The 57,671-nt window shown below is 46.6% G+C and carries 47 protein-coding genes and 1 tRNA gene (2 of these 48 only partly in view); 41 read left to right on the top strand and 7 right to left on the bottom strand.

Translation table 11 applies throughout. From position 1 onward, the window contains the following. The 5 genes from LOS79_RS31945 to LOS79_RS31965 form a co-directional block, all read left to right on the top strand. Positions 1 to 731, top strand: partial view of a phosphate ABC transporter substrate-binding protein gene (locus LOS79_RS31945; RefSeq protein ID WP_315415056.1) — the 3' portion only. Its footprint begins 133 nt before the window's first position; only the last 731 of its 864 coding nucleotides appear in the window; the start codon falls outside the window, past its left edge; the stop codon is at positions 729 to 731. Between the two features lie 90 nt (positions 732 to 821). Continuing rightward, positions 822 to 1,766, top strand: coding sequence for a phosphate ABC transporter permease subunit PstC (gene pstC, locus LOS79_RS31950; RefSeq protein ID WP_315415057.1), 945 nt, complete (start codon positions 822 to 824; stop codon positions 1,764 to 1,766). Then, positions 1,767 to 2,648 (top strand): phosphate ABC transporter permease PstA, encoded by an 882-nt coding sequence (pstA, locus tag LOS79_RS31955; RefSeq protein ID WP_315415058.1) that lies wholly within the window; start codon positions 1,767 to 1,769, stop codon positions 2,646 to 2,648. Between the two features lie 145 nt (positions 2,649 to 2,793). Then, positions 2,794 to 4,665: a flagellar assembly protein A gene (locus LOS79_RS31960; protein ID WP_315415059.1), complete on the top strand. Its 1,872-nt coding sequence runs from the start codon at positions 2,794 to 2,796 to the stop codon at positions 4,663 to 4,665. A gap of 191 nt (positions 4,666 to 4,856) precedes the next feature. Next, the gene (locus LOS79_RS31965) at positions 4,857 to 6,065 is read left to right on the top strand and encodes a HEAT repeat domain-containing protein (RefSeq protein ID WP_315415061.1); all 1,209 of its coding nucleotides are present in this window, start codon (positions 4,857 to 4,859) and stop codon (positions 6,063 to 6,065) included. A gap of 1,087 nt (positions 6,066 to 7,152) precedes the next feature. Here the strand turns inward: LOS79_RS31965 and LOS79_RS31970 are convergent. Beyond that, positions 7,153 to 7,226 (bottom strand) — tRNA-Arg (locus LOS79_RS31970). Between the two features lie 138 nt (positions 7,227 to 7,364). On the opposite strand from LOS79_RS31970, the gene LOS79_RS31975 reads away from it, so the two are divergent. The 5 genes from LOS79_RS31975 (at position 7,365) to ispG (ending at position 13,158) form a co-directional block, all read left to right on the top strand. Further along, positions 7,365 to 8,294, top strand: a complete 930-nt coding sequence (locus LOS79_RS31975; protein WP_315415062.1) for a hypothetical protein — start codon at positions 7,365 to 7,367, stop codon at positions 8,292 to 8,294. Between the two features lie 96 nt (positions 8,295 to 8,390). Further along, a complete protein-coding gene (gene tig, locus LOS79_RS31980) occupies positions 8,391 to 9,731 on the top strand; it encodes a trigger factor (protein WP_315415063.1) in 1,341 nt (446 codons plus the stop codon). A 285-nt stretch (positions 9,732 to 10,016) separates the two neighbouring features. After that, positions 10,017 to 10,607 carry an ATP-dependent Clp endopeptidase proteolytic subunit ClpP gene (gene clpP, locus LOS79_RS31985; protein WP_036726029.1) on the top strand — a complete coding sequence of 197 codons (591 nt, stop codon included), beginning with the start codon at positions 10,017 to 10,019 and terminating at the stop codon, positions 10,605 to 10,607. A gap of 12 nt (positions 10,608 to 10,619) precedes the next feature. After that, positions 10,620 to 11,876, top strand: coding sequence for an ATP-dependent protease ATP-binding subunit ClpX (gene clpX, locus LOS79_RS31990; protein ID WP_042217131.1), 1,257 nt, complete (start codon positions 10,620 to 10,622; stop codon positions 11,874 to 11,876). 127 nt (positions 11,877 to 12,003) lie between these two features. Further along, positions 12,004 to 13,158: a flavodoxin-dependent (E)-4-hydroxy-3-methylbut-2-enyl-diphosphate synthase gene (ispG, locus tag LOS79_RS31995; RefSeq protein ID WP_315415069.1), complete on the top strand. Its 1,155-nt coding sequence runs from the start codon at positions 12,004 to 12,006 to the stop codon at positions 13,156 to 13,158. 63 nt (positions 13,159 to 13,221) lie between these two features. Here ispG and LOS79_RS32000 read toward each other — a convergent pair whose 3' ends face one another. Genes LOS79_RS32000 through LOS79_RS32015 form a run of 4 tightly spaced genes read right to left on the bottom strand, consistent with a single transcriptional unit; the run spans position 13,222 to position 17,274 of the window. Then, positions 13,222 to 14,319: a GerAB/ArcD/ProY family transporter gene (locus tag LOS79_RS32000; RefSeq protein ID WP_315415070.1), complete on the bottom strand. Its 1,098-nt coding sequence runs from the start codon at positions 14,317 to 14,319 to the stop codon at positions 13,222 to 13,224. A gap of 34 nt (positions 14,320 to 14,353) precedes the next feature. Beyond that, on the bottom strand, positions 14,354 to 14,563 hold the full coding sequence (locus tag LOS79_RS32005; protein ID WP_315415072.1) for a hypothetical protein: 210 nt from the start codon (positions 14,561 to 14,563) through the stop codon (positions 14,354 to 14,356). Further along, positions 14,560 to 15,771: a Ger(x)C family spore germination protein gene (locus LOS79_RS32010; protein ID WP_315415073.1), complete on the bottom strand. Its 1,212-nt coding sequence runs from the start codon at positions 15,769 to 15,771 to the stop codon at positions 14,560 to 14,562. The genes LOS79_RS32005 and LOS79_RS32010 overlap by 4 nt, the downstream gene beginning before the upstream one ends. 39 nt (positions 15,772 to 15,810) lie before the next feature. Then, positions 15,811 to 17,274: a spore germination protein gene (locus tag LOS79_RS32015; protein WP_315415074.1), complete on the bottom strand. Its 1,464-nt coding sequence runs from the start codon at positions 17,272 to 17,274 to the stop codon at positions 15,811 to 15,813. 188 nt (positions 17,275 to 17,462) lie between these two features. Here LOS79_RS32015 and lonB point away from each other — a divergent pair, with 188 nt between their 5' ends. Further along, positions 17,463 to 19,172 (top strand): ATP-dependent protease LonB, encoded by a 1,710-nt coding sequence (gene lonB, locus LOS79_RS32020; RefSeq protein WP_315415076.1) that lies wholly within the window; start codon positions 17,463 to 17,465, stop codon positions 19,170 to 19,172. Between the two features lie 515 nt (positions 19,173 to 19,687). Here lonB and LOS79_RS32025 read toward each other — a convergent pair. Further along, on the bottom strand, positions 19,688 to 20,842 hold the full coding sequence (locus LOS79_RS32025) for an acyltransferase family protein (protein WP_315415078.1): 1,155 nt from the start codon (positions 20,840 to 20,842) through the stop codon (positions 19,688 to 19,690). A gap of 323 nt (positions 20,843 to 21,165) precedes the next feature. Between LOS79_RS32025 and lon the strand changes: the two genes are divergently transcribed. The 26 genes from lon to LOS79_RS32155 all read left to right on the top strand — a co-directional run bounded on the left by lon (position 21,166) and on the right by LOS79_RS32155 (position 47,622). Continuing rightward, positions 21,166 to 23,553: an endopeptidase La gene (gene lon / locus LOS79_RS32030; protein ID WP_315415080.1), complete on the top strand. Its 2,388-nt coding sequence runs from the start codon at positions 21,166 to 21,168 to the stop codon at positions 23,551 to 23,553. 12 nt (positions 23,554 to 23,565) lie between these two features. Continuing rightward, positions 23,566 to 24,231, top strand: a complete 666-nt coding sequence (gene yihA, locus LOS79_RS32035; protein ID WP_315415082.1) for a ribosome biogenesis GTP-binding protein YihA/YsxC — start codon at positions 23,566 to 23,568, stop codon at positions 24,229 to 24,231. 22 nt (positions 24,232 to 24,253) lie between these two features. After that, the gene (locus LOS79_RS32040; protein ID WP_315415084.1) at positions 24,254 to 24,847 is read left to right on the top strand and encodes a non-ribosomal peptide synthetase module; all 594 of its coding nucleotides are present in this window, start codon (positions 24,254 to 24,256) and stop codon (positions 24,845 to 24,847) included. A 101-nt stretch (positions 24,848 to 24,948) separates the two neighbouring features. Next, positions 24,949 to 25,731 carry a tyrosine-protein phosphatase gene (locus LOS79_RS32045; protein WP_315415086.1) on the top strand — a complete coding sequence of 261 codons (783 nt, stop codon included), beginning with the start codon at positions 24,949 to 24,951 and terminating at the stop codon, positions 25,729 to 25,731. A gap of 85 nt (positions 25,732 to 25,816) precedes the next feature. Beyond that, on the top strand, positions 25,817 to 27,793 hold the full coding sequence (locus tag LOS79_RS32050; RefSeq protein ID WP_315415088.1) for an S-layer homology domain-containing protein: 1,977 nt from the start codon (positions 25,817 to 25,819) through the stop codon (positions 27,791 to 27,793). Between the two features lie 90 nt (positions 27,794 to 27,883). Then, positions 27,884 to 28,660, top strand: coding sequence for a YveK family protein (locus LOS79_RS32055; protein ID WP_315415090.1), 777 nt, complete (start codon positions 27,884 to 27,886; stop codon positions 28,658 to 28,660). Next, complete coding sequence (locus LOS79_RS32060) at positions 28,641 to 29,327, top strand: CpsD/CapB family tyrosine-protein kinase (protein WP_315415091.1); 687 nt, start codon at positions 28,641 to 28,643, stop codon at positions 29,325 to 29,327. The genes LOS79_RS32055 and LOS79_RS32060 overlap by 20 nt, the downstream gene beginning before the upstream one ends. Positions 29,328 to 29,377: 50 nt before the next feature. Then, a complete protein-coding gene (locus tag LOS79_RS32065) occupies positions 29,378 to 31,210 on the top strand; it encodes a polysaccharide biosynthesis protein (RefSeq protein WP_315415092.1) in 1,833 nt (610 codons plus the stop codon). Positions 31,211 to 31,234: 24 nt separating this feature from the next. Beyond that, the gene (locus tag LOS79_RS32070) at positions 31,235 to 31,894 is read left to right on the top strand and encodes a hypothetical protein (protein ID WP_315415094.1); all 660 of its coding nucleotides are present in this window, start codon (positions 31,235 to 31,237) and stop codon (positions 31,892 to 31,894) included. Further along, positions 31,891 to 32,922 (top strand): copper amine oxidase N-terminal domain-containing protein, encoded by a 1,032-nt coding sequence (locus LOS79_RS32075; protein WP_315415096.1) that lies wholly within the window; start codon positions 31,891 to 31,893, stop codon positions 32,920 to 32,922. The genes LOS79_RS32070 and LOS79_RS32075 overlap by 4 nt, the downstream gene beginning before the upstream one ends. Positions 32,923 to 33,116: 194 nt before the next feature. Then, entirely contained in the window at positions 33,117 to 34,229 is a 1,113-nt protein-coding gene (locus tag LOS79_RS32080) for a DegT/DnrJ/EryC1/StrS family aminotransferase (protein WP_315415098.1), read from the top strand. Between the two features lies 1 nt (position 34,230). Next, complete coding sequence (locus tag LOS79_RS32085; RefSeq protein ID WP_315415100.1) at positions 34,231 to 34,863, top strand: sugar transferase; 633 nt, start codon at positions 34,231 to 34,233, stop codon at positions 34,861 to 34,863. Beyond that, positions 34,863 to 35,846, top strand: a complete 984-nt coding sequence (locus LOS79_RS32090; RefSeq protein ID WP_315415101.1) for an ATP-grasp domain-containing protein — start codon at positions 34,863 to 34,865, stop codon at positions 35,844 to 35,846. The genes LOS79_RS32085 and LOS79_RS32090 overlap by 1 nt, the downstream gene beginning before the upstream one ends. Beyond that, on the top strand, positions 35,840 to 36,511 hold the full coding sequence (locus LOS79_RS32095) for an HAD family hydrolase (protein ID WP_315415103.1): 672 nt from the start codon (positions 35,840 to 35,842) through the stop codon (positions 36,509 to 36,511). Before LOS79_RS32090 ends, LOS79_RS32095 begins: the two co-directional genes overlap by 7 nt. Before the next feature lie 14 nt (positions 36,512 to 36,525). Next, positions 36,526 to 37,692 (top strand): glycosyltransferase, encoded by a 1,167-nt coding sequence (locus LOS79_RS32100; RefSeq protein WP_315415104.1) that lies wholly within the window; start codon positions 36,526 to 36,528, stop codon positions 37,690 to 37,692. 12 nt (positions 37,693 to 37,704) lie between these two features. Further along, entirely contained in the window at positions 37,705 to 38,613 is a 909-nt protein-coding gene (locus LOS79_RS32105; RefSeq protein WP_315415105.1) for an alpha-1,2-fucosyltransferase, read from the top strand. 15 nt (positions 38,614 to 38,628) lie between these two features. Next, positions 38,629 to 39,456: a glycosyltransferase family 2 protein gene (locus LOS79_RS32110; RefSeq protein WP_315415107.1), complete on the top strand. Its 828-nt coding sequence runs from the start codon at positions 38,629 to 38,631 to the stop codon at positions 39,454 to 39,456. 1 nt (position 39,457) lies between these two features. Then, the gene (locus LOS79_RS32115) at positions 39,458 to 40,624 is read left to right on the top strand and encodes a nucleotide sugar dehydrogenase (RefSeq protein WP_315415108.1); all 1,167 of its coding nucleotides are present in this window, start codon (positions 39,458 to 39,460) and stop codon (positions 40,622 to 40,624) included. A gap of 15 nt (positions 40,625 to 40,639) precedes the next feature. Continuing rightward, positions 40,640 to 41,905 carry an O-antigen polymerase gene (locus LOS79_RS32120; RefSeq protein ID WP_315415109.1) on the top strand — a complete coding sequence of 422 codons (1,266 nt, stop codon included), beginning with the start codon at positions 40,640 to 40,642 and terminating at the stop codon, positions 41,903 to 41,905. A gap of 49 nt (positions 41,906 to 41,954) precedes the next feature. Beyond that, positions 41,955 to 43,484, top strand: a complete 1,530-nt coding sequence (murJ, locus tag LOS79_RS32125) for a murein biosynthesis integral membrane protein MurJ (RefSeq protein WP_315415110.1) — start codon at positions 41,955 to 41,957, stop codon at positions 43,482 to 43,484. A 13-nt stretch (positions 43,485 to 43,497) separates the two neighbouring features. Further along, positions 43,498 to 44,376: a glucose-1-phosphate thymidylyltransferase RfbA gene (gene rfbA / locus LOS79_RS32130; protein WP_315415111.1), complete on the top strand. Its 879-nt coding sequence runs from the start codon at positions 43,498 to 43,500 to the stop codon at positions 44,374 to 44,376. Positions 44,377 to 44,396: 20 nt separating this feature from the next. Beyond that, on the top strand, positions 44,397 to 44,957 hold the full coding sequence (gene rfbC / locus LOS79_RS32135; protein WP_315415113.1) for a dTDP-4-dehydrorhamnose 3,5-epimerase: 561 nt from the start codon (positions 44,397 to 44,399) through the stop codon (positions 44,955 to 44,957). 32 nt (positions 44,958 to 44,989) lie between these two features. Then, positions 44,990 to 45,985 (top strand): dTDP-glucose 4,6-dehydratase, encoded by a 996-nt coding sequence (rfbB, locus tag LOS79_RS32140; RefSeq protein ID WP_315415115.1) that lies wholly within the window; start codon positions 44,990 to 44,992, stop codon positions 45,983 to 45,985. A 2-nt stretch (positions 45,986 to 45,987) separates the two neighbouring features. Beyond that, the gene (locus tag LOS79_RS32145; RefSeq protein WP_315415116.1) at positions 45,988 to 46,629 is read left to right on the top strand and encodes a YdcF family protein; all 642 of its coding nucleotides are present in this window, start codon (positions 45,988 to 45,990) and stop codon (positions 46,627 to 46,629) included. Between the two features lie 245 nt (positions 46,630 to 46,874). Further along, positions 46,875 to 47,345, top strand: a complete 471-nt coding sequence (locus tag LOS79_RS32150; RefSeq protein WP_315415117.1) for a YdcF family protein — start codon at positions 46,875 to 46,877, stop codon at positions 47,343 to 47,345. A gap of 124 nt (positions 47,346 to 47,469) precedes the next feature. Continuing rightward, complete coding sequence (locus tag LOS79_RS32155) at positions 47,470 to 47,622, top strand: hypothetical protein (RefSeq protein WP_315415119.1); 153 nt, start codon at positions 47,470 to 47,472, stop codon at positions 47,620 to 47,622. A gap of 182 nt (positions 47,623 to 47,804) precedes the next feature. Here LOS79_RS32155 and LOS79_RS32160 read toward each other — a convergent pair whose 3' ends face one another. Then, on the bottom strand, positions 47,805 to 48,218 hold the full coding sequence (locus LOS79_RS32160) for a copper amine oxidase N-terminal domain-containing protein (protein ID WP_315415120.1): 414 nt from the start codon (positions 48,216 to 48,218) through the stop codon (positions 47,805 to 47,807). A 212-nt stretch (positions 48,219 to 48,430) separates the two neighbouring features. On the opposite strand from LOS79_RS32160, the gene LOS79_RS32165 reads away from it, so the two are divergent. The 4 genes from LOS79_RS32165 to LOS79_RS32180 all read left to right on the top strand — a co-directional run. Next, positions 48,431 to 49,828, top strand: coding sequence for a helix-turn-helix domain-containing protein (locus LOS79_RS32165; RefSeq protein WP_315415121.1), 1,398 nt, complete (start codon positions 48,431 to 48,433; stop codon positions 49,826 to 49,828). Between the two features lie 362 nt (positions 49,829 to 50,190). After that, on the top strand, positions 50,191 to 51,546 hold the full coding sequence (locus LOS79_RS32170) for a helix-turn-helix domain-containing protein (RefSeq protein WP_315415122.1): 1,356 nt from the start codon (positions 50,191 to 50,193) through the stop codon (positions 51,544 to 51,546). 142 nt (positions 51,547 to 51,688) lie between these two features. Beyond that, complete coding sequence (locus LOS79_RS32175) at positions 51,689 to 53,470, top strand: aminopeptidase P family protein (protein WP_315415124.1); 1,782 nt, start codon at positions 51,689 to 51,691, stop codon at positions 53,468 to 53,470. 314 nt (positions 53,471 to 53,784) lie between these two features. Then, positions 53,785 to 57,671 carry the 5' portion of an S-layer homology domain-containing protein gene (locus tag LOS79_RS32180; protein ID WP_315415125.1) on the top strand. The gene runs 1,348 nt beyond the window's last position, so only the first 3,887 of its 5,235 coding nucleotides appear in the window; it begins with the start codon at positions 53,785 to 53,787; its stop codon lies off the right edge, out of view.

Below are 57,671 nucleotides of genomic sequence, written 5' to 3' on the forward strand. Positions count from 1 at the left end.
TTCCATTGACTTTGCAGGCTGCTAAAGAGTTCCAGAAGCTGCACCCTAAAGTGAAGATTGCGGCTTCAGGTAAAGGTTCCGTTACCGGACCACAGGCCGTGAAGAAGGGTATCGCTGATATCGGAGCTTGTGACTGGGATGCAAGTGTTGATGTTCCAGGCTTCAAGGCCTTCGACGGACAGGTAGCAAACAAGGTAGCTGTCATTCCTTTCGCAACCATCGTGAACAAGAATGTCGGTGTAGACAACCTGACCACTGAACAGCTTAAAGGCATCTACTCCGGTAAAATCACGAACTGGAAGGAAGTAGGCGGTTCGGATGCGGATATCGTAGTTATCACCCGTGCTTTCGGTTCCGGTACCCGTGTTAACTACCAGGCTAAAGCCCTTGCCGGCGGAGATATCGTTAAGAAAGAAAAGAACTATAAAGAAACAGGTTCCAGCGGTGACATGAAAACAGCCGTAGGTACTACACCTAACGCTATTGGCTACATTGACCTTGTCTATGTAACAGGCAGCGACATCAAAGCCGTGAAATTCAACGGGATTGCTGCTACTACTGACAATGTTATCAACGGATCTTACAAGATCTGGGCTTACGGTTACTACATGACTAAAGGCCAGCCAACCGGCGCAACTAAAGAATTCATCGAATATGTACAGAGCAAGAAGTTCCAACAGGGTTCTTTGAAGAAGCTTAAATTCATCCCGATCTCTGCAATGCAGTCCTAAGTTTATTCATAACGCAAGCTATATATTGAGAGGTAACAGCGGCCAGCTCCGGAGAACAATGCGGAGTTGGCCTCTTACAGGAGGGAAAGTATGGGGGCACCGGTTCACGGCCTGACATCGCGAGAGCAGAATAGCCTTGAGAAAGTTCAAGTGGATAGCAAACGGCACCAGCGGCATTTACTCGGCAATACAATATCCCGTTATTATTTCTTATTCAGTATCCTGGCACTATGTCTGGTGCTCGGTCTAGTTATCGTATTCATCGGCAAGACGGCGCTGTTATTGTTCGCCAATATTTCACCGCTCGATTTCTTCTTCTCTTTCAACTGGACACCGGAAGAGGACTTCTTCGGCGCCGCTGCCTTTATCCTAAATACATTGTCTCTCACAGCGCTGACACTGGTGATTGCGGTGCCGATCTCGGTAGGGATGGCAGTGCTCTGTGCGGAGATTGCTCCGAAATGGATGAAGAGCTTTATCCGCCCGGTGCTCGATCTGCTGGTCGGTATTCCTTCTATTGTATACGGCTATCTGGGCCTGACCGTTCTGCTTCCCTTCCTGCGCAGAGTCAGCGGTGAAGGTCTTGGAGACGGGCTGCTAGCTGCAGCGCTGGTCCTGGCACTGATGGTGCTGCCGACGATCTGCCGGATCAGCGATGATGCCATTGTCTCGGTTCCGCGGAAGTACCGTGATGCCGCCTATGCGCTTGGCTCAACCCGTATTCAAGTCATCATGCGTATTGTGCTGCCTGCGGCCAGCCGGGGTATTATCTCGGCAGTGATTCTTGGCATGACGCGGGCCATCGGTGAGACTATGGCGGTGGTTATGGTCATCGGAAATACACCGCAACTGGCGAAAAGCCTCTTCTCGCCAACCTCCGTGCTGACCAGTAATATCGTTATGCAGATCTCGAACGTAGAGTTTGATTCCACCTGGAACTACGCACTGCATATGATGGCATTCCTGCTGCTGCTGATCTCTTTCGTACTTATTCTAATTATCCGCCTCCTGGGCCGTAAACGGAGGGACGCCTAAATGAACGGATTCGCTCGTACACCACATTCCGCCCGGGCACAACGCCGCAATAAATTAGCAACCATCGGTTTCTATACACTGGGCGTTCTGGTGCTGCTGCTGATATTCTGGCTGCTGTTCACCATACTGGGCAAGGGGCTGCCCGCCTTGCGCCCCGACTTCCTGATCAAACAGCCGGAAGAGATTGATGCCGGCGGCGGGATCGGTCCTGTCCTGTTCAACTCCTTCTATATTCTGATTATCTCGCTGCTGATCTCCGTTCCGATCGGGATCGGTGCAGGGATCTATATGGCAGAGTATGCACCGGATAATGCCTTCACAGCCGGACTGCGTATCTGCGTGGAATCCCTGGCTTCGGTCCCGTCTATCGTGTTCGGTCTCCTCGGGCTGGCCATCTTCGCCGAGTATTTCGGCATCGGCCTGACGATCATCGGCGGGGGCGTCAGCCTGGCACTGCTGAATCTGCCGACACTGGCCCGCGTCACGGAAGAATCCATCCGTGCGGTTCCGGGGGATATCCGTGAAGCCGGCTATGCACTCGGGATGACGAAGTTCCATGTCATCCGCAAGGTTGTGCTGCCGGTTGCCCTTCCGGCAATCGTTACCGGCGTCTGCCTTGTGGCCGGACGCGCCTTTGGCGAATCGGCGGTCATTATCCTGACCGCCGGCCTCAGCACCTCCGGTGAGATGTGGGATTTCAATCTGTTCTCACCGGGTGAGACGCTGGCAGTCCATCTCTGGTATGTGCAGTCTGAAGCGATTGTTGAGGATGCACGCCAGATTGCCGACAAATCTGCTGCGGTGCTTGTATTTATCGTGCTGCTGATCAACTTCTCGTTCCGCTTCCCGCTGTGGCTGGGCAACCGCCGTAAGGGACGCTGAGGCTTGAACTGTAATTGACTGGTTTGAATAGAAACAGGCTGCTCTGCTGTGGATGAATCACAGCAGAGCAGCCTGTTTCTGCATTGCTTAAAGCAGTTAATAATACTAAACTGAAGACAGAGCTTGGAACAGGAGGTGTGCCATTATGCCTGACCGTATGTCTGAACAGGAATTGAATAAGCTGATTAATATGCTGGAGCTGTCCCAGGATCATAGTGATCTTGAACTGGACTTTTCGTTTATGGTTCCCGAAGAAGAGGGCAATGACAATGGCGGACGGCTGCTTGTCCGGGCCGACAAGATTTTCATACAGGACCCGCTTCCGGGCGGGCCGCCGGCAATGGTTAAGGCCGTTCCTCCGGTTGTCCTGCATATCAATGGTGAGCCTGTCACCGGGCTGGTAGAGGTCACCACCGCAGACAGTATAGAATGGGAGATTGCCGAGCCCCCGCTCTATTCGGTGACGATGTCGGAGGACCGCCTGCGGGCTTTTTTTACCTTGCATTCTACAAAGAAGTTCGCCTGGAAGCTGAATGATCAGCTGTCTGCCGGGATGGTGGAAGTAGATGCTGTAATGGATTCCGAGAGCATCACCTCGGTGCTGGGCCTCAATCAGATCCTCACCGATTTCGAGCGCCGCGGAATTATCCAGAATCTGAATATTTCCGGCATCCACAGCGAACTGCAGAATCCCACCTACCAGCCGATTACTGCGGCCAAAGGCAGGGCGGCTGTGCCAGGTGAGAATGCCCATCTGGAGCTGCTGTTCTCCGAAGTAATTGAGAATCAATTCAATGAAACTGAGGGCCAGGTGGATTACCGCAATCATCTACGCATTCCTTCGGTCATCCGGGGTGAAGTGCTGGCCCGTAAAATTCCGGTGGTTGAGGGGATTCCCGGCTATGATGTATTCGGAGAGATTATCTACCCTCCGCCGCCGGCGGATATAACCATCCTCGGCAGGAACAACACCGTGCTGCTGGCAGGCAATGAGATCCGCGCCCTGCGCGAGGGCCGGCCCCGGGTTACGGGTGACCGGATCAAATATTTTGACATCTGTACCTCCTACATGGTCCCGGGTAATGTGAATATAAGATCCGGCAATATTGTATTCTCCGGCGATGTTATTATCCGCGGCGATGTGGAAGATAACATGATCATTGAGTCGCTGGGCAATGTGTACGTTGCCGGCAGTGTGTATAACTCAACAATCACAGCCACCGGCAGCATTCTGGTCAAAGGCAATGTGGTGAACAGCAAGCTGTATTCCGGCTACTTCGGCGTCATGTACAACCGGATCTATAACTGCTCCAAGCTGCTGATTGAAGAGACACGGCTCCTCCAGAAAGCGGTGCGGATGCTGGTACAGGCCGTTCATGGCCGGAAGCAGAGCGTCAAATATGGACAGGCTGTCCTGCTGCTGCTGGAGAGCAAATTCCAGAAGATTCCCCAGCTGATTAAGGAGCTGCTGTCCGTGCTGGCCACGGTTCAGGCCTCCTACCATCAGGATCTGGAGCAGACGCTGCATTTCCTCGGGATGTTCCTGAAGCCGGCACAGCTGGTGGATTATATGAATGAGGCTGCACTTGGCGGAGTGATCGGCATGCTGGAGGAGCTGCACATGGGAGTGGCCCGGATGCAGGAGACGAAGGTCGAGGTTAACATCGGCCAATGCCAGAACAGCACACTGAAATCAAACGGCGACATTACCATACACAGGGATGGTATTGTGCAGAGTGAGCTGTTCTCCTCCGGTAACATTTCCTTTCTGAAGACGCTTTCGGTCTGCCGCGGCTCCAAGCTGGAGGCGGGAGGCAGCATAACAGCTTCCTATGTCGGCGGGGAGAGCGGAGCCCAGTCCTACCTGAAAGCCAGACACAGCATCTCCGTCCGCAAAATGTATCAGGGCAGAGTCACCGTTGACCGCTATGCCGCTGATATCACTGAACCGATGGAGAACCGTGTATTCGATGCTGAGGCTGTACGGATGATTAAGCTGGCGGCAGAGACAAAGTAAAGATGGAGTGCCTGGCTGGAGTATACGACAAGGGAGCCGAGGCCCCGGCTGTATGAATAGGGTGGAGATACGATCCACTCCTAAACTGGCTGAAGAATCGGGCTTGGGAAACGCATCTTATCTGGAACGGTTGCTGCAAGGAAACAAAGAATATTATAAAAAGGAGCATAAGAATGTTTAATGCTGAACAAGTGAAAAAATTTATCCTCCATCCCGAGTCTGTTGTGAGCAACTTCGCACTGCGTTTTTTTGCCGAGAGCTTTTTATATGAGAATGATACTACCTTGATGCCGCTTGTGATAGACAAACTGAAGCAAACTAAGAATACGGGAACTATTCATCTGCCCTATGCCTACAACTTCCCGCAGACTGAAGAGACCATCCGCGAGCTGCTGGATTTACGCAAGTCGCCGTCTAACAGTAAGAATACGAATATGCTTATACAGAACATCTTATATCATTGTGAGCCTCAGTTGCTGATCCCCTTCAAGGAGACAATCGAACAAGACCCGGTCTGGAAAAAACGGGTTGAGCAAAAGAATAATCTAGCAAAAATGAACGATCAGGAACTGCTGGATGTCTTCAGAGTATTTATTGAGCAAAGCACCGGGAAATATTGGGGAGAATTTGATGCGGAGTACGGAGATGATATCGTAAATGAACTGGCCCGCCGGAGCTGTATGGATTCCGAAACGGTGCTGCAGAAGCTGCGCAATAGTGATCCGGGCGACTCAAGCTATGAAGTACCTTATCTTATCCAGCTTGCAGGCCTAATGAAGCTGGAGGCGGCTATTCCAGTACTGTGCGGTTTCCTGGCGGAAGAAGATGACCTGCTTCAGTCTAATGCCGAAGAGGCGCTTGTGCGAATCGGGACACCGGAGGTTATAGTGACGCTGAAGGAACAATATCCTGCTAGTGAAGATGAATTCCACCGGCAGTTTGCGGCAAGTGTATTGGGTAAAATTAAACTGCCCGCCTCCGAGGAGGCGGTGCTTGCACTGCTGCCGGAAGACCGCTATCTTACTAGTGCGACTACGCTGGCTGATTCTCTCTGCGAGTTGGGGGCAAGTAAGGCTCTTTCAGTTGTTGAGACTATGATGGAAGAAGGATACGCCAGAGAATTGCTGAATCTTACGGATTCCATATATGCATATTGCGTCATTTCAGGCAGGTCGCATCCGCTGTTATCAGACTGGAAGAAAGAGCTTGCTGTGCAAGAACGGCGGATGGTCAAGCATGAAGCTGAACTCAACAGGATGTTCAGTACTAAAACTCCCATAGGAACTCATAACCGGTTAAACGGAACGGAGAAAACTTATGTAAGCCCGGAAAAAGTAGGCCGCAACGATCCTTGTCCTTGCGGAAGCGGGAAGAAGCATAAGAAATGCTGTGGCGCTTAGCTGCTCATCTCTGGCCTGAAACGGGGGCAGGTAAATGAGCTGGATACGAACTTATTGAGGATCGCGCTGGCGGCGGACCTGCCCATGCAGACTCAGCCGGCTGGTGAGGACCCATGCGGACTTAGGAGACCTTATTTGGCGGAAAAGCCGGCTTTCGTGCCGGTTGCGGACACAGGGGCCCTTATTTTGCTCAATAGCGCTCAAAATGAGGGGAAACGGGTTACTTAACGGCTCCTGTGTCCGCAAGGACTGCGGAATGCCGGAATCCGCCCGAATAACGGCTCTCCAGTCCGCAACGCTCACCCCGCAGACGCCCAGGCTTCTCATCCTCCGGACGCAAAAACAGCCTTCCCGAAGGAAGGCTGTTTGCTTACGTCCCGGAAGGGATACAGCCCATTCGGGCTGATTGCGAAGCGGGTGCTAACGAAGCTTATGCTCCAACGAACCCGGCTGCCGCCCAGGCTTCTCATCCCCCGGACGCAAAAACAGCCTTCCCGAAGGAAGGCTGTTTGCTTACGTCCCGGAAGGGATACAGCCCATTCGGGCTGATTGCGAAGCAAGTGCTAACGAAGCTTATGCTCCAACGAACCCGGCTGCCGCCCAGGCTTCTCATCCTCCGGACGCAAAAACAGCCTTCCCGAAGGAAGGCTGTTTGCTTACGTCCCGGAAGGGATACAGCCCATTCGGGCTGATTGCGAAGCGGGTGCTAACGAAGCTTATGCTCCAACGAACCCGGCTGCCGCCCAGGCTTCTCATCCCCCGGACGCAAAAACAGCCTTCCCGAAGGAAGGCTGTTTGCTTACGTCCCGGAAGGGATACAGCCCATTCGGGCTGATTGCGAAGCGGGTGCTAACGAAGCTTATGCTCCAACGAACCCGGCTGCCGCCCAGGCTTCTCATCCCCCGGACGCAAAAACAGCCTTCCCGAAGGAGGCTGTTTGCTTACGTCCCGGAAGGGATACAGCCCATTCGGGCTGATTGCGAAGCGGGTGCTAACGAAGCTTATGCTCCAACGAACCCGGCTGCCGCCCAGGCTTCTCATCCCCCGGACGCAAAAACAGCCTTCCCGAAGGAAGGCTGTTTGCTTACGTCCCGGAAGGGATTCGAACCCCCGACCGTGCGCTTAGAAGGCGCATGCTCTATCCAGCTGAGCTACCGGGACATGACCACTAACTGAAAAGCAAGCAAAAATTATGTTATCATACATACTTAAGTTTTTCAACCTGTTTTTTTGAAACGATACAGGGATATGCTATAATCTACAATGGACTCAAGGAACGGAGAAAAAGGAGGTGCCCTCATGAATCAATTCGATTCCCCCGCCAAAGAGAATATTGTACTGTTTCCGAAGACACTGGATTATTACCAGATTCAGCTAACGGTCATGCTGGAAAGTGAACGCTACGGGGAGGCGATGGAGCTGCTGCGGTTTCTGCTGCAGTGCCAGGGTCAGGAAGAGCGGCACTATGAGGAATGGCAGTCGCTGCTGGAATGGCTGGAGGCAGCCTTCCCTTACGCCGCACAGGGCGGAGATGCAGGCCCTGCACCGGCTGCGGCGGAACAGGATCTGAAGGAAGAGGATATGGCGAGGATTCTGGCCAGGTCCAAGCTGGAGGAGGATGCCGGCTACCCCGAGAAGCTGCTGAAGCGGGTGATGGAGGAGCCGTTGTCTGAGGCGACAGTGCTCGCGCTGGAGCAGCTCTCCTACCTGGAAGGAACACAGGTGGATGAAGCCCTGACCGGCTGGCTGCAGCAGGCCGAGGTGCATCCGCTGCTGCAGTTCCGCACGCTGCAGACCCTCCGCCGCAGAGGCGTGCAGGGCGCGGTCAGGATAAGCCGCGGCCACGAGGCCGCTGAGGTGGAGATCGAGACTGTGCCGCTGCAGAACGAGGAGTTTCCGCCGCAGGTGAGCCAGGTGCTGGAGCGGGTGGCGGAGCAGGCGGAGGTGCATGAGCCGACGCTGTATTATTTTGCCCAGGAGCTGTGGGGGCAGTTTATAATGTCGATTTACGGGACCCGGGAATACCGCGAGCTGCTGGACGGCGAGTATTACCTGCTGGATATTTGGGCCGGAGCGCTGCATCAGATGGTATCGGAGAGCCTGAACGGGAACCGCAAGGAAGAGGAGACGCGGAGCATGTACGGAATCACCGACAGCATGCGCTTCCAATTCGAAGGGGCTTACCGTTCGCTAAAAGGATTTGTAAAGAGTTCTCTACTTGATAAATAGAGTAATGTTGTATATAATATAATGGTTATTCTGTGCGTGAATTGTATGTCTTTTTTCAAGTAAACATGTAACCAATTTTGGAGGGAAAAGTATATTATGAAAGCAACTTGGGAAAAAATAGAGAAGAACCTCGGAGTTCTTGAAGTCGAAGTAGGCGCAGACCGCGTAGCTGCAGCACTCGACAAAGCTTTTAATAAAGTGGTAAAGAAAGCAAACGTTCCTGGCTTCCGTAAAGGTAAAGTGCCGCGGCCGATTTTTGAATCCCGTTTCGGCGTAGAAAGCCTGTACCAGGATGCCATTGACATCCTTCTTCCTGAAGCTTACAGCGAAGCTGTTGATCAGACTGACATCTTCCCTGTAGACCGTCCTGAAGTAGACATCGAGCAATTCGCTAAAGGCCAGCCGTTCATCTTCAAAGCGAAGATCACTGTTAAGCCTGAAGTGAAGCTGGGCGAGTACAAAGGTCTGGAAGTTCCTGCACAGAAGGCAGAAGTATCTGACGAAGAGCTGGATGCTGAACTGAAACGTCTGCAAGAGCGTCATGCTGAGCTGGTTGTAGTTGAAGAAGGCGCAGCAGTTAACGGCGACATCACTGTAATCGACTTCGACGGATCCGTTGACGGCGTTCCATTTGAAGGCGGACAGGCTGAGCGTCACTCCCTGGAGCTTGGAAGCAACTCCTTCATCCCTGGCTTTGAAGAGCAGGTTGTAGGTATGGCTACCGGAGACTTCAAGGATGTTGAAGTTACTTTCCCTGAGGCTTACCACGCTGCTGAGCTTGCCGGCAAAGCTGCTGTATTCAAAGTGAAGCTGCACGAAATCAAACGCAAACAGCTTCCTGAGCTGGATGATGAGTTCGCTAAGGATGTAAGTGAATTCGACACGCTGGAAGAATACAAAGCAGACCTGAAGGCACAGCTTGAGTCCCGTAAACAGGACGAGCTGAAAGGCATCCGTGAATCTGCAGTAGTTGACGCAGCAGCAGCAAACGCTGAAGTTGAAATCCCTGCAGCTATGATCGCCAGCGAAGTGGACAACATGGTCCGCGATTTCGACACCCGTCTCCGCCAGCAGGGCATGAACATGGATATGTTCCTTAGCTTCTCCGGCCAGACCCGTGAAGACCTGCAAGAGCAAATGAAGGGCGATGCTGAGAAGCGTGTCCGCAATAACCTTGTTCTGGAATTCATCGCCAAGGAAGAGAAGATTGAAGTGTCCGACGAAGAAGTTACGCAAGAGCTGGCTACTATGGCTGAAGCTTACAAGCGTACTCCTGAAGAAATCCGCAGCATCCTGACAGCCAACGGTTCCCTGAGCAGCCTGAAGGAAGAAATCTCGCTGCGCAAGACCATCGACCTCCTCGTTAGCAATAGCGTAGAAGTTGAAGCGCCAGCAGCACCGGCAGAAGCTGCTGCTGAGGAAGCAAGCGCTGAGTAACCATGACATTAATTAACTTAGAACGGCCAGCTTTACCGGCCTCCATACAGAATAGATAAGGCACGTAAGTTTTCTTTACGTGCCTTATTTTTATCGGATCAGAGGCCGGGAATACATACCGCGAAGCAGTGGATTGGCATTGTCTCCGGATTTGCGATATAATGGCTTGCACATGAGCAGTGCGGCCAGAAGTGCACCAGTGAATAAATGACATCCCGCTTTGAACGTGTTAAAATATTTCTGAAACGGTAAGACTAATCTGTATAGAGAAAAGAGGTTGGTGGCATGAGTCTGGTACCAATGGTTGTGGAAACGACAAGCCGGGGAGAACGCTCATACGATATCTATTCCAGACTGCTGAAGGATCGCATCATTTTCCTGAGCAGTGCGATTGACGATGATGTCGCCAATCTGGTAATCGCCCAGTTGTTATTCCTGGCAGCAGATGACCCCGAAAAAGACATTCACTTGTACCTCAACTCGCCCGGTGGTTCTGTTACAGCCGGCATGGGTATATATGATACGATGCAATATATCAAACCGGATGTTTCAACGATTTGTGTAGGGATGGCGGCCAGTATGGGATCATTGCTCCTGACTGCCGGAGCCCCCGGCAAACGGTATGCGCTGACTAACAGCGAGGTTATGATTCACCAGCCGCTCGGCGGCGTTCAGGGGCAGGCATCCGACATCTGGATCCATACCGACTGGATTCTCAAGACCAAGGCGAAGCTGAATCAGATTTATGTGGAGCGCACAGGTCAGCCCCTTGACAAAATCGAACGGGATACAGACCGCGATAACTTCATGAGCGCGGAAGAAGCCAAGGAATACGGGCTCATTGACCAGGTTCTCTCTTCACCGATCATATCTTAAAGGGGTGGTAAGATGTTTAAATTTAATGATGAAAAAGGGCAGCTGAAATGTTCTTTTTGCGGTAAATCACAAGAGCAGGTCCGCAAGCTCGTAGCCGGACCTGGCGTTTATATATGTGACGAATGCATCGAGCTGTGCACAGAGATTGTAGAAGAGGAGCTCGGCCACGAGGAAGAGCTGGATATGAAGGATATTCCGAAGCCGAAGGAAATCCGCGATATTCTGGATCAATATGTAATCGGCCAGGAGCAGGCGAAGAAATCGCTCTCCGTTGCCGTATACAACCACTACAAGCGTGTGAACAGCCAGAGCAAGATTGAAGATGTGGAGCTGACGAAGAGCAACATCCTGCTGCTTGGACCTACGGGTTCCGGTAAGACGCTGCTCGCGCAGACGATGGCGAAGATCATCAACGTGCCTTTTGCCATTGCCGATGCTACTTCCCTTACGGAAGCAGGTTATGTGGGCGAAGATGTTGAGAACATTCTCCTGAAGCTGATTCAGGCGGCTGACTATGATGTGGAGAAGGCCGAACGCGGCATTATCTATATAGATGAGATTGATAAAGTAGCGCGTAAATCGGAGAATCCGTCCATTACCCGCGACGTTTCCGGTGAAGGTGTACAGCAGGCGCTGCTGAAGATTCTGGAAGGTACGGTAGCTTCAGTTCCACCGCAAGGCGGGCGCAAGCACCCGCACCAGGAATTCATTCAGATCGATACAACGAACATTCTGTTTATCGTAGGCGGTGCTTTCGACGGTCTGGAGCAGATGATCAAACGCCGTATCGGCAAAAAAGTCATCGGCTTCAACGCAGCTGTTGAAGGCCAGAAGGACCTCAAAGCAGGCGAATACCTCTCAATGGTATTGCCGGAGGATCTGCTCAAATTCGGTCTCATTCCCGAGTTTGTCGGCCGTCTCCCGGTTATCTCGACGCTGGAGCCGCTTGACGAGAACACCCTGGTACGCATCCTCTCCGAGCCGAAGAATGCGCTTGTGAAGCAGTATGTGAAGCTGCTGGAGATGGATAATGTTGCGCTGAAGTTTGAGCCGCTGGCCCTTGAAGCGATTGCCAAGGAAGCGATCAAACGCAACACCGGTGCCCGCGGACTGCGTGCCATCATTGAGAGCATTATGCTCGACGTGATGTACGAGGTGCCTTCGCGTGATGACATCAAGGATTGTGTCATCACTGAGAAGGTAGTCCAGGAGAAGTCCCTGCCGGAGCTGAGCCTCAAGAAAGACAAGAAAAAAGAAGAAAGCGCCTAAGCAGACCGAAGAATAGCTTACGCTGCTAAACAATACAATTCAGGGTCTCCACTTTCTCCCGCATACTCCGCATGACCTGCGGAGGCGGAGGGAGTGGAGCTTTGATCGTTATGGGGGAGAGAAAACCATGTTCTTGAGACACCAGACCCGTCCCGTCAATGTCGGCGGGGTTATTATTGGGGGAAACAACGAGGTTGCGATCCAAAGCATGTGTACGACCAAAACCGCTGATGTGGAAGCCACCGTTGCCGAGATTCTGCGGCTGGAGGAAGCCGGATGCCAGCTCGTGCGTGTAACGGTCAACAATGAAGAAGCGGCGGCGGCAATTAAGGAAATCAAGAAACAGATTCATATCCCGCTGGTAGCGGATATTCATTTCAACTATAAGCTGGCTCTGCTGGCCATCGAGAACGGCATCGATAAGGTGCGGATCAATCCCGGCAATATCGGGCGCCGCGACAAGGTGGAAGCTGTAGTTAAGGCCTGCAAGGAGAAGGGCATTCCTATTCGTATCGGGGTTAATGCCGGTTCCCTGGAGACGCATCTGCTGGAGAAATACGGTTATCCTACACCGGAAGCCATGGTCGAGAGTGCCCTGTATCATATCGGGATTCTCGAAGAGCTGGATTTCCATGATATTATCGTATCGCTGAAGGCTTCCGATGTGCCGATGGCGATCGAAGCTTACCGCAAGGCAGCGGAAGTCATTCCTTACCCGCTGCACTTAGGCATCACCGAATCCGGTACGCTGTTCGCCGGAACCGTGAAGAGCTCGGCCGGGATCGGCGCGCTGCTCTCGATGGGTATCGGCAGCACTGTACGTATCTCTCTGAGCGCTGATCCGGTGGAAGAAGTGAAGGTAGCCCGGGAGCTGCTCAAGACCTTCGGTCTGATCTCGAACGCCGCTACGCTAATCTCCTGCCCGACCTGCGGACGCCTGGATATTGATCTTTTCTCGATCGCGAACGAAGTGGAAGAGTATATCTCCAAGCTCAAGGTGCCTATCAAGGTATCGGTATTAGGCTGCGCGGTGAATGGTCCGGGGGAAGCCAGAGAGGCAGATATCGGTATCGCCGGAGCACGCGGAGAAGGCCTGCTGTTCCGTTACGGCAAGATGATCCGCAAGGTTCCTGAAGCGGAGCTGGTCTCCGAGCTGAAGAAGGAGATTGACATCATCGTGGCCCACTTCGAAGAGACCGGTGAGATTCCCGGCCGTAAGCATGCAGGACTTGCTCCGGCTGTAAGCATCGGTACGTCTGAGGGCAGCAATTCAGCGGAATGATCCTATCGTTCATATAGCCTTTATCTATATTCATGAAGCGCCCCGCTTGCAGGGTCTGTCCGTTCAGACCCTTGCTGCGGGGCGTTTTTTGGTAAGCAGAGTAATCAGATACAGAATGAAGGGAATCAGCAGCAGGTGGATGAACGAGAAGTTCCCCCACACGGTGGCAATGATCTCATTGACATAAACCGTGTTGATATAGGTATTCCAGGCGATGAGAATGAAGAGTACCGCCAGCGGGTAGATCAGATGCCCCGGTGACTTGAGGCGGAAGACGGTCTGAATCCCCTTCAGGATGGAGTGGTAGAGCAGTGAGATTTTGATGAAAAAGGTTAAGACCCAGATCGTGATCAGGATGCCCTCTACGCGCTGCAGAACGTTCGCAATATTAATGGTTTTGGAGAGGGCGTAGGCCGGGAAGGTGCTGTTCTCCGTCTGTTCAATGCCAAGAATAAGGATGCTGAGCAAGACGATAATGCTGAGCATGACACCGCCTGCGAATGTCCCCAGCAGAAAGGCCCGCTCTCCGTCACGGGGCTTTTTGACCAGCGGGAGGAAAGTCATAAGGACAATAACTTCCTGAAACATGGCTGACTGATACCCGGCTTTGAATATAGGAGTCCAGCCGCCCTCCAGAACAGGCTTGATATGATTCCACTCAATTTGGGGCGTTAGAGCCAGTGTCAGGATAAGGAACAGGAACAACACCCAGGGGAACAGCAATTCACCGACTCTCGCCAGGACAATAATCCCCTTACCCGCACTGACTACGGCTGCAGTCAGGAAGATGATCTGGACAACCTCCATCGGTGTTTCCGGCATAATCTCACTGGAGATGAAGAATCCGAGATCACCGAGCAGCGTACCCGTAAGAATCAGAAAGTAGAAAAGATAGAGCAGCGAGACCGCTTTACCCAGCCATTTGCCGAGGGTATCCTCGAAGATCTCAAAGATATTCCTGCCGGGATGAAGCCGGGCAAGCGCAATATACAGCACAACCATGATCAGGTTGATCGCAAGGCTGCAGAGCGCAGCAATCCAGGCATCTTCTCTCGCGGTACGTGCCATTCCGCTGGGTACGACCAGGATCGAGGTTCCGATGGTAAGGCCGAACGTCATGATATAGAACTGTCTGAAGGAAATGCCCGAACGGTTCTTCAAGCGTATTCTCGCTCCTTTCCTGGAATACAAGGATTCAGGATAACAGCTGCATAATGCTGCGTACCCAGTCAAGCGGTCTGAACTGTGGAAGCTCGGCCATATCTGCAAGAGTGACCAGGAAAGAGAGACTCCAGAACCCGTAGAAAGCGGCGATATCCCGGGCGGACCGGAGCCTTAGGACGGCAGGTGTTTTTACAACCAGCACGAACAGCAGGATGAAGAGCAGCAGCAGACTCCAGTTCATTTCTCCTCAATCTCCTTTTTAAGCGGTTGAATGATGGAGCCGATGCGCCGGATCGCAACCTTGGAGTGGACATCGACTTTGACAGTCTTGAAGGTATCCTCCCAGTGCTCGCGGTAATCCTTCCACAGGCGGGGATATTTCCGGTGCAGCGCTTCTCCGAAGCCGAAGATATCGGAATTGTATTTCTCCTGTATCTCCCGGATGTCACTGGACATCTTGATGTTGAACCGGTTCTGCAGATTATCCTCAATGATCTTGAGATTCGCCGGATTGTTCAGGTCAAGCGGACCCTCTACCGTAGTCAGGTCAGCTTCGATATTAAGCTTAACGATGAATTCCGGCTTGCCCTCTTCATTAATCTTAATATCCAGCCGGGTATCTGCCTGGGTTACAATGAAGCCTGCAGTGCCTCCTTCAGGGCTGGGTACATTGCCGACAGTGGTATCCACTTCATTCAGCGCATAGTTAACACTTTTACTGAGCGGTTCTCCCAGCCAGCCGACCAGCTTGTCTTTTTTGAACACGGCAATCCCGGCATGCTGAATTAAGGTCTGCGGGCTGATGTTCTGCACATTCTTGGGTGACTCCCCATTCTGCAGGTTTCCGCGCAGCTGCACTCCGGACATGATCGGATTAGAGCCGCCGCGCTCAAGCTCGGTAATGAATTGCTGCAGAGTGACCTTGCCGGTTGCCGCCCATTTCTTATGGGAGACCAGGATCGAAGAATAGAGGGAGTTCGCCGGAATATGCTCGAAGGGAGTCACGATCTCCAGGATTTTGGACGCAGTAGAGTTCTTGGCCACCAGCAGATAAAAGTCAGTACGCGTCTGGTTGTCACGGGAGAGGAAATCCAGGGCATCACTCACACCGCTGCGGGCCAGCTCCTCCCCGAACACAATGACACGGATATGCGCCAGATACAGCATACGGGGCGTCATGCTCAGCATGCGCTGCAGTGCATCAGGGACGGTCTTTCCTACGGATTTGTAGGTAACGACAGGCAGACTTCCGGAGGAAGCGCCTTTCTGGTTGCCTGCCTCACTGGGGTTCATTACCTGTGCGGATACCGCATATCCCTCCGGGTCCAGATCGATGCCAAGCGCCATGACGAGTGCCAGCTCGTTCAGTTCTTTACGGCTCCAGCAGCCGGTAAGCATTGAAGCCAGTCCCAGGATCAGGAGGATGGCCAGCATTCGTCTTCCCCGCATGGGCAGCCGTCCTTTCGTTGTGGGTTTCAAGATCATGTGCTAATTTTGTCCAAAATATTTCTTCATGGCTCGCCGGGATAAACGGACGAACGTATCCTTCTGGCTCTGCCAGCGGGTTGGTGCGAATGAGGTCATGTAAGGAACGCCCACCGATTCCAGGCTGCACAGATGCAGTCCCAGTATAATTAACGCGATAATCATCCCGAATAAGCCGAAAGAGGCGGCAATCGCCATGAGCACGAAACGCAGCATCCGCACGGAGATCCCGACATTGAAGGCAGGCAGGGCGAAGTTGGCAATGGCAGTAATGGACACTACAATGACCATCGCAGCCGAGACCAGTCCTGCATCCACCGCCGCCTGGCCGATGACCAGTGTTCCGACGATGGAGACCGATTGGCCGATGGATTTGGGCAGCCGGATACCGGCCTCGCGCAGCACCTCGAAGGTGATCTCCATAATGAAGGCTTCCAGGAATGCCGGAAAAGGAATTCCCTCACGCTGCCCAATCAGGCTGATCAGCAAGGTAGTCGGAATCATCTCCTGGTGGAAGGTGGTGATGGCGATATAGAAGGAGGGCGTCAGCAGCGCGACAGCGAAGCAGAAATACCGGAGCAGCCGTACCAGACTGGCGAAGTCGCTCCGCTGGTAGTAATCCTCGCTGGACTGGAAGAATTGCACCAGCAGTGCAGGAACCACAAGTACAAACGGAGTACCCTCCGTCAGAATGGCGATCCGCCCTTCCAGCAGCGCCGAGGCTGTAACATCCGGACGCTCTGTGTTATAGACCGTAGGAAAAGGGCTGTACTGCTTGTCCTGAATCATCTCCTCGATGTAATTGCTCTCCAGTACGCTGTCCAGATCAGCTTCATCCAGCCGCCTGCGCAGCTCCTGCAGCACGACCGGATCGGCGTTGCCTTCAATGTACATTACGGCGACATCCGTCTGGGTCTGCTTCCCCAGCTTGCGCGACTCGATCCGCAGCTTGGGGTTCTGGATGCGCCTGCGCACCAGCGCCGTATTCTCCCGCAGGGACTCCGTGAAGCCTTCGCGGGGGCCGCGCACGACCGACTGGGAGCTGGCATCCTCTACCGCGCGCTGCTTCAGCGCTTCTGTACCGGCTGACAGGGCGGTAACACTTCCTTCGATAACAATAATCGTGTTGCCGGCGAGAATCTCGGTCTCTACCTCTGTATAGTTATGGATCTCCCCAACCTTGCCGAGGGTAAGTGTCCGTTCCAGCAGCAGCTTCCGGCAGCGCTCCGGCTGAGGCTCCGTGAATTCACCGAAGAGGCTGGCATCTTCATGAATTGCCTGGATTACACTATCCGGATCAGCCATCCCTTCAATGAATACAACAGCAGCGGGCGAGGGGCCAAGCGTGAGGAAGCGGTAGATAATATCCGTACTTGTGCCCAGGCGGGCCTGCATGCCTTCTACGAAAGCAGACAATGAAGCCGGCAGCTTCTCCCCGGGTGCTCCTGCATGTTCCAGCTGTGTCATGTAAATAACCCCCCTGTCATCCCGTATAGTCTTTTCCGTTTGTGGAAATCGTATGCAGATGCCGGCGGAGAGGCTGCGGTTAGTCTGTTTTTTTGCTGCGGGAGTTTATGAAAGTTTGAAACGGCTATACTACCTAGTAGCAGTTAAATATAGGATTAGGCAGACGGAAGGAAACAGGAGGGTGTGCTATGGAACTAAGTATACTGCTGATGATCGTGCAGCTCTTTTTCGCGCTGGTCATCGGCGTTTATTTTTGGAATCTGCTGCGCGGGCAAAAGACAAACAAGACGGCGGTAGACCGGGAATCGCGCAAGGAGCTCGATAAGCTGCGCAAGATGCGGATGATCTCACTGACCAAGCCGCTCTCGGAAAAGACCCGTCCGGCCTCTATCGGCGATATCGTCGGCCAGAAGGACGGGCTGCGTGCGCTCAAGGCGGCGCTTTGCAGCGCCAACCCGCAGCATGTCATTATCTACGGCCCGCCGGGTGTAGGCAAGACGGCGGCGGCCCGCGTGGTGATGGAGGAAGCGAAGAAAAATGCGCTGTCCCCGTTCAAGAAGGATGCCAAGTTCACGGAGATTGATGCCACGACTGCACGCTTCGATGAGCGCGGAATTGCTGATCCGCTCATCGGCTCGGTGCATGACCCGATCTATCAGGGTGCGGGGGCCATGGGGGTGGCCGGGGTTCCGCAGCCGAAGCCGGGGGCAGTGACCAAGGCGCATGGCGGGATTCTGTTCCTGGATGAGATCGGGGAGCTGCATCCGATCCAGATGAACAAGCTGCTGAAGGTGCTGGAGGACCGTAAGGTGCTGCTGGAGAGCGCCTACTACAATTCTGAAGACAACAATACACCGGCTTACATCCACGACATCTTCCAGAACGGCCTGCCTGCCGATTTCCGGCTGGTCGGGGCAACGACCCGTTCACCGGATGAGATCTCACCGGCGCTGCGTTCGCGCTGCATGGAGATCTATTTCCGTCCGTTGCTGCCGGAGGAGATTGCGGTCATCACCCGCGATGCCGTGCAGAAGATCGGACTGAAGCCGAGTCCGGAGGCGGTGGAAGTGGTGAAGCAATATGCCACGAACGGCCGCGAGGCCGTGAATATGATTCAGCTGGCCGCCGGACTGGCCTTGACTGAAGGCCGGGATACGCTGAGTGCGGCTGAAGTGGAGTGGGTGGCAGGCAGCAGCCAGCTGCCGTTGCGGGCGGAGCGCAAAGTTCCTTCATCCCCGCAGATCGGCCTCGTCAACGGGCTGGCGGTATACGGCCCCGGCATGGGCACCCTGCTTGAGATCGAAGTCTCGGCTGCGCCCGCTGCTAACGGGCAGGGCAGACTGAACATCACTGGTGTAGTCGATGAAGAGGAGCTGCGCGGAGGCTCGCGGACGACCCGGCGCAAGAGCATGGCCAGAGGGTCCATCGAGAATGTGCTGACCGTGCTGCGCATGATGAAGCTGGACCCGGACCGCTATGATCTGCATGTGAACTTCCCCGGCGGTACGCCAATCGACGGCCCGTCAGCAGGGGTGGCTATGGCGGTGGCGATTGTCTCCGCCATCCGCCAGCTGCCGGTCGACAACACCGTGGCGATCACGGGGGAGATCGGCATCCACGGCCGGGTGAAGCCGGTCGGCGGCGTTGTCGCCAAGGTGGAGGCCGCCTTCCAGGCCGGCGCCACCACCGTGCTTATCCCGAGGGAGAACTGGCAGTCGCTGTTCGCCGACCTCGGCCAGCTGCGGGTCATCCCCGTGGATAACGTGGAGGAGGTCTTCCGCCACCTGTTCGGCACAGGCACCGCAGACATAAGGCTGCCTGCGGTATCCGGCGAGACCTTCTCTTCGCCGCCTTCGCTGCTGAAGGCGGATGCTTCGGGGGAGATCTTGGGCGGGTAGAGCTGTTGGAGGCACCTCCCCGGGATTGGGGAGGTGTCTCCAATGTGTGCGCCTGGCATGGGCGATAACTTGGCGCTGAAAGTCCGCTACAGGCTTGGCAGCAGGAGCTGTTTGCCAAAGGCAAGGGTGTCCGCCGCGAGGCGGAATCAGAAGGAAGCCTGAGGAAAAACCTCGGTCTAACGAACAAAAATCACATACAAGGCATACTGGGATGGACGAGCTTGCATATCAAAGCGAAGTCCATTACCGCCTAATCGGTATACAGACGACATCGTGATACTAGCGAAAAGCAACGGGCAGCGACACGGCATCTAGAATCCTGCCGGAAGTATCTGGAGAACAAACTAAGACTCCAGATGAATCCCCAGAAGAGTAAGGTTGTGAGCGTAAAAGCGCGGAAGAATTTCAAGTTTCTTGGCTTTGCTCTGGGCAAGAATGGAAAGGGGCTGTATATTCGCGCCGATAGACAATCCCTTGCCAAAGCAACAGTTGAAATTACTGGAAATAAGAACCTATCAACTGTGATAGGTTCTTATTGTTTCTTCCTTTTTACTGCTATTAATTCCATTTAGGACAGAAAATAATCGTTCTCTAAGCCAATTCGATAGCCGTTTTTCTAAAAATTCATAAGATATCGCTGCAAAAACTATACTTAATGCTGTCAAAAATAAGATATAAGGCATTCCTTGGAGTGCGACTTGTAAGGGTTCGTATTCCCAGGCGATATTTGCAATTGGATGCACTATGATCGGGTGCACCAGATAAAGAGAGTAGGATATATTACCAAGCCACACTAAAACAGGAGGTATTTTGAATTCAAGGGTTTTGCTTGTTATCGCCAGTGTAGAAAATAAGAAGATGTAAGAAAAACCCCAATTTAAGATTCCGTAACCTGGTCTAAAGCCGCCAAGAAGCATCCAAGCAGTAAAAGAAGTAGTTAGCATAACCAAAAGCCAACAAATTTGTTTGTTTCTGATTTTAAAAGGGGATAAGTAAAGCAAGCCGATAATAACGCCAGCAACGAATTCCCAAATAAGTGGTGATGACATCAGATTAATGTATCCCTGAAAACCATAGTAATGCTTTGAATCGAAGGAGATGGCTCCTGTAAAAGAAGGTATGATTAATAATGTAGTGGCCACCCAACCAAAAAAGACAGCCCAACGAAATCGACCAAATAATAAACAAAGTGCAAAAAACACATAGAAATATACCTCGTAGTTTAGAGTCCAACCTGTATGTAGTACAGAACCCCCCCAAAAAGGGGCATCTGCTTTAGAGGTTATAAGTGGTACAAAAAGCAGTGTCTTTACCATATCGGTTACTGAAGGATTGACATCTACTCGGTTAATAATGGCAGCACTTAAGGCCATTGCAGGCAAGTAAATTATTGTCAATATAGCGTAAGTCGGCCATAGCCTAGCAAATCGTTTGATTAAGAATTTAAAAAAGTATATAAATGAGCTGTCATTCTTTGTCGTTGTAATGACCATAATAAATCCGCTAAGGATAAAGAAAATATCAACACCAGATGAAGCAGCGGAGAAAAACCATTGTGTAAATGGAGATTGTTCAGGCAGATGGCCTTTGGCGTGGAAAATTGTAACAGCCACAGCAGCTAAGCCACGGAGCATTTGAATGAATTGAATTTTTTTTTGATCATTTACCATTATGAAAAATCCTTTCCTTTGCGAAAAAAGAGTTTAAGAGTCAAAAAAATTATAAGTTTATATGCAGGAATAGGCAAATAGAATTTGTTTTATTGAATAGGTAAGCCATTTCCCAACTGCAACTGGCATAGTACACCAAACTATAGCAAATACTAAAGTGCGTCCGTGCATTTTATGCTGCCATTCCACAGCTCAATCACAAAACATTGGCAGGACTCTGAATTACAAATGCATCTGCACACACCCTGTTGGTGTTTTCAACCCGCTTTTGTTAAAATGAATGCATATGACACTACTTATGAACCATGGGAGGTGCGAAAGCGATGATACAAAGCAAATCCAAAGGTCGTCGTTTTCCTTTATTACCGCTTAGAGGTCTTCTTGTATACCCCAGTATGGTTCTGCATCTGGACGTAGGCCGCGAGAAGTCAGTCCGGGCACTAGAGAAAGCTATGGTCGAAGATAACCTGATTCTCCTCTGCTCCCAGTCGGAAGTGAATATAGAGGAGCCGGGACAAGAAGATATTTTTCGGATCGGTACGGTTGCGAATGTGCGGCAGATGCTCAAGCTTCCTAACGGCACCATCCGTGTGCTGGTGGAAGGCGTAGAACGGGCCGAGATTATTCATTATACGGATAACGAAGAGTTCTATGAGGTGATGGCGCGTGAGCTGCCGGAGCAGGAGGATGTGGATCAGGAGAGCGATGCGCTGATGCGCACCGTCCTGAGTCAATTCGAGCACTACATCACCTTGTCGAAGAAGGTAACTCCCGAGACGCTCGCTGCGGTCTCCGATATTGAAGAGCCGGGCCGGCTGGCCGATGTCATCACCAGTCACCTGGCACTGAAGATTAAGGACAAACAGGAGATCCTGGAGACCATCGATGTCAGCAAACGCCTGGAGAAGCTGCTCGATATCCTCAACAATGAGCGCGAGGTGCTGGAGCTGGAACGCAAGATCAGCCAGCGTGTGAAGAAGCAGATGGAGAAGACCCAGAAGGAGTATTACCTGCGCGAACAGATGAAAGCGATCCAGAAGGAGCTTGGCGAGAAGGAAGGCCGGGCAGGAGAAGCCGATGAGCTGCGCGCCCAGATGGAAGAGAAGAATCTGCCGGAACGGGTGCAGGAGAAGATTGAGAAGGAAATCGACCGTCTGGAGAAAATGCCGGCAAGCTCGGCGGAAGGAAGCGTCATCCGCAACTATGTGGATTGGCTGCTTGGCCTGCCTTGGAGCGAGGCTACGGAAGATGATCTGGATATCAAGAAGGCGGAGCAGGTGCTGGATGCCGATCACTATGGCCTTGAGAAGCCGAAGGAACGCGTGCTGGAATATCTCGCTGTCCAGAAGCTGGTCAAAGGTCTGAAGGGTCCGATTCTCTGTCTGGTTGGCCCTCCGGGTGTCGGCAAAACCTCGCTCGCCCGCTCTATCGCCCGCTCCCTGAACCGCAAGTTCGTCCGCATTTCACTCGGCGGCGTGCGGGATGAGGCGGAGATCCGCGGACACCGCCGGACTTATGTCGGGGCCATGCCGGGACGAATCATCCAGGGGATGAAGACAGCAGGCAGCGTCAATCCGGTCTTCCTGCTGGATGAGATCGACAAGATGGCAGCCGATTTCCGCGGCGACCCGTCAGCAGCGCTGCTGGAGGTGCTTGATCCGGAACAGAACAATACGTTCAGCGATCATTTTGTAGAGCTGCCGTTTGATCTGTCGAATGTCATGTTCGTCACTACGGCGAATGCCGTGCACAACATTCCGCGCCCGCTGCTGGACCGGATGGAGATGCTGTTCATTCCCGGCTATACGGAGCTTGAGAAGCTGCAGATTGCCAGCCGTTACCTGCTGCCGAAGCAGCGTAAGAATCACGGTCTTGAAGAGGAACAGTTATCCATTGAAGAGGATAGCCTGCTGAAGATTGTCCGCGAGTACACCCGGGAATCGGGAGTGCGCAGCCTGGAGCAGCAGATTGCCGCCCTCTGCCGCAAAGCCGCCAAGCAGATTGTCTCGGAAGAGAAGGAGCGGGTCAGCATTCTGCCGGATGAGATCAAGGATTATCTCGGTATCTCCAAATACCGTTATGGTATGGCGGAGCTGGAGGATCAGATCGGTACCGTAACCGGACTGGCTTGGACCGAGGTCGGCGGCGATACGCTGCTGATTGAAGTGACGGTTGTCCAGGGTACCGGGAAGCTGACGCTGACCGGACAGTTGGGCGATGTGATGAAGGAATCGGCACAAGCCGCCTTCAGCTACACCCGTTCGAAGGCGGAGGAGCTGGGGCTGGCGCCGGACTTCCACGAGAAGAACGACATTCATATCCACATTCCCGAAGGAGCTATTCCGAAGGATGGCCCGTCGGCAGGTATCACGATTGCTACCGCCCTGATCTCTGCTCTGACGAAGCGTTATGTATCGAAGGATGTGGCGATGACCGGTGAGATTACACTGCGCGGACGTGTGCTGCCGATCGGGGGCCTCAAGGAGAAATCCCTGGCTGCCCACCGTGCCGGCTACAAGAAGATTCTCCTGCCTAAGGACAACGAGCGTGACCTGAAGGATATTCCGGAAAGTGTCCGGAATGATGTGGAATTCGTGCCGGTAGCCCATATGGACCAGGTGCTGAAGCATGCGCTGGTGGAACCTTTTGAGAGCAGAAGCACCCGAACAGATAACGAAATAAGCATTGAAGCGCCAAGTAGTGTGCATTAGAAAGGAAGTCTTATGAAAGTTAATAACGCCGAATTTGTGATTAGTGCCGTTGGCCCTGATCAATACCCTGTGGATGCCTTGCCGGAGATTGCTCTGGCAGGGCGCTCCAATGTAGGGAAGTCCTCACTGATCAACCGCATGATTAACCGCAAGAATCTCGCCCGCACCAGCTCTACGCCGGGGAAGACGCAGCATATGAACTATTACCGGGTGAATGAGAGTATGTATTTCGTCGATTTCCCGGGTTACGGATATGCCAAAGTATCCAAGACACAACGCGCTTCCTGGGGTAAAATGGTAGAGAAGTACATGGCTGAGCGCGAAACGCTCAAGATGGTACTTCTGGTGGTAGACCTGCGCCATCCGCCGACCGGCAACGACAAGATGATGTTCGACTGGCTGAAGCATTACGATCTTCCGCTCTGTGTAGTGGCAACGAAGGCAGACAAAATTCCGAAGACCCGCTGGCCGAAGCATATCAAAGTTATGAAGCAGGAGCTCGGCGTATTGCCGGGGGACAGCTTCATCGCGTATTCTTCGGAAATCGGGCTCGGCAAAGATGAACTATGGGAACTTATCGACAGACATACTCTACCTACCGAAGAAGAGCTTCCGGCAGAACCGGATGATCAGATTTCCGGGGATGAACCGCTGCAAGAAGAGCCTTCTGAGGCTTAAGGGGTTGTCAGAGAATTGAGGGATGAATATGGCTCAGCGTCTGGCTATGGAATATGTAAATGTAACGATGCAAATGACCGAATTTCAGCTGAACCAGTTTCTGCTTAGTGCCGATACCAGCTATATCAGTCACCGCGTGAAGATTCTGGGTGCGGGTGAACAGGAGATTGTGCTGGAGGAGGCCGGGGGCGAGGAGGTTCATTTGTCTTTTGAACGCAAAGGCGGCATCTATATTGGTTCCTTGTCCTGCAGGGTAGTGAATCCTCATCTGATTAATATGATCCGCAAGCTGTTCTTTACATATAAAGGTACGGGAACGGTGAACCGGATCTACAAAGACCTGACCATGATGTATTACTATGAAGGAGGCTCCGTGCGCCGGATCTCGGAGGTGAGGCCTGGCGGCACGAAGCTGATCTATGAGCATAAATATTCATTAGTAGAGATGATGTCCTTATTCAAGCTTCAGACTGTAGAACAGGAAATCGAACTTATCCATCAGAAGATTAATAGTTTGCTGGATCTGCGTAATACTTGCCGTCATGAAGCGGCTATCCGGGAAGTCGATGACGAGCTCGCCAAGGCCGCTGCCAGGCTCTTTCAATTAGAGGCTTAGGGATTAATATTTTAAAATTTAGCAATCATTTCCTAGTGAAATGGTTGCATTTTTTTGCGAAATCTATACATATCCTCTCGAAAAGGACCGATAAACTTAATATGATCGATATCCACAGTCACATTCTACCCTTCATGGATGACGGAGCCGCTGATCTTACGGCCGCTCTCGCCATGGCGCAAGACGCCAATAACGACGGAATCACTACGGTAGTAGCCACGCCGCATCATGCCAACGGAGTCTATATGAATCCGGCCGGAGGGATTATCCCGGCTGTGCAGATGCTGAATGACAAGCTGCGTGAGGCCGGCAATCCGCTTCAGGTCCTTGCGGGACAGGAGATCCGCCTGTACGGGGATTTGCTGGATGATCTGGAACGGGGCGAGCTTCTCACCCTGGCGGGCTCCAGATACATTTTGCTGGAGATGCCTTCATCACGCGTTCCGCGCAATATGGAGGAGGTCTGCCATGAGCTGATTATTCAGGGCTATGTACCGGTGATTGCCCATCCGGAGCGCAATGCGGAGATTGCGGGCGATCCGGCCAAGCTGGAGCGGCTGATTGAGCTTGGAGCACTCGGGCAGCTGACAGCACAGAGCCTTGCCGGTACATTCGGGAGCAAGCTGCAGAAGCTGTCGATGGATTTGTGCCGGCGGGGGACTATACAGGTAATTGCATCCGATGCGCATGATTCCGTGAATCGTCCGTTCAAGTTAAGCGAAGCCTACGAAGTCGTGAAGAAAGAATGGGGTGCGACAGCGTTCGACGTATTCCTACAAAACGCGCAAAATATCACTAGGAATAACGAGGTAATTCGAGCAATTCCTCTACAAACGAAGACGCAACTTCATAAATTGTTCGGTTTTTTTTCTCGTAAGGGGTGATCTTCCTATTCTTTAATGGTAGAATGGGTATTACTGGGTTATTGCTATTAATCTATAAAAATACATACAAAGAGGTGGATGACAAGTGACTTTGAAGAAAAAACTGGCAGTTTCGACACTAGCAGTTAGTATGGCGGCGGCATCCGTAGCCGGATTGCCACTGGGCAGCAAGAGCATTATCGGAAAATCGGGGATTGTGGGTACGGCTTCTGCAGCAGCAGACCTTGCTACAGTGAAACAGAAAGTGGACGCTTTGTACGCAGCACTGGGCACTGATGGCCGCGCTGCACTGCGTGCAACACGCGATGAAGTCAACAGCAAGATTGACCAGGCTAAATTCGACACTATTTTCGCTCCAGTCCTGAGCAAGCTTGCAACGGATGTAGACCGTACAGAATTGTACAATCTGTTCCATGCTGTAGCTAATGTCTACTATTCTGTAGATTATAGTTCAGTTGAAGCGATCCGTAACAACCAGACTTATATTGATCTGCTGAAAGGTCTTGCAGTAGATGCTGGCGTTGCTGACCTTACAGTGGAAGATGTGATCACCTTCGTGTTCGGAGTGGAAGATTCCCTTCGCACTCTTGTAAGTTCAAAGACAACTTCCGAGCTGGTCACGATCGCTACTAATGCAAGCGCTCAGCAAGATTTGATTGATGATGCCATTGAGATTGTTCTGGGCAAGACTGCCGGAACTAATGCATACACCGTAAGCACTGTACTGAACAACCTGCATATTGATACTGCATCGGTTAAGCAGGCGCTGAATGCACTGCGTGCTGAACTGACTACAGACAAGGCTTCGGCTTCGGCTCTGGCCCTTGCATATATCAAGGCTTTCGGTTTAGGTTATACTCCGGATCCGGGATCTGTCCCTTCAACTCCAGGTACAACCACAACCACAACTACACCTACAACAGTGAAGGCAGACGGAATCTACGATGTATCCAAGCTGGTCACTATCGTTGGTGATAAGGCAACACTCAAGCTGGTTGATGCAGATGTACTGAAAGCATTTGACGCACTGGTTGCTGCAAGCACTGTGAAGACCGGCCTCACTCTTACCCTGGATCTTGGTACAGTGAATGCTGCTACTGTAGATGTATCACTGTCCAAGGCAATTATTGAAGCTGCTAAGGCTAAAGGTATTGCTAACGTTGCTGTCAAATTCAATGGTTTAACCGTAACGATTCCAGTGGAACAATTCAATGAAGTGATTACACTGACAACGTCCAAGCTCCCTGAGGCTACAGTAACTTCGATTACTTACCAGCCGCTGGCATCCGGCGTGTATGATTTTTCTCTGACAGTAGGCGGTGTTCCTACAACAAGCTTCCAGAAGCCAATTCTTGTTAGCATTCCGCTTGTTTCTACGAGCTTTGATCAAGAGCTTCTAACTCTGGCAAAGATTATCAACAGTAAACTGGAGTATCATGGCGGTAGAGTTATCGGGAATAACCTGATTGAAGCTCGTAATTCCTTCTCTACTTATGCAGTAATTGAGAACAAAGTAAGCTTTAATGATATTGCAAATGTTCAAGCCTGGGCCGGCAGACAGATTGCTGTTGTAGCTGCCAAAGGCGCAATTGAAGGCGTAGGCAACGGCAATTTTGCTCCGAAGAGCAATGTAACCCGTGCTGAATTCTCCAAGATGCTGATCCGTGCCCTGGACCTGGAGAACAATTTTGCGAAACAGAGCTTTAGTGATGTGGACTCCACTTCCTGGTATGCTCCATATGTAGCCGTTGCTGCTGAGAAGGGAATTGTAACCGGACGCAGTGCAACTAAGTTTGATCCGAATGCTACAATTACCCGTGCTGAGATGGCTACAATGATTGCACGTGCAGTCAAAGCCGAGAATCCGGATGCAGCTACCAATGCAACTGCACTTAGCCAATTCTCGGATGCAGCTAAGATCAGTGCAACGCTGAGAGACGGAGTAGCCTTCGCTGCCAGCAACAGCCTGGTAATCGGTAATGATGGTAAGTTCAATCCGAATAACACTGCTACCCGTGCTGAAGCAGCCGTAATTATCTACCGTACAATCAACTTCAAGTAAGATATAAGCAAGTGGAGAGCCTCCTCTCGTCTGTCAGAGAGGGGGCACTTTTTTACCAATATTACAGAAATAGCTTGGAGGGAAATTCACTTGTCAGCACAAGAATTGGATCTGCGCGATTATTTCCAGATTGTCAGGAAGAGACTGTGGATGATTGTCAGCATTGTTATCGTGGCCTGTGTACTTGCCGGGGTCTACAGCTTGTATATCAAGAATCCGGTCTATGAAGCTTCAACGAAGATTATTGTGAATCAGACGCCTACGCAGTCTACGGCAGCACAGCTGGACCTGAATCAGATTAATACCAATATTCAGCTCATTAATACGTATAAAGAAATTATTAAGACTCCGGCAATTCTCGATGTTGTAGCTAAGAATTATCCGCAATTCGGTATTACGGCAGAAGAGATGCTGAAGAAGATCAACGTGAGTTCGGTAAATAACACGCAGGTGATGACACTTGTCGTTCAAGATAATTCCTACCAGAGAGCCGCAGAGATTGTGAATGCCATTTCACTTGTGTTCAAGCAGGAGATTCCTTCCTTGTTCAATGTACAGAACGTATCCATTCTGAATGAAGCCAAGCTGAATCCGCCAGTTGCACCAGGACCGGTTGAGCCGAATGTGGTGATGAACCTGGCGATTGCTTTCATCATGTCGCTGATGATCGGACTGGGGATTGCCTTCCTGCTGGAATATCTGGATGACACGCTGAAGACCGAAGATGACATTAAGAAGTATCTTGGACTGCCAACGATCGCTATGATTACACGTCTGGGCCAAGAAGAGACGAAGGCTACAGAACAACAAGTTCAGACACAGACCAGAAAGGCGGGCGAACTCGAGCATGTCACAGCAGCCAAATAAACAACGCCATCTGATTACCGTGACCAACCCGCGCTCTCCGGTATCGGAAGCCTTCCGGGCGTTGCGGACGAACATTGATTTCTCCTCCGTGGATGAACAGATCCAGATCATCATGGTTACTTCTTCCGGACCGGAGGAAGGAAAGTCAACGGTTACAGCTAACCTGGCGGCAGCGTATGCCCAGGCCGATAAGAAGGTGCTGTTAATTGACGGCGACTTGCGTAAGCCTACAGCGCATAAGACGTTCTCGCTCAGTAACCGCTATGGTCTATCCTCGCTGTTATCCCAGCAGGCCGATCTGTCCGACGTGATTCAGGAGTCAGGAGTGAATAATCTGTCACTCATGACCTCCGGCCCGATTCCGCCGAATCCTGCAGAGATGATGGCCTCCAACCGGATGAGTGCAGTGCTGCAGGAGCTGCGCCAGCTATATGATGTGATCCTGATTGACACACCTCCATTATTAGCGGTTACAGATGCACAGATTGTTGCTTCCAAGAGTGACGGTGTGATTATGGTGGTCAGCTACGGTAAGGTGAAGCGGGATATTGCTGTTAAGGCCAAGGAAGGTCTCGACCGGGTAGGTGCAAGAATGCTGGGTGTCGTGCTGAATAATGTCAAACGTAAAGCCAGTGAAGGCTATTACTATTACTACTATGGCAACTGAGTGTTCGCTTGATCAAAGAATGAAAATTGTTATTTTTGGAGGCACTGAAAATGACAGCTAAAACTAGAGTGCTTATGCTGTTCCTGATTGATATTGCCATTATCTGGTTCAGCATAGTGACATCTTATTTGTTCCGTTTTTATAATGAAATCCCGCAGGAATATGTTATCCAAATGATACTATATGGCATAATTTCAACGGCAGCATTTGGGGGAAGCCTCGTCTATTTCGGCCTCTACCGCAGAATGTGGCAATATGCCAGTATCGGCGAGATTATATCGGTACTCAAAGCTATTGTGGTAGGAGCCGTAATCTCATACTCGGTAGCTTTCTTTATTCTGCCTCAGCACATACCGTTAAGTATTGAAGTACGTTCAGTCGAGACCATTCTGTTGTTGGTTGGTGGGGTACGGTTTATATGGCGGGTCTTCCGAAATGAGCGGATGAACAATAAGGATACGGAGACGCATACCCTTATTGTCGGAGCCGGGGATTGCGGGATCCTGATTGCCAGAGAGCTGATGGGGCCTTCATTCGCCCATACACGGCTGACAGGCTTCATTGATGACAGTCCGGACAAATATCACCTGAGAATATTGGGCGTCCCGGTACTCGGCAACCGTTATGATATTCCGCGGATTGTGAAGGAACGGGAGATTCATGAGATTATTATTGCTATGCCTTCTGTATCCAGAACCGAGATATCCGAGATTATTAATCTGTCCAAGGCAACAGGGGCCAAGCTGAAGATTATTCCGGCGCTGAATGACCTGATTGCCGGCAAGATCTCCGTGAAGAAGCTGCGGGATGTCAGCGTCGAGGATCTGCTTGGCCGGGAGCCGATTGTGGCAGACATGAATGGTATCTTAGGTTATGTCCATAACAAGACGGTACTCGTTACTGGGGCAGGCGGATCAATCGGTTCAGAGCTGTGCCGGCAGATCTCACCCTTTGCACCGGACAAGCTGCTGATTCTCGGCCACGGAGAGAACAGCATCTATACGATTGAGATGGAGCTGCGCAAGAGCTTCCCGCATCTGAATATTGTGACGATTATTGCCGATGTGCAGGACCGCACAAGACTGATGGATGTATTCCAGTGCCATAAGCCGCAGGTAGTCTTTCATGCGGCAGCGCATAAGCATGTTCCCTTGATGGAGCGTAATCCTTCTGAAGCGATTAAGAACAATGTCTTCGGTACCCGTAATGTTGCTGACTGTGCAGATAAGTACGGAGCGGAACGGTTTGTATTAATCTCCTCCGACAAGGCAGTCAACCCGACAAGTGTTATGGGGGCAACGAAACGGATTGCCGAGATGTATGTCCAGAGCCTCAATACGACCAGTCCGACCAAGTTCTCTGCGGTCCGTTTCGGTAATGTACTGGGCAGCCGTGGCAGCGTAATTCCGGCATTCAAGCAGCAGATTGCTGCTGGCGGACCTGTCACCGTTACCCATCCGGAGATGATACGTTACTTCATGACCATCCCGGAAGCGGTTCAGTTGGTCATTCAATCCGGGGCGTTCGCGAACGGCGGTGAAGTCTTTGTACTCGACATGGGTGAACCGGTGAAGATTCTGACACTGGCCGAGGATTTGATTACCCTCTCAGGCTATGAGCCTTACAAGGACATCGACATTACCTTCTCAGGAATCCGTGAAGGCGAGAAATTGTATGAAGAGCTCCTGACAGATGAAGAGAACTTAGGCGCTACACAGCATGACCGGATCTTCATTGGCCGGCCTGCGGTCCTCAGCCAGAACCAAATGGAGCTGGAATTCAAACGGTTAGAACGTGTGCTCACGGAAGACGGAGACGCTATCCGTGAAGTAATTAATCAGATCGTGCCAATGCAGCCGGTAGCACGTGCTGCTATAAGTTAATTAAGTGACTTGGAGGGACCAGAAGTGAAACGATGGAAGAAAGTATTGATCTGGACGCTGTCAGTCATTGTGGTGCTGGGAGTAGGCGGTTTGTTCGCAGCGAATTATGCTGTGGACAAGCTGATGAACTCGATGGCAGGCGGGTTTGATGTCGATAATGACGATGCGGCTAGCGTACCTCAAGGACAAGTTGTTGAGCCTGTGGTGGCTTCGTCTAGCGAACAAACAGCTTCACCTGATCCGGCATCAACAAGTTTATCAGTCAGCCCTTCAGCTTCTAGTAACGCTGGAGAAGGGAAATATGGAAGTTCTGGTACAACTAATCCATCAAATACTCCAGCTCAAACATCAGAAGGTGTAGATGGAATAGCCCATATTTCTAAGGATAAGGCTAAAGAAGTTCAAGAGAGCGTATCTATGAAAGATAAAGCAGATGTGGCTTCAATAGTACTTCAACAACTAAGTGTATCTGATATCAAGAGACTTCAAGAGTTGGCTAAAGGTGGCCTAACGATTGAAGAGAAGCGGGAAGCCCGCAGTATTATTCTTGGTAAAGTTTCGGAAGAACAATATAACGAGCTCTCACAAATAGCCAAGAAATACGGTGTGAGTCAAGGTAAGACGCGAGAACAAGTAATCGCTGGAGAGGAACGAATTAAAGCAAAGGAAAAGGGAAGTGAATGATTATGTTTAAACTGAAAATTCCAGCAGCAGCGTTACTAACTGTAGCGTTAATTAGTTCAGCGCCACTAACTGCTTCAGCTCCGATATCTGCAGCAGCAGCTTCTACAACAAGTGTTAAAGTGTCTAATGCAATTAAAGTACAGAATATAGATGTGAAGATGCTCTTTGACGGTGTAGCCATGCAACCACCTGCAGGACAGCACGTGTTTATGTACAATAACACCACATATGTTCCTTTGCGCTTCATGTCATATGCACTGCAGAAGAGTGTAAGCTGGGATGCAAAGAATCTTAAGGTTACAGTCGCTGAGCCAACCAACTCAGAATTAGTCATCATTAAAGAATATTTAATGAATGCTACTACTAACTCTTCTTTCACAGCGAAGAATATTTCCCTCAACAATGTTAATGCAAGTTATGTATTTAATGAGAAGGCTGCTGTATTACCACAAGGTCAATCCAGCTATTTGCTGAACGGTTCCTTATATGTGCCACTAAGATTCTTATCGGAATCCGTAGGCAATTCCATTAGTTGGAATCAGAAGACGAAGACCATTACTGCAAACTCACCGGGTTTTGAAGATAGTACAGCTGGAAATACGAACAACAACAGTGGCAACACTTCTGCCAGCGCTACGCCAAAGCCAACTGCAACGGCAACTACTGCACCAAGCGGAGCAACTGATTTAGGAGCATCTGGTGGAAGTAGCGGTAAGGTTTCCTATGAGTCGATTACAAACGCAACAAAAGCTAAGTTAGATGCATTACAGTCAGAAAGTCAATCTACACTGATGGGGATTGCTCTGGAATATGTAAATGCAAAGGATGCAACAACTAAACAAAGTATTAAAGCCAGAGGGGTCCAGCAGTTAAATTCCTTTAAAGCTTCCTTTAATAGTATAATCGCTGATACTGAACAAACTCTGAACAGCAACGGATATAGCACAACTATTATCCAGCAATATAGAGCTGTGTTTGAAGCCCAACTGCTAGCAGGGCAAGCTATAGCGGAGGGCATGGCAAACTAAATGATTAAATGAATAGTGCTACTACACCAATGCTAACCAGTCATTGAATTATTATTGGTTTTGTAAGAGTTTCTGCTCGTGATCGATTCTCGTAATAATGATTTACTCTTAATTAGTATGAAATAGGGTTTATAGTTTCTCTTACAACACTTATATATTTTGATAAAGTAAATTGGATTATAGGAGCATAGACAATGACTGACAAGATTTGGCTAGCTTCACCACATATGAGTGATGAAGGATATGAAATGGAATTTATTAAAGAAGCATTTGATACAAATTGGGTAGCACCACTGGGGGCTAATGTTACTGGTTTTGAAAACGAATTAGCTGCAAAGATTGATACAAAGGCGGCAGCAGCACTTACAACAGGTACTGCTGCGATACATTTGGCACTTAAAGCAGTAGGTGTTAGTTCAGGGGATATTGTATTTTGTCAATCTTTAACCTTTTCTGCAACTGCCAATCCTATTATTTATCAGAATGCTGTACCAGTATTTATAGATAGTGATTTGGAAACTTGGAATATGGACCCTTCTGCATTAGAAAAAGCCTTTATTAAATATCCAAGTGTTAAAGCCGTAATAATTGTGCACTTATATGGACTTTCGGCTGATATGGATAAGATTATAGAAATATGCAGTAATTATAACGTTCCTATAATAGAGGATGCTGCAGAATCGTTAGGAACCTATTATAAAGGGAAGCATACAGGTGCTTTGGGGGATTATGGAGTTTTTTCATTCAATGGAAATAAAATCATCACTACCTCAGGTGGTGGGATGTTAGTTTCTAATAATGAAGAGCAAATTGCAAAGGCAAGATTTTGGGCGACTCAAGCTAGAGATCAGGCAAGACATTATCAGCACAGTGAGTTGGGATTCAATTATCGGATGAGTAATATTTCTGCAGGTATCGGTAGAGGACAGCTTAAAGTATTGGAGCAACGTGTTGCTAAGAAGAGAGACATATTTGATATTTATAAAAAAGAGCTTGGCGGTTTGGATGGCCTTGCATTCATGCCGATTAACGACTGGAATGTACCAAATTGCTGGTTGAGTTGCATTACATTAAATGGAGCGGTAAGACCACTGGATGTAATGGTAGCCCTTGAACAAGAAAATATTGAATCAAGACCTGTATGGAAGCCGATGCATATGCAGCCTTTTTTTGCTGAATATGATTATATTGGAGGAACTGTCTCAGAGCAATTATATGAAAATGGCGTTTGTTTACCATCTGATACTAAAATGTCGGGTAAAGATCTGGAGCGAGTTTGCACCTTAGTTAAGGGGTTGTGGAAGTAAAATGGTTCGTAAAAAAGGGGTATACGAGAGGTACATCAAAAGACCACAGGACCTATTACTTTCGTCTGTTGCTCTTCTTTTACTAAGTCCCATACTGCTTATTGTAGCTGTACTTGTAAGAATGAAATTAGGTGGACCAGTATTATTTTCACAAGAACGACCAGGATTGAATGATAAGATTTTTAAAATGTACAAGTTTAGAACAATGACTGATGAGCGAGATTCCAATGGAGAACTACTCTCTGATAGTATAAGGTTAACATCATTTGGCAAGTTACTTCGTTCTACTAGTCTGGATGAACTTCCAGAGCTTTGGAACATTGTACGAGGAGATATGGCACTAATTGGGCCAAGACCTTTGTTAGTTCAGTATTTGTCTTTATATAATGAACACCAAAAACGCAGACATGAAGTAAGACCAGGTTTAACTGGTTACGCTCAAGTAAATGGTCGCAATGCGATTAGTTGGGAGCAAAAATTTAATCTGGATGTTAATTATGTAGATCAAATTAGTTTTTCAGGGGATTGGAGAATCATCTTTTTTACAATAAAAAAGGTGTTTATAAGAGAAGGAATTAATTCGGAAACTTCAGCAACAATGGAATATTTTCAGGGAAGTAAGGTGAAGAGTTAGTGAATGATTTAAATATACTGATACTGAGTGCAGGACGAAGGGTTGAGTTGGTTCAATGTTTTAAGGCTGCAGCACAAAAGTTACAAATAAGTGCTAAAGTAGTTGCGGGAGATTGTTCGAATATTGCCCCTGCCCTTTATTTTGCTGATAAGGCGGTTGTTCTGCCGAAAATTCATGAGCCTAATTACATTGATGAAATTATAAATATATGTAAAGCAAATGAAATTGCATTAGTTATCCCGACAATAGACACTGACTTGCTTTTGTTGGCTGAACAAAAGGAAAGAATTGAATCAATAAGTGGTACAAAACTACTGCTCTCTGATCTTAATGTAGTAGCTATTTGCCGAGATAAAGTGGAGTTTCAGAGATTTCTTGAGAATCATAAATTTCAAATCCCAAAAATGTATACAAATAATGAGTTAGATTCTACAGAGTTATCATATCCTTTATTTATAAAGCCTAAATCAGGAAGTTCAAGTGTTAATACTTTTAAAGTATGCAATAGGGCTGAGCTTAATACTTATCGACAGATCGTAAACCAACCTATTATCCAAGATTATATTTCCGGACAGGAATTTACTGTAGATGTTTTTCTGGATTTCTCAGGAAAAGTAATAACGATTGTGCCTCGAGAAAGAATCGCTACACGAAGTGGTGAAATTTCGAAGGGTAAGATTGTGAAGGATACTGATATCATTGAGGATGTTAAGAGATTAGTTGATGTTTTAAAACCTATTGGACATATTACTGTTCAGTTAATGAAAACTGAAAAGGGAATTGAATATATAGAAATCAATCCTCGATTTGGTGGTGGCGCACCCATGAGTATAAAAAGCGGTGCGGACAGCTGTGAAAACTTATATAAACTTCTTATGGGAGAAAAACTTGATTACAACGAGTCTTATCGTGATCAAGCTCTATTTCTTAGATACGACAGTGCTATAGCTCTTGACGAGAATATGGAGATCATTGAATGGTAAAGGCAGTTATTTTTGACCTTGATGATACATTGATTTCTGAAAAGGAATATATTAAAAGTGGGTACATGCATATTTCTAATATTTTGCATCAAAAGTATGGCGTTCATCAAGAGACTTGCTATAATGACTTGTTATATATATTTAATGAAAGCCCTAGAAAAGTGTTTGACAGACTGTTGACAAGCTACGAGATTGACTATATGCCTGAGGAAATAATGGGATTAATAAGTGCATATCGTGAGCATTACCCTACGATTAGTTTCTATAGTGATGTACTACCTTGTATTCAATTGCTAAAAAATAAAGGAATACTTACGGGGGTTATTACTGATGGATATGCATTCGGTCAAAGACAAAAGCTTAAGGTATTAAATGCAGAATCTTTATTTAATGAGATAATTGTTACTGATGAACTCGGCAGAGACTATTGGAAGCCCCATCCCAGAGCTTTTGAATTAATGAGCTCCAAGTTAAATGTTTCATTTGAAGATATGACATATGTAGGAGATAACCCTGAAAAGGATTTTTATATCAGCAAACTATATCCAATTACAACTATTCGTATACATCGCAAGGGCGTTCATCAGAATAAAAGTTATTTTGAGGGTATACTCGAACATAATAGTTATAATAGTTTATCTGATTTTGCTGTAACTGTAACATAAAGAGGGGAACGGATATGGAAGAAGTTTTGGGTATTCTTTTCTATTTAAGTGGTTTTATTATTATATGGGCAATGATTGGCTACAAATTATCCTTAAAAATAATACATCGGTTGTTTAAATTTATTAAAGTAAAGAAGAATTATAGCCACATACCGACTGTAACAGTGATGGTTGTTGCACATAATGAAGAGAAGGTAATCTTGGAGAAACTTCAAAATCTTATTAATATTGATTATCCGGCGGACAAAATTCAATTTATTATTGCATCAGATCATAGCACCGATGAAACGAATCAAATTGTCAGATCATTTATATCCACTCAACCTGCTCAGCAAATAAGACTTTTTGAAGTGAAAAATCGTAAAGGAAAGACAAATGCTCAAAATGAAGCTCAGAAAACAGTAATTACTGAGTTTTTAGTTATGACTGATGCAAATTCTATGCTTGATCGAAAAGCCGTTAGGGAACTGATGGCTGCATTTACTAGCGAGGATATTTCCTATGTAACTGGAAGAGTTACCTTTATAAATGAATCAGTTAGTGCAATTAGCGGAGCTGAAACAATTTATTGGGATAGCGATCTTTTGACTAGGGAGATTGAAAGTCAAATGCAAACAATTACAGCGGGGAATGGTGCCTTGTATGCTTGCCGAAATTCAGAATACGAAGATTTCGACCTGATTCAGAGCCATGACACCGCCATGCCCCTACATTTTGCTTTAAAGCAAAAGAGGGCTATCGCAAACCATGATGCCATAGCTTACGAAAAAGCTGGTGAGAATGTAGAAGATGAATTCGGACGCAAGGTGAGAATGAACCGCTTAATATTAAAGCATATTTTACCTGACTTCAGAATACTAAATATCTTCAAATATAAATGGTTCACTTATTTTTATTTTGGTCATCGCACCTGTAGATATTTGCTTTGGTTAGCTCATTTTATTTTATATGTGACTAGTGCGCTGCTGGCAGGTCAAACCTGGTTCTACATGTTGGTGTTTGCTGGTCAGACGTTGTTTTACTTAATTGCTTTATTTACAGCAATATCCAAATATAAAAATAAATACTTTACAATGGTTTACTATTACAGCATAACGATTGTTGCTCAATGGGTTGGAGTATATAAAATAATTACAGGGCAAACAAAGCCGTTTTGGGAAAAAGCAGAGAGTACACGATAACCGGAGGATCTAATGATAGTAGTTAGAGTTATGGGTGGTTTAGGAAACCAAATGTTTCAAGTTGCATATGCAAGATCGCTCGCATTGGAATATGGTGAGGACGTTTATCTCGATATATCGGCATATGATAAATATAAAATAAGAAACTTTTCATTGTCGAACTTGCAAGTAAGTGATTTGGTTCAATATGATGAAAAGATATTGTTCAGCTCGCCACAGCGTTTGTTCTTACGCTCAACACAAAAAATGTATCATATCTATCAAAAGATAACAAAAACGTTAACCGAGATTGATAGATATGGGCAATTCCCATTCAGACTATTAACTAAATATGGTCTGTATTACAATTTTGATCGTTATTACTACGCTAGCAGACCAAGTAAAGCTAGACTTAAATGTGTGTATGGATATTTTCAAAGTGAGAAATACTTTAAAAAGTATAAACAGCAGATTTCTGAAGAGCTGAAGGTTAAGAATTCAGTTTCGCCCCGCGAAAGAGATATATTGGATGCAATTATTCAAGAAAATGCTATTGCTGTCAGTCTCCGACTAGGTGACGATTATCGTAATTCTACATCTCTAAATGTCTGTGATGAAGACTATTTTATTAATGCTATGGATAAGATATACAAGGTTCACCCGGACGCAGTTTTTTATGTTTTTTCCGACGATATTGACAGAGCTAAGAAATTTAACTTTAATTATCCTGTGCGATTCGTTGAAGGGTTTAAGGATTACGAAAGCTTACGCTTAATGTACTCTTGCAAACATTTTGTTATTTCAAATAGTTCTTTTTCATGGTGGGGGGCTTATCTAGCAGAGCATCCAGATAAAATGGTTATTGCACCCGATCGATGGTATAACGATACTAGAGTTAAACCAGATATATATTGGGATGGTTTAACATTGATTAAGATCTGACAGGAGTTATACAATATGAAAAAAGTTAAACTCGTATTTGTGGTTCTTACATTCAGAAACGCAAAGGATTTAATAGATTTATTAAAGAGTATTGAAGTAAAGGTTAATGTTTCTTATAAAGTGATTATTATCAATAGTTACTATGATGAATTGAGTGCAGATGAAATTAAGTTAATAGCTGATTCATACGATTGTGATTTTTTAAATGTCCCTAATAAAGGTTATGGTGCTGGAAACAATAAAGGAATAACTTATGCAAAAGAAAATTATAGTTTTAACTTTTTAATTATCTGTAATCCGGATACAGTATTAATAAATTTTGATTACGTGAACTTAGTAAATAAAGAGGGATCAATTATTGGTCCAGAGATAACCTCGAAAAAGGGCACTAAGCAGAACCCTTTTAAGTATTTCGATGCGAAAATACTAGACTTAATCACTTATTTTGGTTTTTTACATAATAATATATTTTTTGTTTATATTTCTATTGTGGTCAATAAAATCATTAAAATATTCCTTAACAGCTATAATAATATTCTTCAAAAAAAAGAGCATAAAACATATTCTTGTCATGGTTCTTTTGTAATATTTGGTACTAATGCTTTAGATAAGTTGGGAAAACCGTATAATGAGAAAATGTTTTTATTTTGTGAAGAGGATCATGTTGCTAAGCTAGCCAAAGAAAAAAAGGTTGAAACTATAATCAACCATAGCCTCCAAATTTATCATAAAGAGGATGGAAGCATGAACTTAGTGAGTAATATAGTGACTTCAAAGCATCTCAAGGAATCATATATTGAATTTTATAAATACTGGTATAAAACAAGGCTAAAGGAGTTGTAAAATGAAGATTGCCATTGTGGGTATTGGATATGTAGGATTATCAAATGCTATATTGTTAGCACAGCATAATGAAGTCTATGCTCTTGATGTAGATCAAGAAAAGGTAAGGCAAGTTAATGAAAAAATATCACCAATTGTTGATGCTGAAATTGAGGAATACTTGAAAAACTGTAACTTAAAGTTGAAGGCTACCTCAGACGCTTATCTTGCTATTTCAGGCGCGCAGTATGTAATTATTTGCACACCGACCAATTATGACCCTGCTAAAAATTTTTTTGATACAACTACTGTGGAGGATATTATAGAAAAAACTCTTAGTATTAATTCTCGAGCTACTATGATTATAAAATCAACTGTCCCTGTAGGATACACAGAGAAGGTAAAACATAAATATAATTCAAAAAGTATCATCTTTTCACCGGAATTCTTAAGGGAAGGTAAGGCTTTATATGATAATTTATATCCATCCCGAATAGTAGTAGGTGATGACTCCGAGCAAGCAAGGTCTTATGCAAATCTCCAATTGGCAGGAGCATTGAAAAAAGAAGTTGAGGTTTTATACACTAATCCTACAGAAGCAGAAGCCATTAAATTATTCTCTAATACCTTTCTTGCCCTTCGAATAGCATACTTTAATGAGTTGGATTCATATGCAGAAATTAGAGGACTTTCAAGTAAACAAATTATTGAAGGAGTGGGGTTGGATCCTCGGATAGGAAATCATTATAACAATCCGTCATTTGGTTATGGAGGTTATTGTTTGCCTAAGGATACAAAGCAGCTGCTGGCTAATTACCATGATGTCCCACAAAATATCATGTCAGCAATAGTTGATGCTAACAAAACCAGAAAAGATCATATATATAAAATGATTATGAAAAGGAACCCGAAAGTAGTTGGTATTTATAGATTGACAATGAAAAAGGATTCAGATAATTTTAGAGATTCAGCAATTCAAGGAATAATACAGCGAATTGATTCGGATAAAGTAGAAATTATTATTTATGAACCTAATATTAGATTGAAAGAATATAGCGAGTTTAAAGTTGTGAATGAATTGAATGATTTTAAGAGACTAGCGGATGTTATCGTAGCTAATAGACTTACGGATGAAATAAATGATGTTAGAGAAAAAGTGTATACAAGAGATTTATTCAGTAGAGATTAGTATCAGGGGGATAAAATGTACCTGCTCACCTTAATTTTTTTTCTTAGCGCATCTATATTTTTGGTTAAATTTACCGCGAAAAACTGGATGAACCCTGGAAATGTAATGATGTCTTTCTGGGCGTTCTTCTTAATAGCGAGCCTATTATTTTTACATAAATATGAATGGGATTATCTGGGCTTGTTTTGGATAATATCCTTATGTCTAATCTTTAATTTTGGAATTCATTTTGGAATCAGCTATTCAAAGCGGGGTTTAACATCAACTAAACAAGCATCATGCAAGCATGAATTTTTAAGGTCCGGTTCCTGGAATGTAATTATTATATTTATTATAATTGGGCTGTTGAAATCGATTATTGAGGTTAGTCTCTATGGTTTTAATCTATCAATGATCTTTGATTTAAACAATCTAGTAGATATAAATACAGAGATTGCTTATCGGCGCTACAATGGGGCAAGTTACAGTAATGTTATTTTGCAAATAATGAATATTTTTGTGTATAGCGCACCATTATGTGGGGGATATGTATTAATATATTCTAAAAGCAGCAAAGAAAAAATTATAGCCTTGTGTTCGTTAGTTCCTGTTATTTTAAATTTGATGATTACTAATACTAAAGCGGGATTGATAGCGAGTGTATTTTTATGGGTTAGTGGCTGTTTTGTTGGTTATTTAAATGCTCGTAGAACCTTTATGAAATTTAAAAAAAGACAAGTCATTCTGGGAGTAGTCTCCGTATTTCTCTTACTTGCAGTACTTTACTCGTCCATGTTGTTTAGAATCGGAGATTTTAGTTCTAACACTATGAACATTGTTAATGACAAATTTCTTGTATATGCATTGGGGCATGTTCCTTCTTTTGATCTTTGGCTATCTCAATATTATACAAATGATAATTATTATTTAGGAAAGTATACTTTCCTAGGAGTTATTGATGCTTTTGGGTGGGGAACCAGGGATCAAGGAGTTTATACTTTTTTGCAGGGTAGTTTAAGTAATGTGTTTACTGCATTCAGGGGATTAATTGAAGACTTTGGAATAATAGGAGCCATGGTTTTTATTGCAATCTTGGGATTTATAAGTGGGATTTCGTTCAATAGCGTAGTTAGTGGAAGAAATAACAAAATTAGTATTACACTTTTAGCCTCAATTTACTTTTTTATTTTTTATTCTTTTATAATCTCTCCATGGACTTATAATTCATATATTTTAGTCTTTTTTGTTTTCTATGTATTTCTATTTCTTTCTTCAAAAAAGAGAGAACTTCGTTGCGATTAAAGTATAAGTTGATACCTATAACTAGATAAGAGAGATGAGTAAGATATAAATGAGAAAACAAGCTATGATTGTGATGATTTTAACAATTGTTGCTAAAGCAATTGGATTTTTAAGAGATATTTCACTCTCTTATTTTTATGGTGCATCAGAATTGAGTGATGCATATCTAATATCGCTAACTATTCCTGGTGTTATATTCGCTTTCATTGGAACTGGTTTATCAACATGCTATATACCCATTTACAATGATATATTAACAAAGGAAAGTAAAGAGAAGGCCGTACAGTTTACAAATAATCTAATATACATTGTAATGCTTTGCTGCTTAATAATTGTGCTGCTTGTATTTACATTTACCAGAGAGATTGTCTTTTTGTTTGCCTCAGGGTTTTCAGAATCAACAATTGGCCATGCGATCTTGTTTACAAGAATTGGAGTTGTTAGTGTATTCTTCTCTGGATTGATATACGTTTTTAATAGTTATCTTCAGACTAATAATTACTTTTCTTCAACTGTTGTTGCAGGGATTCCTGCTAGTATTTTTGTTGTTTTTGCAACTATTCTAAGTGGGGAATTTGATATTGTATATCTTGCAATCGGGAATTCATTGAGCTTTGCCATTCAATTTTTATTTCTAGTTCCATATTTAAAGAAATCGGGCTTTCGTTGGATTAGTTATTTTAGTTTAAACGATAAATATATTAAGCAAGTGCTGAAGTTGTCAGTTCCAGTTATTTTAGGAGTTTCAATTAATCAGATTAATATTTTGGTAGATAGAACGATTGCGTCACATATAGTAATTGGTGGGATTTCTGCTTTAACTTATGCTAATAAGTTGAATCTATTTATTCAGGGTATCTTTGTCTTATCTATCGCTTCAATATTCTATCCGATTATTTCTAAAATGGCTGCTGAACAATCCATAAATAAAATTAAGCATGTTTTGTCTGAATCAATAAGCATAATAATGTTACTAATTATTCCTGTTACATTAGGCTCGATGATTTTTTCTAAAGAAGTTGTTTCATTTCTCTTTTCAAGAGGGGAATTTGATGTGACGGCATTGCAAATGACTTCATCGGCATTGTTTTTTTATTCTTTAGGAATGATAGGATTTGGTTTGAGAGAAATTCTTGTACGAGTATTCTATGCTGTTCAAGATACTAAAACTCCAACAATAAATGCTTCGTTAGGTCTAATAGTAAATATAGTACTAAGTTTTATTTTTGCCCGTTTCTTAGGGGTAGGGGGCCTCGCTTTAGCCACATCCATTGCTGCTATAATTACTACAGGTTTGCTTTTTATAAATTTACGTAAGAAAATTGGACCTTTTGGTATAAAAGAACTTTTAGTTGTTTCTATTAAAATTCTGATTGCATCATTAGTGATGGCAGTATTAGCTAGATTAAGCTATATTACTTTATTAAATATTATGTCACAAGTTTCTGCATTGCTTTTAGCGATAAGTATTGGTGTTGGAATATATTGCGTTATTATTTCTATGATGAAGATTAAAGATGTTGATAAGTTGACAAGAATTCTTAAAATAAAGTTTTTAAAAGGCAAGAATAATAATTAAAGAGGTGAGTTAATTGAAAGGCATTATCCTAGCAGGAGGAAGCGGAACCCGCCTATATCCACTAACGATGGTAACCAGTAAGCAACTGTTACCTATATACGACAAACCCATGATCTATTACCCGCTTTCTACGCTTATGTTAGCAGGAATTAAGGAAATTCTCATTATTTCTACTCCTGATGATACCCCTAGATTTGAGAGTCTCTTAGGAGACGGTTCGCAGTTTGGTATCTTACTCCAATACATAGTGCAGCCAAGCCCTGAAGGTTTGGCTCAGGCATTTATTTTGGGGGAGCCCTTTATTGGAGATGACTCGGTTGCAATGATCCTTGGTGATAATATTTATTACGGTAATGGAATGCGGAAAATGCTGAAGCGGGCTTCGGAGAAGGAACAAGGTGCTACTGTATTCGGGTACCATGTGCAAGATCCAGAGCGTTTTGGCGTGGTTGAGTTCAATGAAGATGGCAAGGTACTAAGTGTAGAAGAGAAGCCTGCAGAGCCTAAATCTAATTATGCAATTACTGGCCTGTATTTCTATGATAATCATGTTGTAGAGATTGCCAAGAATGTTAAGCCTTCTGTCAGAGGAGAGCTTGAAATCACTTCAATCAATGAAGCCTACCTTAAGTTTGGTGAATTGGATGTAGAGTTGTTGGGCCGCGGGTTCACTTGGCTGGATACTGGAACGCATCAGAGTCTTGTGGATGCAACTAATTTTGTCAGAACGATTGAGGATCATCAGGGAATTAAGATTGCTGCACTTGAGGAAATAGCTTATATCAATGGCTGGATTACTAAAGAGCATTTATTGGAATGTGGCCAGAAGTTAAGTAAGACTGGCTACGGACAGTATCTGATTAAAGTGGCCACCGGGAAAATCAAATATTAAACACTGAGGGGGAGAACGAAGTGAAGCTGACAGAAACGACGCTGCCAGGCGTGTATATAGTAGAACCGGCAGTGCATGGAGATCATCGTGGATGGTTCATGGAAACCTTTAGTGATGCAAAATTCAAAGAGCAGGGAATTGATATTACTTTTGTACAAGATAACCAGTCCTATTCAGCTGTAAAAGGAACGCTGAGAGGGGTGCATTATCAATTGAATCCGAAGGCGCAAACCAAGCTTGTGCGTTGTACACGAGGAGTCATTTATGATGTAGCTGTGGATATCAGAGAGGGAAGCCCTACTTACAGCAAATGGTTTGGTGTGGAATTAAGTGCGGAGAATAAGAAGCAACTGCTCATTCCCAAAGGCTTTGCCCATGGGTTCATGACATTGACAGGGGATGTTGAAGTACAGTATAAATGTGATGAACTCTATGCCCCGGAATGTGATGGCGGTATTCTCTGGAATGACCCTGCGGTTGGTGTGGAATGGCCAATGGATGTAACACCTATACTATCCGGCAAAGACGAGAAGGCTCCGCTACTTAAGGATGCTACAATAAATTTTTTATTTGAAGGCTAAGAACATTAAAGAAATGAATTGAGGTGTATGATATGAGTGAGAGGAAATTGCTAATTACAGGTGGTGCCGGTTTTATCGGCGGTAACTTTGTACAATACTTGGTTGATAAATATGCGGATTATGATATTACTAACCTGGATTTGTTGACTTATGCGGGTGAATTAGCTAAGCATGTGGAAACTGAGCAAAAGGCCAATTACCGATTCGTACAGATGGATATCGCTGACCGGGAGGCAGTTATGTCGCTTTTTGAACAAGAGAAATTTGATTATGTGGTGCATTTTGCGGCAGAGAGCCACGTAGACCGCTCTATTACGGACCCGGCGGTCTTTGTGCGCACGAATGTAATGGGCACCCAGGTGCTGCTTGATGCTTCCAGAAAAATTGGAATCTCCAAATTTGTTCATGTATCTACAGATGAGGTGTATGGGGAACTGGATTTTGATCCAACTGTATTTTTTACGGAAGAAACTCCTTTGCAACCTAATAGCCCGTACAGCGCAAGTAAGGCTTCTTCAGATTTGCTCGTTCGTGCATACCATGAGACTTTTGGTCTGCCGATAAATATTACGCGCTGCTCTAATAACTATGGGCCTTATCATTTTCCTGAGAAGCTGATTCCGCTGACGATATCTAAGGTAATGAATGAGCAGAAAGTTCCAGTCTATGGTGATGGCAAGAATATCCGTGACTGGCTGCATGTCTGGGATCATTGTGCTGCTATCGACCTTGTACTGCATGAAGGTGTAAGCGGTGAAGTGTATAATGTGGGCGGTCATAATGAGCAGACCAACCTTGAAGTGGTTAAGACCATCATTCACACATTAGGTAAATCGGAAGATTTAATCGAATTTGTGACCGACCGTTTAGGTCATGATAAGCGTTATGCTATTGATCCAACCAAGTTGGAGAATTTGGGCTGGAAGCCAACATATACATTTGAAACAGGAATAGCCCAGACTATTCAATGGTATATCGACAACACCGGATGGTGGGAGTCTATCCTTAGCGGCGAATACAGGAAGTAAATATGAAGAATAAATTTACAAATATGAAATCAGGCAAACATAAAAAGAGAATACTCCTTTTATGTTTGTCTGTTCTGCTAATTCTTTTATCATTATTTTTTGCTGGAAAATTTCTCATGTATTCACAATCTCCGCAAAAAGCGGATGCAGTTATTGTGCTAAGCGGTGGGGCAGGGAGAGTAGAAAAAGCTATAGAATTATATAATGAAGGTTATGCGTCTAATCTTATTCTGTCAAATGTTAATGGATATGCTGGCCCAATAGGTGATATGTTAGAAACAGCACTTGCTCAAGGCATTCCTGAGAATGATATAATAACGGAAAATTTAGCCACAAGCACGTATGAGAATGCTGAATTAACCCTGCCAATATTGAATAAGCACATGTATACCTCTGCTATTATAGTCTCTTCTGATTTCCATATGCGTAGAGTAAAGTTTAATTTTGATAGATTATATAGAAGTTCTGGGATTCAGCTAACTTATGTTGCTTCTGAAACTAATTTTACCGCCAGCAGGTGGTGGAGTAATCATTTTAGTAGGGGATTAGTATTCGAAGAGTACAGTAAAATGATCGGTAATTTTTTGGGGTACAACGGGCCTGAAGCTAAAAAAGTTCTTAATAAAATAAAGAGCTTGTTTTGAGAACGAAACTGTTAAAGACTTAGGAGGGCTTCACAAACAATGAAGATCTTTGTTCCTTCTGATTCCTTTGAGATGAAAAGATTTAGGGAGTTATTGAACCTAGCCCATGAGAAATAAACTTATAAATCCTAAACCAGACAAACACAAAAAGAGACTCTTCTTTTAATCCTTGTATTCTACTTCTCCCGTCGGCCACTTTCTGGTGCTCTCACAGACGCGACAGGATACCGATGCCATCATTGTCCTTGGGGACACGTAGAAAAAGGAGCAGAGCTCTATTCGCAACACTATGCTCGCTCCTGTCCAACGCGAGCGAGAGCGGCAGCTGCCGGAAAAACATACAGGATACAGCCTTATCCCAAGGCATCCCCCAAGAGGCTATACTTACCGAGAATGAAGCGCTCAGTACCTACCAGAACGCTCAGTTCACGCTCCCGATCATGAAGCAGCACGGCTTCAGGTCTGCTATCGTAGTGTCTTCTGATTTTCATATGCGGCGGGTGAAGTTTATCTTCGATCATGTCTACAAGGATTCGGGTATTGAGCTGACCTATATCGGCTCGGATTCGGGTTATCATGCGAAGACGTGGTGGAGTGACCGGTATAGCCGGGAGACGACTGTCAGTGAATATGTTAAGATGATTGGCAATGCCTTCGGCTATAATGGCCCGGAAGCCAAGAGTACGTTCGAACAGATCAAACGCTGGTTCCGCTGAGGAAGGATTTCCGACAAAACTGCTTATAATATTTCTGAGTCTGCGGCCACAAAGCGACAAACAAATTAGGTATCCCGGTCTATAATTAGAGGCAAATCTATTAATAGTCTGGGAGAGATGGACCATGCCTAATTATCATTTTAGGGAAGTGTGGACACCTTTGCGCTGGTTTCAGATCCGGTTCTACCGGGATGATGCGGATCGGCTGTGGATGAAGAAGGGGAAGCAGCGGCGGCGGCTGGTTCGGAAACAGGGAATAGAAACGAATGAGACCTGAAGGGACCTGTTGGGTCTCTTTTTTTTGCTATAGTACCAAGTTATCCTGTTATTGCTATTCGTTATGTCCAGAGTTTGATATCAATCAGTCCTTAATAAGAGATAAAACCAGGGGAGAATCATGACAATTCTCCCTGGATCACATGCTTGACCATAGGGTGGTCTACAATCCGGAGCTTGTTCTCAAAATTCACTCAGGAAAGTTGATGAATATGGAAGTATCAGTAGTTGTTGTACTCCAAGTAACCCTTGCACCAAGCGCTTCAGAGATAATACATAAGCTTCATATGAATTATGAGTTAATTGAATGGAAGTATCACCTTTCGTCGCGATAACTGTCTTGCTTACATTATCCCAATTGACAATCATTCCATAGGCCTCAAATATGGGTCTCATTGGAACAAGAGTTGTGCCGGCATAAGTAACATTTGCGTAGATGTCTAATTTCTCATTATTCATAAAAACACTTGGATGTTGTCTCGAAGATTCTGTACTAGTTATACTGCCAGTAGGAGCTGCTGAAGCAAAAGCTCCATTTACTCCAATGCTCATTGAGATCACTGCGATACCAAGAAATACACTTATTTTTTTTCTCATAGGAACCTCCCATTTCAATAATAATAGACAATGAACAGATCACTTGCAGGTTATCGGTAAAAGCGATCGGGAATGGCAATCGGGTTGCCCGCAGTTCACGGATTGTACTAATCTGCAATATTCAGCACTATTGACCACTGGAATAATATAACATAATATTACATCTATACAATAAATCTATAATATTTGGATTCCAGTTAGGGGGTGTCTGCATGGTCCCTACTACAACTACGATTCGTGACGAACTAGCGATGTATTTGTCGCAGAAGGGGATGTCTATTAATCAATTCTCCGGACAATCCGGAATTAATTCAGGAACGCTCAGCCGGATCCTTAATGATCAGCAGCCCATTGCTATGGACCATCTGGTGCGGATCACCAAGGCGATGGAGCTGCCGGAGGATCACTTCTACAGCTTATACGTGGAAGAATGCTTCTATCATTCATCACCGACTTGGCGGCGTTTACGGCCTTTTCTTGTACACTCAGCTGCGCTAGGCCGTCTTGATTGCGTTGAGCAGGTCGTTCAGAATCTGCTGGAGAATCTTATCTACGCTCCTATGCTGTTTGAAGTCGCTGAAGGACTGTTTCAGGAAGGGCTGTGGGAAGCTGCCGAATTATTGTATAAGAATGTGAGCGTCAGTGAGAAATACCAGAATTCCGAAAGACTCGCAATCTGTCAATTCCGCCTGTTCCGGATTGCCCTTGGTGACGATCAGACGAAGAATTTGCAGGCGGCCCTTCTCTTCGAATGTTACCTGGACCGGCTGGATGAAGCGGATCAGTTGGATGGGCTTAATCATTTGATAAATGTCTATTACTCCCTGCACAAGTGGAAAAAGGTGGATGATTTGGCGCAGGAATTGTTCCAGCTAGCCTCTCTTCGATATGACCTTCACCACAATTCAAAACGTACTCAGAATAGCCCGAAAAATCCCGAAAAACCGCTCTACCGCTATATTCTATATTCACATCTCATGCGTGCAAGTGTCTATGAAGAGCAGAAGGATTACAAGACGGCACAAAAATTTGTATCTCTTTATATGGATAGCAGCTGGATACGAGAAGACGATGAAAATGCCAAACGAACTGTAGCCCAGTATCAGGAATGGGGTAATGCAAATACCATATTGTACCGGTTGATGTTAGGGCAGCATGAAGCATTGCTTGAATATGTCGAACTTATTTCCCTGCAAAATGATGAGATATTTGTCGCTTTATTCAATATCGTTATTGCGGCTAACCTCTTTAATTGGAATATTGATCACATTCTGGAGCGGTTTGCTGCTTATCTCCCGTATCGAACAAACCTTGATGAGTTTGGTGAGTATCACCAGCAGATTATAGCTGACCAATATGCACGATTTCTTTCTGAACTAGCAGCTTATTACTTACATAACAAGCGCAGAGAAGGTATTATCTTTGTTCTGCAAAGTTTGGCATTATCTGCTAGAATTAATAACGAGACTAACATCTTCAAATGTGTTGATCTGTTCGAACAGCATCGGCATCTGACAGATGAAGAAGAGAAAGAGCAATACAAACTTCTAATTAGAGAGGTGCAGGACTCACATGACAAAAAAATTCATCAAGCTTCTAGCTTCCTGTAGTCTGGCAATTGCAATTATTGTTCCTGTTGTAACCCCTGAACCTGTAGAAAATGGAAATAATCAAGCGCTGATTCAACTTATGGGGCATGGTGTAGGACGCGACTGAGTATCTGCCACTCGTAAAGTTTGTTTTCAAGTGTTCTCGTTGTTTTTCATTTTCGCCAAATTCCGCAAACCAAGAACGTTCCTGATCGACAGGGGACGTTCTTCTTTTTATGCAGATAATGAAATGGGCAGATAAACACCGGGAATTGAAATATATTTTCAATATCCGGCATTATTGACCTCTGGAATTCTATAACATAAGATTACACATATAAACAAATTTATAATATTTGGATTTCAGTTAAAGGGGTGTCTGCATGGTCCCTACTATAACTACAATTCGTGACGAACTAGCGATGTATTTGTCGCAGAAGGGGATGTCTATTAATCGATTCTCCGGACAATCCGGAATTAACTCGGGAACACTCAGCCGGATCCTTAATGATCAGCAGCCCATTGCTATGGACCATCTGGTGCGAATCACCAAGGCGATGGAACTGCCGGAGGATCATTACTACAGCTTATACGTGGACGAATGCTTCTATCATTCATCACCGACTTGGCGGCGTTTGCGGCCTTTTCTTGTACACTCAGCTGCGCTAGGCCGTCTGGATTGCGTTGAGCAGGTCGTTCAGAATCTGCTGGAGAATCTAATCTACGCTCCTATGCTATTCGAAGTGGCTGAAGGACTGTTTCAGGAAGGGCTGTGGGAAGCTGCCGGGGTGCTGTACAAGAATGTGAGTGCCAGTGAGAAATACCAGAATTCCGAAAGACTCGCGGTATGTCAATTTCGTCTATTCCGAATTGCCCTTGGAGACGATCAGGCGCAGAACTTGCAGGCGGCTCTTCTCTTCGAATGTTACCTGGACCGGCTGAATGAAGCAGATCAATTGGATGCATTGAAGCACTTGGGTCATGTCTATGGTTCACTAAATAGGTGGCATAAGGTGGATGAACTAGCCAAGCAGATGCAGCAATTAGCCGCTATTCGATATAATCTTCAGCGCCAATCAGGCCGCAGAGTGAGTGATGAGAAACAACCGGAGAAACCCCTGTATTTCTACATCCTCTACGCACAGCTTATCCGTTCAAATGTATGTGAGAAATCAGGAGACTATCAATCGGCATTAGACTATGTGTCGCTCTATATGGATGGAAGCTGGATACAGGAAGACAATGATGAGGTGAAGCGGACTGTGGCCCAGTTTCAGGAGTGGGGTACCGCGAACCGGCTGCTCTATCGGGTGATGGCAGGACTGCATGAAGCACTCTCGGACTATGTCGAATTTATCTCAGAGCGGCCAGATGAGATATTTATAGCTTTGTACAATATTATCTCGTCAGCTAACCGGTATGAATGGGATGTTGATTATATTTTGGAGCGGTTTGCTGCCTATATCCCCTACCGGACCTATTCTACAGAATTTGGAGATTACAATCGGCAGGTTATGTTGGACCAACACGCCAGATTTCTTGCTGAATTAGCATCCTATTATTTACATAATGAGCGCAAGGAAGGGATACAATTCATTTTGCAAAGCCTGGAGTCCTCTGCCAAAATCAATAACGAGAGCAATGTTATCAGATGTGTCGACCTGTTCGGGCAGCATCGGAATCAGGCAGATGAAGAAGAAAATGAACAATATAAATTTCAAATTGGAATATACCTGTAACATCGGGGATGTTCCTCTTTTTTTTGCAGACAATGAAATTATGATAGAAGCTCATGACCGCTGCGTCAGTTACCAGTCTCCTTTCGTTTCTGGAGATGCAGGTGTATGATATTCAGTAGACTATAGAAAAGGAGTTCTGGATATGAAGCCTATTGATAGAGTACGCGAATTAAGAGAATGGATGTCTGAACGTCAGATTGCGGCCTGTGTGGTGCTTAGCGGAGATGCCCATTTAAGTGAATATGAAGGGGAGCACTGGAAAAGCCGCCGCTGGATTACAGGCTTCACCGGCTCAGCCGGAACTGCGGTAATCACGGCAGATGATGCGGGCCTATGGACCGATGGCCGATACTTCATTCAGGCGGAACGGGAACTGGAAGGTTCGGGTATCCGCTTGTTCCGTATGACCGAGCCTGGTGTCCCGCAATGGGGAGAATGGCTGGAGGAGCAATTGCCGCAAGGAAGCAGTTTTGCTGTAGACGGCAGAACCTTGTCCGTATCGGCCATGAAGAGCCTGAAGGCCAAGCTGGCCGAGAAGGGAATCCAAGCGATAACGGACCTCGACCCGGTAGGTGCGATCTGGAAGGACAGACCGGACATCCCGGCCGAGCCGCTGATGCTGCATGATGAAGAATATGCAGGGTTAAGCCGCGGTGCCAAGCTTGAACAGATCCGGTCAGCAATGAAGCGTGCAGGTGCTGATTATTATGTGCTGTCCGCACTAGATGATCTGTGCTGGCTGTTTAACATCCGGGGACGGGATATTCCGTTTAATCCGTATGTGACGGCTTTTGCCGTTGTAGGTGTACATAATGCATTATTGTTCGCCGGGGGGCACAAGGCTACTCCTGAAGATAAGGAAACGCTGGCCAAGGACGGAGTGGAGATCAGAGCGTATGATGAAATCGTACCATTCCTGACGGCGCTCCCCGAAGCCCCTTCTGTACTGTATGATCCGAACAAAACCGGGTATAGTCTGGCGGCTGCCATTGCGCCTTCAGCCCGGATCATTGAGGCACCAGGACTCGTAGTAGCCCTCAAGTCGATTAAGAACGATGTGGAGATCCGCAACATCCGCGACGTATATTTGAAGGATGCTGTAGCGCTTGTCCAGCTGTTCAAATGGCTGCAGGAGACCGTGCCTGCCCGTCCGGTGACTGAGCTTGAAGTAGACGAGAAGGGACTGGAGCTGCGCCGGCAGCAGCCTTTATTCGCAGAGCTAAGCTTCTCCAGTATCTCCGCCTACGGCGAGAATGCTGCGATGATGCACTACTCGCCGTCCGCCGAACATCCGGTCCAGCTGGAGGCCAGAAGCTTCTATCTGCTGGATTCGGGTTCCCATTTCCTGAACGGAACGACTGATATCACCCGTACACTGGCGCTTGGGCCGCTGACGGATGAGGAGAAACGCGATTTTACCCTGGTGCTGAAATCCGTTATCGCCTTGTCTACGGCTAAATTCCTCTATGGCTCAACAGGCTCTACGCTCGATATTCTCGCCCGCAAGCCGATGTGGGACAATGGCCTGGATTACAAATGCGGAACCGGACATGGTGTAGGGTACTTCTCTAATGTGCACGAAGAGCCGCAGCGGTTCAGCTTTAAGCCGAATGAGGTCCGCCTGGAGCCGGGGATGATTATTACGGTTGAGCCGGGAGTCTATAAGGAAGGCCGCCATGGTATCCGTATAGAGAACACGCTGCTCATTACTGAGGATGTGACTACGGAGTTCGGACGGTTCCTGCAATTCGAAGATCTCTGTTATTTGCCGATCGATTACCGGGCGATTGTGCCTTCCATGCTGAGCGGGGAGGAGCTCGACTGGCTGAACAATTATCATGCCAAAGTATATGACAAGCTGGCTCCGTTACTGGATGAGGAGCACCAGCAGTGGCTGAAGCGGGAGACGGCGGCTTTGCTCTGATGAGCCGGGCGGTTGCGCATTAATCTATAATGAACTACAAACAAAACCGCAGTCCGGGAAGGCAGAATGCCTCTGAACTGCGGTTTTCTTTTTTTGAAGAATCAGACAAAATGTGACAAAACTATAATCCTATTAAGGAATTAATAGACAATCGAGTGAAAAAAATGTAACATCCCAATTGTGGCAACTTTTTTGATGCAACTATTGGGGAAAGGAGTCGAATTTAGCTTCACGTAATTATTAGGCAGGATAAACTGGGGACTGGGAGATGGAGTATGGTTTCGAAGAGATTAAGAACAACCGTTTCGCTAATTATGGTTTTATTGCTATCCTTCTTAAGTGTGCTAGAGGTGTCGGCCAGCCCGCTTAGAGCCGGCTTGACTTCAAATGAACGCTTGCCGGATGGGAAGCAGAAGATTACAGTCAATAGTGTCGTGGATGTAACCTATGGCGATCTTAAGGTGCTTCAGGGGGTTAAGTTCGTCCTCCAAAAGAACGATATCGAGATTGGCAGTCAGGCGAAGGCCAGAAGTGAAGCCAAACTTACTGTGCTTGATGCTGTATATGTATCCATGGAGTTTAGCGGTCTCACATTTACAGGTCTGTCTGAAGGTGAGGAATATTCCCTTCATGCTGAATATGCGGGGGAGAAAGGTGTAGTTGTAACACCTTCCCAGAGTATTCGTGTGCCTTCAGCTAATGGGATTGAGATCTCGTTGGAGCGGATGAGTAAAGACTCAAATACATACGAGCGTTCTACGAATTCGGAAATTCGCAGTGATGATAAAAATATAAGAATTACCGTTCTAAGCAACGGTGTTCCGCTTGTGGGCGAATCTGTTGCCGTATGGAGTTATTACCGTTCTTACTACTATACTACGGACCAGAACGGACAGATTCAGCTTAAGGATAACCGCGATCTTGAGATCAGCAAATCGGTTATCTATGTGTTATTGAAGCAGGGAAGCGAGCAGTATGAGGCTAAGCCTCTCTACGTAACCGATCTTCAAGAAGCGGGTACCTATACTGTGGCAATTCGTTATCTGGATGCCAAAGGCAGACTGTTCACCCAACAAACTGTAAATAACTATGGATTCAGCGGGCTAAAAGAGCAGATTGCTATTCCAGGTTATACGGCGCTGGTATTGCGCAACGGAGAGATTTCAGGGGAGTATAGCGCGTACATTACAACGGCTAATAATGAGACTTATTTTTTCAAGACTCCTGTATCTTCTTTGTACTCATCGGTAGGCGGGATTCATAAAGAGATTATAGAGGATGGCAGCGATTATAGCCGTTTGACTCTTCAATATACCTGGGATGACAAGCCTGTGGGTATTGAGAGCTATTCCTTAATTGACAACAACCGGTATAAGCAGCTTACGAACTCGTACGCTTCAAAAAGCTTTTACGGGAACACGGTCTACCTCAAAAAAAATAAAGAGTATGAATTCACTACGGTAGGAACTGCAAGCGGAGTGGCTGGAAAGATTGTACTCCGGAATAGATTCAAGCCGCTGGAAGCCAGCCATGTTGTAGCTTATGCTGCTAAATCGAGTGATTACAGCAAGCTGCATATTGTGGCGCCGGTTCTGGATGGCAACCAGGCAAGAATTCTAGTATCTTATCTGAATGAGAGATTCAATTACAATCAGGTCAGCTTGTATGCTCCTGCGGCTGGCAGCGATGTATATGTACCGATAGGTGAACAAATTCACCGCCTTACGACCAATGTTGGTTCGGGCAGCAATGCTTCGAATGCAGTTGTACTGAGATCCTACTTCACTCCGGCTGACAATGCGTATACTTTCCAGGCCGGAAGTCAGTATGACACGAAGATCAGCTTCAGGGTGAAGGATACTAATTACTACATTGAGCCTGAGATGCGGAGCCAGATTGTCTTGGGTGAGAGCGTAGAAGCTTTGGTGAACATGACAGATGAGCAGGGTAACCGTCTGGATGTGAGCAGTAATTATAAGCTGGTCATCAAAGATGAACAGGGCGAAATCATCTCTGATGAAAGCCTGAGCTGGACTACCGAGGAACAAGGCGGTAATCTGGAGCGTATCAATAAACGGGATTGGAAGCCTGCGAAATCAGGGACTTATAAGGTTCAATTATTCCCATATATATACAAGAATAATCAATATGTATATGGTGAGCTGTTAAGCGAAGCTGAACTGAAGGTCCTGCCGAAGAATGAATTGGATATTGAGATTAAAGGCAGCGACGGCAAGCTGGTAGATTTGGTAGACAAGCCTTACCTGACGATCAATCAGGCGAAAAAGGTGACGATTACCGTCCGCCAGCATGATACAGGCAAACAGGGTCAAACGGTAGCTGGCGTGAGTATCCGCCGCTATAGTGAAGTGCTCGGTGTCACCGATGAGCAGGGAACGTTCACGATTCCTGCAGACAAGGCTAATTATATCGGCCAGCTTACGTTCAAGAAGGCTGATTATTTAAGCAAAAGCGTCAACGTAGCCATCATTAATCCGGAGCATCAAGCTGTAATTCGTGTGCGCGGCCTGGATAAAGCCGAAGGTGATAGCTATGCCGGCGGGATTCCAATGGATTATGCCAGTATCCTGGCTTTAGTCAAGAAAAGCGACGGGTCTTATTCTACTACCTCCGATTACCTTAGTACTTCCGAAACACAAGCTTTTCTGGTAGTCGATTCTCCTTCAGTGGTAGGCGTTGACTTCATGCGCTATGACAGAAACTATACCGGGGTAGAGTCCAAATTTGGTTACTATATGTACGGCTCCGTACAAACAGAACCTGGTAAGGATTATTCGCTGGTGCTGGACGCAAGACAGGAACTTCAGGAAGTCAGCAAGGTTGTAATGGATAAACCGATAGATGAGCTGTATGTAGTACGTAGTGAACTGGCTGGCGCAAGTAATGTTCCTCATGTGATCGACAGCAATGCTGTTAATGAGAATTATTTCTACGCAACGCAGGGAACCTACAGCATGCTGGCACATACGAATTCAGGCAGTTTTGTATATCGCGATAACGTTGTAGTCGGTGCAGGAGACAACAGCTTGTCTATGGATGATTCTGCATCCGGACTGGCTTCTCTGGTGGCACCTGAAGCCGGGACCATTTATGCTGTGCAATATACCACAGCCAATAAATCGACCCTTCAAGGCTATGCTTATAATGCCAACCAGGTGCAAGTGACTCCTGGAGATGTGACGGTATTATTAGACCAATCCTTGGGTGCTATTGAATATCAGTATAATATTCATTTCGCTCCTGGAACACTGCAGGCAGGCACGCTCACACAGCTTGCTCCGCAGGCTCTGCGCGGAATTGATATCTTGGGATTACAGAATGGCAAACTGATCCGGCCGGCCGGGTCAACCTCGCTGGAGATTGGACTGGTCGATACTTCAGGAAATCCGATCGGACAGATCAAGAAGCCGCAGATTCTGGTTGCTAATGGCGGAACGAGCAGTGGTTACAAGTATATTTACCCGGAGCAGGCTTCTTATGAGATTCAGGATGAGTCCGGGAAAGTGCTGTACTCACAGACGGCACAGAGCTACCCGCTGAATGTATTAACTTATGATTATACTGAGGGCAGATATTTGACCAACGGCACGTACGTGGTTAAAGCTTCCCTGACCCTTGACGGACACACATATACGCTGGACCAAAAAGTTACATTGGAGTCGGGTACAGGTACTGTGGTAGATCCGGGGCAGAACCCGCCGGGAACGGATATTGGCGGTGGAGACAACGGAGGTACTGAACCAAAACCAACAGCAACTCCGACAGGTGGATCTCCTGGAGGAAGTTCACCTGGAGCTGGAGCACCCGGGCCGGCTGCAACCCCTGCACCTAAGCCTGCTGCGACAGCAGGTGTGAATGAGAATGTACAGAAGCAGAATGATAAGCTGCAGGAGCTGTTGAAGGATACTGCTGGTTCAGCAGCTGAGAAGGCTTCAGCAGCACAGAATGCTCTAACAAGCATTGCGGATTCACTCAAATTAGTTGTCAGCTCTGAGCAGGCTGAATACAACAGCAAGAACCTCTCATCAGCTATGGATAGTGCAGCTAAGCTGCTCCAGACCATTCAGGATCCTGCAGAGAAGCAGAAGATTGTAAGTTCTATTACTGAATTGGTAGGCAATGCACCCTATTTGCTGAACAAGCTGGATAGCTCTGACAAGGCAGTGGAAATTGCCCATGC

Source organism: Paenibacillus sp. MMS20-IR301, assembly GCF_032302195.1.
Classification (GTDB): Bacteria; Bacillota; Bacilli; order Paenibacillales; family Paenibacillaceae; genus Paenibacillus_AQ.

Coding starts and splice junctions, on each gene's coding strand:
- LOS79_RS32155 (WP_315415119.1), top strand. CDS start 47,470: ATGCCTAATTATCATTTTAGGGAAGTGTGGACACCTTTGCGCTGGTTT.
- LOS79_RS32040 (WP_315415084.1), top strand. CDS start 24,254: ATGAATATGGCTCAGCGTCTGGCTATGGAATATGTAAATGTAACGATG.
- LOS79_RS32095 (WP_315415103.1), top strand. CDS start 35,840: ATGGTAAAGGCAGTTATTTTTGACCTTGATGATACATTGATTTCTGAA.
- pstC (WP_315415057.1), top strand. CDS start 822: ATGGGGGCACCGGTTCACGGCCTGACATCGCGAGAGCAGAATAGCCTT.
- LOS79_RS32110 (WP_315415107.1), top strand. CDS start 38,629: ATGAAAAAAGTTAAACTCGTATTTGTGGTTCTTACATTCAGAAACGCA.
- LOS79_RS32015 (WP_315415074.1), bottom strand. CDS start 17,274: ATGACACAGCTGGAACATGCAGGAGCACCCGGGGAGAAGCTGCCGGCT.
- LOS79_RS32080 (WP_315415098.1), top strand. CDS start 33,117: ATGACTGACAAGATTTGGCTAGCTTCACCACATATGAGTGATGAAGGA.
- LOS79_RS32160 (WP_315415120.1), bottom strand. CDS start 48,218: ATGAGAAAAAAAATAAGTGTATTTCTTGGTATCGCAGTGATCTCAATG.
- LOS79_RS32115 (WP_315415108.1), top strand. CDS start 39,458: ATGAAGATTGCCATTGTGGGTATTGGATATGTAGGATTATCAAATGCT.
- LOS79_RS32085 (WP_315415100.1), top strand. CDS start 34,231: ATGGTTCGTAAAAAAGGGGTATACGAGAGGTACATCAAAAGACCACAG.
- rfbB (WP_315415115.1), top strand. CDS start 44,990: ATGAGTGAGAGGAAATTGCTAATTACAGGTGGTGCCGGTTTTATCGGC.
- LOS79_RS32065 (WP_315415092.1), top strand. CDS start 29,378: ATGACAGCTAAAACTAGAGTGCTTATGCTGTTCCTGATTGATATTGCC.
- pstA (WP_315415058.1), top strand. CDS start 1,767: ATGAACGGATTCGCTCGTACACCACATTCCGCCCGGGCACAACGCCGC.
- LOS79_RS32145 (WP_315415116.1), top strand. CDS start 45,988: ATGAAGAATAAATTTACAAATATGAAATCAGGCAAACATAAAAAGAGA.
- LOS79_RS32165 (WP_315415121.1), top strand. CDS start 48,431: ATGGTCCCTACTACAACTACGATTCGTGACGAACTAGCGATGTATTTG.
- ispG (WP_315415069.1), top strand. CDS start 12,004: ATGTTCTTGAGACACCAGACCCGTCCCGTCAATGTCGGCGGGGTTATT.
- LOS79_RS32170 (WP_315415122.1), top strand. CDS start 50,191: ATGGTCCCTACTATAACTACAATTCGTGACGAACTAGCGATGTATTTG.
- tig (WP_315415063.1), top strand. CDS start 8,391: ATGAAAGCAACTTGGGAAAAAATAGAGAAGAACCTCGGAGTTCTTGAA.
- lon (WP_315415080.1), top strand. CDS start 21,166: ATGATACAAAGCAAATCCAAAGGTCGTCGTTTTCCTTTATTACCGCTT.
- LOS79_RS32005 (WP_315415072.1), bottom strand. CDS start 14,563: ATGAACTGGAGTCTGCTGCTGCTCTTCATCCTGCTGTTCGTGCTGGTT.
- LOS79_RS31975 (WP_315415062.1), top strand. CDS start 7,365: ATGAATCAATTCGATTCCCCCGCCAAAGAGAATATTGTACTGTTTCCG.
- LOS79_RS32045 (WP_315415086.1), top strand. CDS start 24,949: ATGATCGATATCCACAGTCACATTCTACCCTTCATGGATGACGGAGCC.
- LOS79_RS32105 (WP_315415105.1), top strand. CDS start 37,705: ATGATAGTAGTTAGAGTTATGGGTGGTTTAGGAAACCAAATGTTTCAA.
- LOS79_RS32175 (WP_315415124.1), top strand. CDS start 51,689: ATGAAGCCTATTGATAGAGTACGCGAATTAAGAGAATGGATGTCTGAA.
- LOS79_RS32075 (WP_315415096.1), top strand. CDS start 31,891: ATGATTATGTTTAAACTGAAAATTCCAGCAGCAGCGTTACTAACTGTA.
- LOS79_RS31960 (WP_315415059.1), top strand. CDS start 2,794: ATGCCTGACCGTATGTCTGAACAGGAATTGAATAAGCTGATTAATATG.
- LOS79_RS32010 (WP_315415073.1), bottom strand. CDS start 15,771: ATGCGGGGAAGACGAATGCTGGCCATCCTCCTGATCCTGGGACTGGCT.
- clpP (WP_036726029.1), top strand. CDS start 10,017: ATGAGTCTGGTACCAATGGTTGTGGAAACGACAAGCCGGGGAGAACGC.
- LOS79_RS32025 (WP_315415078.1), bottom strand. CDS start 20,842: ATGGTAAATGATCAAAAAAAAATTCAATTCATTCAAATGCTCCGTGGC.
- LOS79_RS32120 (WP_315415109.1), top strand. CDS start 40,640: ATGTACCTGCTCACCTTAATTTTTTTTCTTAGCGCATCTATATTTTTG.
- clpX (WP_042217131.1), top strand. CDS start 10,620: ATGTTTAAATTTAATGATGAAAAAGGGCAGCTGAAATGTTCTTTTTGC.
- murJ (WP_315415110.1), top strand. CDS start 41,955: ATGAGAAAACAAGCTATGATTGTGATGATTTTAACAATTGTTGCTAAA.
- LOS79_RS32100 (WP_315415104.1), top strand. CDS start 36,526: ATGGAAGAAGTTTTGGGTATTCTTTTCTATTTAAGTGGTTTTATTATT.
- LOS79_RS32060 (WP_315415091.1), top strand. CDS start 28,641: ATGTCACAGCAGCCAAATAAACAACGCCATCTGATTACCGTGACCAAC.
- yihA (WP_315415082.1), top strand. CDS start 23,566: ATGAAAGTTAATAACGCCGAATTTGTGATTAGTGCCGTTGGCCCTGAT.
- lonB (WP_315415076.1), top strand. CDS start 17,463: ATGGAACTAAGTATACTGCTGATGATCGTGCAGCTCTTTTTCGCGCTG.